Genomic DNA, 57,671 nt, shown 5'->3' with positions numbered 1-57,671 from the left:
GCAGGTAAAGGCTTTTTTTTGTTTTTTATTTCTTGCGAATATAAATTACCACAACCTATAGTTAGGAAAAATGATATTAAAACGATATTAAATAAGTTTGTATGCAAAGGTTTAAATGCTATTTTTGTAAAATTATGGCGTGTTTTTTGACATGTCAAACTTACATATAATTTTTTGGCAAAAATAATCAATTCTAAAAATTATAACAGCTGCATTTTATTAAAATTAACTTTTAGATTTATGAATAGAATTAACAAATTTAAGGTAATATTTACTTTATTTCTAATATTCCTGTCTTTTTATGCTCATAGTCAGTCCAATGTGTTTAAGGTAACTCTTGATGCAGGACATGGTGATCATGATTTTGGAGCGGTTTACAGTGGCAGGATTGAAAAAAATATTGCTTTAGCTATTGTTTTAAAAGTGGGAAAGATTTTAGAGCTTAATCCAAATGTTAATGTAATTTATACTCGTAAAACAGATGTTTTTGTAGATTTGGTTGAAAGAGCCAATATAGCAAACAGAGCAAATTCAAATATTTTTGTTTCCATTCACTGTAACGCCAATAAAAATACTGCAGCAGATGGAACCGAAACCTATGTGATGGGTTTAAGTAAAGTTGCTTCGAATCTTGAAGCTGCGAAAAAAGAGAACTCTGTAATTACCTTAGAGAAAGATTATAAACGTAAATATGAAGGTTATGATCCGAATTCTCCGGAATCAATGATTGGAATGACATTGATGCAGGAAGAATATTTGGATAATAGTATTTCTTTAGCTACTAAAATTGAAGATAATTTTGAGAAATTAGGGAAAAAACTTCGTCAGGGAGGTGTAAAACAAGCACCTTTTATGGTACTTCATAAGGCATACATGCCAAGGGTTTTGGTAGAAACAGGTTTCGTATCAAATCCGGCAGAAGGGAATATCCTAAATTCAGAAGAAGGACAGGATGATATAGCTAAAGCAATTGCAGAAGCAATCCTGAGTTATAAAAGAGAATATTTTGGTTCAGGAGGTGAGGCAGATGATAGTCGGCCCATAAAAGATACAACCCCTACAAAACCTAAAACAACCACTCCGGTTGCGGTAATAAAAAATGCACCAAAAGGGACATTTTTTAAAGTGCAGCTTATTGCGAGTATTAAAAAAACACCATTGGAACCAAAAAACTTTAAAGGACTGAAAAATGTATCAATGGTATTTGAAAATAATATTTATAAATATTTCTACGAAGAAACTACCAGTTATGAAACAGCGCAAAAATATTTGCAAGAAGCTAAAAGTAAAGGGTATGGCGCAGCATTTTTAGTTGCAACTAAAGACGGAGAAAAAATCAGCATCCAGGACGCAATTAAATAATAAGCCCAAGTTCGAATATTTATATTAATTTTGTACAAACACTTAGAATTTTGAAACTAACAAGAGAAATTAAAACGGCTATATTAGTCATCGTATCGATTTTATTATTTATTTGGGGATATAGCTTTTTAAAAGGCAAAGATCTTTTTACAAATTATAAAGTATTGTATGCTGAATATGATAATGTTGAAGATTTATCAGCATCAGCGCCAGTAACACTTAATGGACTTAATATTGGTAAAGTAAGTAAAATTACTATTAACGAAGTAACAGGGAAATTATTAGTGGAATTTCAATTAAAAACTGATTTTCCAATTTCTAAAACCAGTACTGCATCATTGTATTCTCCAAGTTTAATTGGCGGAAAACAAATCAAGATTGTACCAAATATGGCCGATAAAGAATTAGCGGAAGACGGACAGACTTTGGCATCTAATGTTGAACTTGGACTAACAGAATCTTTAGGAGGGAAAATTGAGCCAATTCAGCAAAAACTGGATAAAATGCTTGTGAACATTGATGTTCTGGTTACAGGATTGAATAATACTTTGGATAAAAACACTCAGGAAAATCTAAAGAAAACCATTGCTGAGTTAAGCCAGACTATGACTCAGTTTCATAAAGCTTCAGGTAGTCTAAATACTATTTTAGATACTAACAAAGGACAGATTAACGGAATGGTTTCCAATTTTAATAAAGTGTCAAACAACTTTAATAAAATTTCTGATTCTTTAAACAAAGCAGATTTAGGGAAAACAGTTCGTAACTTAAACCGGGTTTTAGCTAAAGTTGATGGTTTAATGACTAATTTGAATTCAGGAAAAGGTACGGCTGGAAAATTATTAAACGATGAAGCTTTGTATAATAACTTAGCAAAAACTTCAAAAGAGCTTGAATTGTTATTGCAGGATGTGCGTCTTTATCCAACCCGTTACGTAAATGTTTCCCTTTTCGGAAAGAAAAATAAACCATACGTAGCACCAACAGAAGAAACAAACTCAACAGATAAAAAATAATTATAAATGAGTTATTTAGATAATATTTTATTCGCAATACTTCTTATAGTAGGTTTCGGTTTTTTTGCAGCGAGCGTAAAAAAAATCATCCGAAACATTAATCTGGGAGTAGATGTAGATCGAAAAGATAATCCTAAAGCTCGTTGGAAAAACATGGCTTTGATTGCTCTAGGGCAGTCAAAAATGGTGAGACGCCCTGTTGCTGGAATACTACATATTTTTGTATATGTTGGTTTCATAATTATTAATATTGAATTGCTTGAAATTATTATTGATGGACTTTTCGGGACGCATAGAGTTTTTGCGCCTTATTTGGGTGTTGTTTATGATGTTCTGATTGCTTCATTTGAGATATTGGCTATACTTGTAATTTTTGCAGTTACCGTTTTTTGGATTAGAAGAAACTTTATTAGATTAAAACGTTTTATACATTCTGATTTAACTGGTTTTCCAAAAAGTGATGCCAATTATATTTTGTATTTCGAAACTGTTTTAATGATTCTGTTTTTATTGATGAATGCCACCGATTTGCATTTGCAAAATGTTCCGGGAGGTTATTCCCATTTTCATAAAGCAGGAAGTTATCCAATAAGTCAATTCATTGCACCAATTTTTAATGGTACGTCTAATGAACTAGTTGGACTTTTGTTTGAAGTTTTCTGGTGGTTGCATATTGCAGGTATTTTAGTTTTTATGAACTATTTGTATTTTTCAAAACACCTTCATATACTTTTAGCGTTCCCAAATACTTATTTTGCAAACTTAAAACCTGAAGGACAGTTTGATAATTTAGAATCAGTAACAAAAGAGGTTAAGTTAATGATGGATCCAAATGCAGATCCGTTTGCTGCTGCACCAGTTGATGAAAATGCTGCTCCGGCTAAATTTGGGGCTAGTGACGTTCAGGATTTAAACTGGGTCCAGTTGTTAAATGCGTATACTTGTACAGAGTGTGGTCGTTGTACTTCTTCCTGTCCTGCAAATCAAACAGGAAAAAAATTATCTCCACGTAAGATTATGATGGACACAAGAGATCGTTTAACTGAGGTAGGAAAAAATATTGATGCCAATAAAGGTGTTTTTGTCCCGGATAATAAATCACTTTTAAATGATTATATTACTCCGGAGGAACTTTGGGCTTGTACATCTTGTAATGCTTGTGTAGAAGAATGTCCTGTAAATATTAGTCCATTGTCTATTATTATGGATATGCGTCGTTATCTGGTTATGGAACAAAGTGCTGCTCCAATGTCATTAAATGCCATGATGACCAATATTGAAAATAATGGTGCGCCTTGGCAGTATAGCCAACAAGACCGATTAAACTGGAAAAACGAGAATTAGTTTTTAATTCACGATAATAAATTGAGAATTCAGATTTCAGAATAAAATTTGAAACTTTAAACTTTAAACAAAAGAGAGAGAAATGTCAGAAAGTTTAGTAGTGCCAACAATGGCAGAAATGCTTGCCGAAGGAAAACAACCAGAAGTTTTGTTTTGGGTAGGTTGTGCAGGAAGTTTTGATGATAGGGCAAAAAAGATTACTAAAGCATTTGTTCGAATTTTAAATCGTACGAATGTTTCTTTTGCGGTTCTGGGTACAGAAGAAAGCTGTACTGGAGATCCCGCAAAAAGAGCCGGTAACGAATTTTTATTTCAGATGCAGGCGATGATGAATATTGAAGTTCTGAATGCTTATGAAGCAAAGAAAATTGTTACAGCTTGTCCACACTGTTTTAATACACTAAAGAATGAATATCCTGAATTGGGAGGAAATTACGAGGTTATTCATCATACAGAGTTTTTGAAATCATTAATTAATGATGGACGATTAACTGTTGAAGGAGGACAGTTTAAAGGAAAGAAAATTACTTTTCACGATCCATGTTATTTGGGAAGAGCGAATAAAGTTTATGAAGCACCTAGAGATCTAATTGAAAAACTGGATGTTGAATTAGTTGAAATGAAACGTTCTAAGGCAAACGGTTTATGTTGTGGAGCCGGTGGAGCCCAAATGTTTAAAGATGCTGAACCAGGAAACAAAGAAGTTAACGTTCTTCGTACTGAAGATGCTTTAGAAACTAAGCCGGATATTATTGCCGCAGGTTGTCCGTTCTGTAATACTATGTTGACAGACGGAATTAAACATGCACACAAAGAAGGTGAGGTAAAAGTGATGGATGTTGCGGAGTTAATAGCAAATGCGCAAGATTTGTAAAAAAGATGCTAAGGTTCTATGATGCTAAGTTTTTTAACTTGAAACCTGAAACAAAACAAACAAAATAAACAAAAAATAAAATGTATATACCTTTTGAAAATTTACCAGGTGAATCCAGAGTCTGGATTTATCAATCGAACAGAAAGTTTTCTGAGGAAGAGTTTTCTGAAATTGAAACTGACTTAAAAGCTTTTGTTGAACAATGGGCTGCACACGGCACAAGTCTTGAAGCTTCATATTTATTAAAGTATAACCGATTTATTATATTAGCTGTAAATCAGGATGTCCAGGCAGCAACAGGTTGTTCTATTGATAGCTCCGTTGAATTTATCCAGAGTTTAGAGAAAAAGTATGACGTTGATTTATTGGATAAAATGAATGTTACTTTTAAACTAGGAGAACATATTGCACATAAACCATTAATTGATTTCAAGAAAATGGTAAAAGATAAAGCGGTAACCGGAAATACAATTGTATTTAATAATCTGGTTACGAATATTGAAGAATTTAATGATGCTTGGGAAGTTCCTGCTGCTGATAGTTGGCATAGTAGATTTTTCTAAGAGAAAATTATAGAATAAAAAAGGCATGAAATTTAGTTTCATGCCTTTTTTTATTTTAGGTAGGATTTTAATTGTTAATTGAGTATTATTGTTTTTCAAAACCTAATAGATAGTTTAAATTTTATGAAAGAAGAAATTAAAATAATAGCTGGTATTTCGGCTAAATCAAGTTTGAAATGGTTATTCGTAATGATAAGCGGAAATGTATTTACAGTAATCTGTTTTTTAATGATTCTTTTTCAAAATGCCGATTTTGCCGGAGGCGGACACGGAAATGCGTATGCTTTTATAACAGGTTTGTTCTTTAATAATATTTGTGGGTTTATTTTATTTGCCGGAGCACCTATTTTTGCCTTTTTATATTTTCTGATTGCCAATAAAGCTGCAATCCAACAGATGATTTATTTAACATGGAAAAATAAGACTTTCGCAGACTATATTGATGCTAAAGTAATTCTTTTGACAGATAAATTAGTAGGAGCAAATCACTGGACAAGTGCAATGTCTAACGAATCAATGTTGAGATTAAAGTTGTTGGAGGCAAATAAAAATGATAAGGAAACTTCGAGGATTAAAAAGAAGATTATTAATTATCTGTTCCAAAAAATTAAATTGGACGATGTAGATTTTAATAAAGAAGATTTAAAATTGTCGGGGATAGTTTCTCTGAAAATAAATCAGTTTATTTCTGAAGCAGTCGAGCCTTCATTGTTGTTTTTTTGGCTGTTGTTATTGTTGCAAATCGTTTTGTTTGTTGTAGCTCAGTTTTTTAATTAAGATTTTTTGATGACAAATTATGATTCGGCTTTCCGTTGGATGAAAGTTAAAAACGGAAGATTACATTTTGCTAGTATAGAATTAGATATTCAGAAGAATGATTTTGAGAATAAAATCGTAGACGACTATTTAGTGAACGGTTTTAAAAATGATTCAGAAGGAATAAAACCTTGGAAGAAAGGATTAATAAGAGGTTTAGAATTTACGCTTTCAAAAAGTTCTAATTTTTGGACAATTGTTATAAAAGAGCTTCAAGCACCTGTGTTAGATTCTAATCCTGCTATTATTGGTTATACTGCGATATTGGCTTTTATTGAGAAAACAAAAATCATAATAGATGAAGATGATTTGCGTAAAATTGAACTTTTTGTTTATGAGAGCTGGAAAGGGAGCAATGCTGATAAAGTTCCAAATTTTAATAAATTGATTTTTGAATAATATGAAGCTGAAAGTTTTTAAAAAGTTGTAGAGTTTTGTTTTAATTATGAAAATGAAAAGTCCTAATCTAGCCCCGATGGAAGCGGCATCCTTTTTCTGGCTTCTTTAGACAGAAAAAGATATAGCGGACAGCGGGACGACTGGTCCTTTTGACCGAAACAGCACTGCTCCTAAAAATATTTATTAACTGGAATTAATCTAATTTTGTCAAAAATCTAACAATTTAAAAGCTTATTTAAATGTGATTTTTGAGTATTTTCGTAGAATTAAATTTAATCCATGAAAATAGCAATTGTTTGTTATCCTACTTTTGGAGGTAGTGGTGTAGTAGCCACGGAGTTAGGTCTCGAATTAGCCAGAAGAGGACACGAAATACACTTTATTACATATAGTCAGCCGGTAAGACTGGCACTTTTAAATCCGAATGTTCATTATCACGAAGTAAATGTTCCGGAATATCCATTGTTTCATTATCAGCCTTATGAATTAGCGTTATCGAGCAAGTTGGTCGATATGGTGAAATTGTATAAAATTGAATTGTTACATGTGCATTATGCGATTCCGCATGCCTATGCAGGTTATATGGCGAAACAGATGCTTAAAAATGAAGGAATTAATCTGCCAATGATTACTACACTTCACGGTACAGATATTACTTTGGTTGGTAATCATCCTTTCTATAAACCTGCGGTAACTTTTAGTATCAATAAATCAGATTATGTAACTTCGGTTTCGCAGAGTTTGAAAGATGATACCCTGAAGTTGTTTAAGATCAAGAATAAGATTAAAGTGATTCCGAATTTTATTGAGCTGGATAAAGTCAAAAAAGATCCAAGCGCACCTTGCCATCGTTATGTAATGGCAAATGAAAACGAAAGAATCATTACGCATATCAGTAATTTTAGAAAAGTAAAACGTATTCCGGATATCATTAAGATTTTTTATAATGTTCAGAAAGAAATTCCAGCTAAATTAATGATGGTTGGTGATGGGCCTGAAAAAGAAAAAGCGGAGATTTTATGTCAGGAATTAGGAATTTTAGATAAAGTGATTTTCTTTGGTAACAGCCATGAAATTGATAAAATCCTTTGTATGACGGACTTGTTTTTACTACCTTCTGAAACTGAAAGTTTTGGTTTGGCGGCGCTTGAGGCGATGGCTTGCGGTGTTCCGGTAATTTCAAGTAATTCGGGTGGATTACCTGAGGTAAATTTTGATGGTTTCTCAGGATATTTGAGCAATGTAGGAAATGTAGAAGAAATGGCTGAAAATGCTTTGAAAATATTGAAAGATGATAAAGTATTGAATCAGTTTAAAGCAAACGCTCTGGAAGTGGCCAGAAAGTTTGATATTAAAAATATTCTGCCTAAGTATGAAGCTTTGTATCAAAAAGCGGTTGATGATTATAAGTACGAAAAGCACTAATTTTAAAGGAAGATAAATGAAAAAAGTAATTTCGATTTTAGTAGTTTTTGTTTTAGTTTCATGTGGAGTGAAGAAAGTTGAAAGTTCAAACGCCTTGTATGAAGTTTTAACAAAACAGTCTGATGGAGGAGGTAATATTAAATTTTTCGAAATTTTGACTGAGCCGAACGAAATTAAAATGCTTGAAAATGATCCTCTTTTGGCTGACAAAATGAAAAATCCGAATGTTCATGATTATAATTATGTAATCTTAAATATGGGAGAAAAAAGCACCAGCGGTTATTCGATTGATGTCGAAAAAGTGGAAGAAACGGATAAGAATATCATTATTACCGTTAAAGAAAATAGTCCAGCAAAAGACGCTATGACGATGCAGGTTATTTCATATCCTTATACGGTTGTAAAAATTCATTCTAAGAAAGAGATTATTATTAAGTAATTAGTCCTTAATTATTAGTCTTGGATAAAGGGAGTTTAAGTTAAATGTCAGGCTGAGCGAAGTCGAAGCCCTTTTTATATATTATGGTCTTCGAGCTTTGCTGGAAGGCATTAGTTAAAAACAAAAAAAACCTGTCGCTTTAAACGACAGGTTTCTTTTTACAATTATTTTTTATTTTTATTTAGAATCTGAATTTAACTCCTAAACCAACGTCAAATCCAAAATTGTCATCGTCATAATATCCTGAACCAATTTCTGGTCTTGCATCTAAAGATAATGTAATTGGTACTTCACTAAATCTGTATTCGATACCAACGTCCCCGGCTGCAAATACATAAGTTCCGCTGTCTTTAAATCTGTTGTCATTGTAATGGTAGTTGTAATCCCATGCGGCTAAACCTCCACCAACACCAGCATACCAGTTAAAGCCTCCTTCAATGTTCCAAACCCATTGGTAAAGAGCAACTCCTTTAATAGCGTCTACATCTCTGCTGTTTCTCCAGCCTAAATCAAATTCAAGTCTGTTTTTTTGATTCAATCCTAATTGGTAGGACACTTCACCACCAAATCCGTTGTTGTCTCCTAAACGCAATCCTAATGCGTGTTTTGAAATTTCTTGTGATTGAGCCGTAAATGCTAAACCAAAAAGCATAATGGCAGATAATATTATCTTTTTCATAAAAATGGTTAAATTATTTTTTTCAAATGTATTATTACAGTTACACAGAGAACGTATAATATTTTTGAAAATTGTTATATAATTTACATTTTTGATTTATGAATACTACAATCTGCTTGTTTTGAAGGTTCTAAAAGTAAAATTATTTCAATATTATCGAAGATATTAATTGTGAAGTCAGAATGTCTTCCATTTCGAAAAGATTTTCTTCTTCTGTAAAGTTTGTAGCTTTATAAGAGAATAATTTCCAGCGTTTTTTGTGGTATTCGAGAGCGGTTAAATTTTCAACCCAATCCCCAGAATTGAGATATAAAGTTGATCCGTGTTTATTTTCTTTAGTTATAATTTTAGGTTCATGGATATGGCCACAGATAACATAATCGTAGTTTTTTTCGATTGCGAGGTCTGTTGCTGTAGTTTCAAAATCAGAAATAAATTTAACTGCTTTTTTAACGCTGGCTTTAATCTTTTTAGAAAAAGAATAAGGTTCGCGTCCTAGTTTTGCCAGGCACCAATTTGCAAATCGATTTATTAAAATTAAATAATCATAACCCAATCCTCCTAATTTTGCAATCCATTTAGAGTGTTGTACAGAAGCATCAAAGACGTCTCCGTGAAAAATCCACGCTTTTTTATCGTCTAATTCTAGAACTAATTTATCAACCAAAGCAAAATTTCCCATATTCATATCGCTGAATTTTCGAAGTATTTCATCATGGTTTCCAGTAATATAATACACCTTTGTTCCTTTAGAAGCCATTCCGATAATACGTTGAATGACTCTTAAATGCGCTTTTGGAAAATAAGATTTTCTAAACTGCCAGGCGTCAATTATATCACCGTTTAAGACTAAAGTTTTGGGTTTAATGCTTGAAAGATAGTTGTTTAGTTCTTTTGCATGACTTCCGTAAGTTCCTAAGTGAACATCAGAAAGAACGACCAATTCGACATTTCTTTTTTTCAATTTTTCTTGATTTGAAGTTTTACAAATTAAAGAAAATCCGAAGAGTTTTATTTTATCAAAAGGTTATGAAAATGCGGATAATTTTACCAAATTGTGATTTTTAATCGAATTAATGTTTAGTTAATAATACCAGTTTTAAATTTTTTAATTTAATTCATAAAACTTACATTTGCTCAAAACAAAATACAATGGCAGGAAATAGCTACGGCACCCTATATAAAGTGACAACATTTGGAGAATCTCATGGTGAAGCTTTAGGCGGCATTATTGACGGATGCCCTCCAGGAATACAACTTGATTTTGAAGCAATTGAACTAGATATGGCAAGAAGAAAACCAGGCCAGTCGGCGATTGTAACACAGAGAAAAGAACCAGACGCAGTTCAGTTTTTATCTGGAATCTTTGAAGGAAAAACTACGGGAACTCCAATTGGTTTTATTATTCCAAATACCAATCAAAAATCAGATGATTATTCACATATAAAAGATAATTACAGACCAAGTCACGCTGATTATGTTTACGATCAGAAATATGGTTTTCGTGATTATCGCGGAGGCGGAAGAAGTTCTGCAAGAGAAACTGCGAGCAGGGTAGTAGCCGGCGCAATTGCAAAACAAATGCTTCCGGAGATTAAATTCAATGCTTATGTTTCTTCTGTTGGTCCAATTCATTTAGAAACGCCTTATGAGGAATTGGATTTTTCTAAAATTGAAAGCAATCCTGTTCGCTGTCCAGATGAAAAATCGGCAGCAGTTATGGAAGAATATATTCGTGATATTCGTAAACAAGGTGATACCGTTGGTGGTGTTGTGACTTGTGTAATTCAAAACGTTCCGGTTGGTTTAGGAGAACCGGTTTTTGATAAGCTTCATGCTGAATTAGGAAAAGCAATGCTTTCTATCAATGCAGTAAAAGGTTTTGAATACGGAAGTGGTTTCCCTGGTGCTGAAATGAAAGGAAGTGAACACAATGATTTGTACAATTCTGACGGATCTACAAAAACAAATCTTTCCGGAGGAATTCAGGGAGGAATTAGCAACGGAATGGATATCTATTTTAGAGTAGCTTTTAAACCTGTTGCGACTATTATGCAGACACAGGACTCATTAGATAATAAAGGAAATATTACACCTATGACAGGAAAAGGACGTCATGATCCGTGTGTAGTACCTCGCGCAGTGCCTATTGTAGAAGCAATGGCAGCAATTGTTTTGGCTGATTTTTATTTGATCAACAAAACATATTAATAAAAGGTAAGACAGTGAGGGTCTTATATTTTAATAATCAAAAAATAAATTAATGCAAGAAGTTACAGAAACTAAAAAAAAATCATTTCTTTCAGGTTTAACGGGACAGATTATAATTGCGATGGTTCTTGGAGCTATTCTGGGAATTATATTGCACAACACCATTTCACCAGAAGCAGCACAGGCATTTAGCAGTAAAATAAAAATGCTTGCTACCATCTTTATCCGTTTGGTGCAAATGATTATTTCTCCATTAGTCTTTACTACTCTGGTAGTTGGAATTGCAAAATTGGGAGATATTAAAACGGTTGGAAGAATTGGAGGAAAAGCTATAGGATGGTTTTTTACGGCTTCGTTTATTTCTCTTTTAATTGGATTGTTTTATGTAAATATTTTACAACCCGGAGTTGGATTAAAACTGGAGCATGTTGATATGGCGGCAGCTTCTGAAGTTACAGGAAAAACACAAAACCTGTCTTTTGATAATTTCGTCGAACATATTGTGCCGAAAAGTATTGTCGAAGCAATGGCTACAAATGAGATATTACAGATTGTAGTTTTCTCTATTTTCTTTGGTTTGGCAGCAGCATCTTTAGGATCTACAGTAAAGCCAATTATTGGTGCTTTTGATAAGCTTTCGCATATTGTATTAAAAATGGTAAATTATGTAATGAACTTTGCTCCAATTGGAGTTTTTGGAGCAATTGCAGCTGTATTTGCTATTCGGGATGCGGAAGAATTGATCATTACTTATTTTAAATTTTTCGGATCGTTTTTAATCGGTATCAGTACTTTGTGGGCTATTCTGATTGCTGTAGGTTATATTTTCTTAAAGGGAAGGATGACAGAACTGTTAAGACGTATTACGGGGCCTTTGGCGATTGCTTTTGGTACAACAAGTAGTGAAGCTGTATTTCCTAAATTAACAGAAGAATTGGAAGGTTTTGGAGTAAAAGATAAAATAGTTTCTTTTATGTTGCCTCTTGGTTATTCTTTTAACCTTGACGGAAGCATGATGTATATGACTTTTGCCAGTATTTTTATTGCCCAGTTTTATAATGTACATTTGGATTTAGGAACGCAGATGGCGATGCTTTTGGTGTTGATGCTAACCAGTAAAGGTATTGCAGGTGTTCCGAGAGCGAGTTTGGTTGTTGTTGCGGCTACCTGTGGAATGTTTGATATTCCAATTGAAGGAATTGCTCTGATTTTGCCAATTGATCACTTTTGTGATATGTTCAGAAGTGCAACCAATGTACTTGGAAATGCATTAGCTACCTCTGTTGTAGGGCAATGGGAAGATGGTAAAGAATAATACTAAGAATAAGGTTTTTTGGATTTAAGAATCTAAAAAATAATTGAAAAGCTGTATTTTTATATGAAATACAGCTTTTTTTTATTTTAAAGTGTATATTTGATAAAATTAGCCGATTAATGCCCCCAATACGGATTTTTTTACTTTTACTTTTTGCACTGAATTGCTGTGCCAATTCGGCAATATCTCAATCTAATTGTAACAAAGATCCTAAACTCGACAAGCTCGTAAAAAAAGCACTTCTGAACTTCAGGGAGTCTAATTTCGAGCAATCACTCAAAATTTCAAGAACTGCGCTAAATGCTGCAACTTTAAATAAAGATTATTGTCTGATGTCTCGTTCATACAATATAATCGCAGCCAATTATAACGAATTAACAGACTTTGATAAGGCTGTTTTTTTCTATAAAAAAAGTCTATACTATGCCGGTAAAACCAATAATGATTCTTTAAAAAGTAATGTCTATAACAATTTAGGCAATATGTATTGTTTTGAAAAGAAACAGTTTGAAGAAGGAATTCGTTATTACAAAAAAGCAGTTGCTTATGCTTTGAAAATTAATGACCTAAAAGAAGTATATTTCACTAACGTCAATATTACGTGGGCCTATTTTGATATCGAAAATTATGAGCAGGGCTATCTTTTTCTCAAATATATAAATAGCGCTAAAAATAAATATAGTGACGGATCTACGGAGGTTATTGTTGATATGCTCAATGGTGTTTATTTAAGTCATAAAAACGAAAATACTGCTGCCAATATTTATTTTTTAAATGCAATTGAGGCCGGTAAAAAAGCTCAGGAAAAAACGGATCTATCCAGCGTTTATTTAGAATATTCAAAGTTTTTGAATAAGATTAATAAACATAAAGAAGCCTATAAAGCGTTACAGGATTATAATGCTATCTCGGAAGAAATTTATAGTGTAAAAAAACTTAAAAAAGCTTCAATTGCCGGAATCGGACTTGAGCTGGATGAATATAAAAGGCAAATCAATAAAATAGAAAACGAAAAAGTTGAGCAATCTCAAAGTCTTAAAAAATCAAAGATTATTGTAATTCTGTTTGTACTTATTTCTCTAATTCTTTTATTTTTAATTATTACTTTAATCAAAAATATTCGATTTAAGAAAAGACATAATTTAGAGCTTGTAAAAGCAAAGGAAATTGCAGAGGAAGCTTCTTTATTAAAAACACAATTTATTTCGACTATAAGTCATGAATTACGTACTCCTCTTTATGGTGTTGTCGGAATAACGAATATGCTGCTCGAAGAACATAAAGAGCTTTCCAGAAGTCAACATTTGAGTTCGTTAAAATTTTCGGCCAGATACCTTTTGTCTCTGGTTAACGATATACTTCAAATTAATAAAATCGAAGAAAATAAAATCGTTCTTGAGAATCTGACTTTTAATATTTCAGACGAAATTACTGTGATAAAAAATTCACTTTCTTTTCTTTCCCAGAAAAACAACAATAGAATTTCAATCGAAATTGACCCTGATATTCCGGAATATTTAATTGGGGATAAACTTCGTTTATCTCAAATTTTAATGAATTTAGTCAGTAATGCACTTAAATTTACTAAAGACGGACAGGTTGAAATAATTGTCAAATTAAGTAAAGTTGATGGAAAGATGAACTACCTGGATTTTCTGATTCGTGATAATGGGATTGGAATTGCAGTGATAGACCAAAGTAAAATTTTCGACAAATTTGTTCAGGTTGGCAGAAAAGAAGAAGATTATCAGGGCACCGGACTTGGATTAAGTATTGTAAAAAGGTTGTTGGGATTGTTTGGAAGTACCATTATGCTGGATAGTGATCTTGGAAAAGGAACTTCGTTTTCGTTTGAAATTGCATTTGAACATGATCTTGCTAAAACAAAAAGTATTATTGATGAGATTGAGGTTGATCTAACTTCTTACGAAGTTTATAAAATTTTAGTTGTAGAGGATAATCTGATCAATCAGCTTGTTACGAAGAAGATTATTGAAAAGAATAATTATGCCTGTAAAGTAGTTGATGATGGTTTTGCTGCTCTTAAAATTTTAGAAGATGAAGTTTTTGACTTAATTTTAATGGATATCAATATGCCTTTGATGAATGGCTTTGAAACTACAAAAAGAATTCGTCTTGCAGGAATAGAAACGCCAATTGTAGCTTTAACTGCTTTTGATAAAGATGAGATAACAGATGAAGCGCTTTCGTCTGGTATGAATGATATAATTATTAAGCCTTTTGAGCCTGTTAAATTGTTTAAAATAATCAATTATCTTATAAAAGAAAAAAACGCTGTTTAGTACCAGCGTTTTTTGTTTTTCTTAGAAGTATTTGATTTTCTGGATTTATGAGCGCCACCGCTTCTGTTTGAGCTTTTTGGCTTTTCTCCGGCTTCCGGGCTTCCTGAATGCCATTGATACGGATGATCTGATATTGTTTTTACATCGACTTTTATTAGTTTCTGTATATCCTTCCAATAAGGCAATTCGTCTTTGCCGCAGAAAGAAATCGCAATTCCGCCATTTCCTGCACGACCTGTACGACCAATACGGTGAACGTAAGTTTCAGGAATATTAGGTAAATCAAAATTGATTACATACGGCAATTGCTCAATGTCAATTCCTCTGGCGGCAATATCTGTTGCAACCAAAACACCAACTTCTTTATTTTTAAAAGCGTCTAAAACTCTTTGTCTTGCATTTTGAGATTTGTCTCCGTGAATTGCTTCAGCAGGAATATCTTTTTTACGAAGGGCTTTTACCACATTGTCTGCACCATGTTTTGTTCTCGAAAAAACAAGTACATTGGATAAGTTTTCTTCTTTTATTAAACTGTACAATAAGTTTCTTTTTTCTGTTTTATCTACAAAATAAATGCGTTGTTCTACATTTTCTGCTGTTGATGAAACGGGTGAAACTTCTACTTTTTCAGGATCTTTCAAAAACATTTCTGCCAGCTCACGAATAGCGATTGGCATTGTAGCAGAGAAAAGTAAAGTTTGTCTGTTTTTAGGTGTAAGTTTTACGATTTTTTTGACATCGTTTATAAAACCCATATCCAGCATCTGATCGGCTTCATCTAATACTAAAGTGTGCAGATGATCTAAGTCCAGAAAACCTTGTTTGTGAAGATCTAATAAACGCCCGGGAGTAGCAACCAAAATATCGATTCCGCTTTTTAAAGCATCAACCTGTGGATTTTGTGAAACGCCTCCAAAAATAGTCAGTTGTGTTAAATTGGTATACTTAGCATAAGTGTCAAAACTTTGTCCAATTTGAACCGCTAATTCTCGTGTAGGTGTAACTACAAGGGCACGAATCTGTTTTGCTTTTTTTGATGAACCAACAATTCTATGTAATTGATGTATTATTGGGATGGCAAATGCTGCCGTTTTTCCTGTTCCTGTCTGCGCACAGCCAATTAAATCACGTCCATCTAAAACTATAGGAATTGATTTTTCCTGAATAGGAGTCGGATTTAAATAGCCTTCTTCAAATACGGCTTTTTGTATACTTTTTGAAAGTGATAAATCTTCGAATAACATATCTTAGGTATTAAGTATTTTAGTTTTAGGTACTAAAATGCCGTGCAAAGATAGTTTTATTCAGCCAATCGTTTGTTTGAATTGGCTTTTATTTGGCAAAACCACTTTGTTTTTGAATTTTATCTGTATTCTTAATTAGTCTTTTTCGATATTTGCTTTGATGAAATCGGTAACCAAATAGCCAATAAGTTTTCCAATTAAATTGTTATTCGGAGAATCGTCTAAATCTGGTGCGCCTTCACAGATATGAAGATAAGCTGCATTTTTATGTTCGGCAAAAAAGGAAACAAATTGCCTTAGTTCTTCTACAGAAAAACCACTTATTGTCATAGCGCTGCTGGCAATATTAGGAATGGCGTCTAAATCAATTTCAATTCCAAAAGCATCATTTTTGACAAAATCAAGGGCAGAAATCATTTCTCTGTTAAAGTCTTTTTCTTTTCTGATATTCACACTGTCGTAAGTATTGTAACGAACCCGGTCTTCTAATTTTTTGATGATATCTAAAACGCTCTTTGAAGTGTAATTTTCATGAAGTCCAAAAATGAAGTATTTTTTTAAAAAACCTTCTTCGTAAGCGTATGAAAATCCGTTACCGCTGTGGCGTCCTTCTAAAATCCTAAAATCAGAATGAGCATCAAAATTAATAGCGTTTACCGGTTTTCCTTTTGCTAAAGCGGCGCCTTTTATATTTCCGTAAGCATTATTATGACCACCTCCAATAATAATGGGTATTTTTCCTGCTTTGATTATAGTGAAAATAATATGAGATACTTCCTTGTCTATTTTTTCTACTAGCTGACTTAGTTTAGAACGATCGTCAATATCATTAAAATCAAGATTTTCAACTTCACGCATTTCATGAGCAACATTAATTTGTCCTAAAATGATGATGTTGCTTCCTTTGCAGAATCGATTATGTTGGATATTAGCAATACTTTTTATGGCACATTGCCATGCAGAAGCTGCTCCGGGTCTTCCGTAATTGGCACGAACACCAATGTCTTCAGGAATTCCGAGAAGTACATATTTAGCTTCACTTTCTTTAAGAAAATTAACCTTGTCAGCTCCTGGGGGGATGACGATCATTTTTTCTCCAAACTTTAATTCACCGCTTCGATGATTTGTGACTTTTGCTAAATCATTTATAGTGAAAGGGATTAATTTCTCCATTAAAAAAATTTATTTTCCAAAAATAATATAATTGTAGAAACTTACGTTATTACCTTATATTAATTCTTAAATTTGTTATTAAAGAAAATTTTTTAAATATGGAAAACCCAAAGAACAACAATTCAAGTCTAAAAGCTGTAATCGCAGTTTTAGCAGTCCTACTGATTGGTAGCTTAGTGTATATTTTTAAATTGTCTTCTGATACAGAAGTAGTTAAAACGGAACTTACCACAACTTTAACAGAGAAAGAATCTGTAATGAAAGATTTACAGGAATTAAAAGCTACTTATGATGCTGCAATTGCTGAAAATACTTCTATGTCTGATGAATTAATTCAGGAGAGAGACAAAGTAGTTGCTTTAATGGATGATTTAAATAAGTCTAAAGGTGATGTTTCTAAATACAGATCTCAGGTTCAGGCAATGCAAAGTAAAATGAAAACTTTGGTGGCTGAAAATGATGAGTTGAAAAAACAAAACGGAGTTTTAACTACTCAAAGAGACAGTACAATTGTAGTTTTAGGAGAATCTAAAAAATACAATGAAGTATTAGTTGGTCAAAACGAAGAATTGGCTAAAACAGTAGAAAGAGGTTCTAAATTATCAATTACGAACACAAAAACGGCAGCTTATAAGTTAAGAAGTTCAGGTAAACAAATCGAAACAGATAAAGCAAGTCGTGCTGATATCCTGAAAATTAGTTTTACTATTGCTGAAAATCAAATTGCAAAATCTGGAGATAAAACGTATTATGTACAAGTTATTGACGCTAAAAACAATGTGTTAGGCGAAAAGAAAACAGAAAGTTTTGGTGATAATTCATTGACTTATAGTTTTAAAACTACTGTAAAATATGAGAATAAAACTGTAAACGTAAGTGAGGATCTTCCAGGAAAAGATTTTGCAAAAGGAACTTATTTTATCAATGTGTTTGATAATGATGAATTAGTTTCTAAAAGCAGTTTTAGTTTAAGATAATCGAGCCGAAGGTAAATACCACCTAGATATTAAAGGTCTGTGATTTTCACAGACCTTTTTTTATGAATTAATGTTTTCGAATTATTCCAGAATTTTCCCTTCAACAAAAACAGATTCGATTAAATTGCTTCCAAAAGCATACGGAATCTGATAATAGGAAGAAATAGGTTTAGTTAGGATTAAATTGGCTTTTTTGCCTTTTGTAATACTTCCATGAGTTTTTGAAAGGCCCATCGCGTAAGCCCCGTTTATTGTTGCAGCATTGATAGCTTCTTCCGGAGTCATTTTCATTTTGATACAAGCTGTTGCAACCACAAAATTCATGTTTCCAGATGGAGTAGAACCAGGGTTGAAATCTGTTGCTAATGCTAAAGGAAGTCCTGCTTTGATCATTTCGCGGGCAGGTGTATACGGAATGCTTAAAAAATAAGAACAGGAAGGCAAGGCTACCGGCATTGTTTCAGTTCCTTTTAAAGCTTTAATATCCTCCGGGGTCATTATTTCTAAATGATCGACAGAAAGTGCGTTAAATTTAACTCCAGATTGAATGCCACCGATAGAATTGAATTGGTTCACATGAATTTTTGGCTTTAAACCAAATGCAATTCCTGCTTCCATTATTTTTTCGGTTTCTTCTACTGAGAAATAACCGCTTTCGCAGAAAATATCAACGTAATCAGCAAGGTTATTTTTAGAAATTTCCGGGAGCATTTTATTGATGATTTCATCCAGATATCCTGCTTTGTTTTCTTTATAATGGGTTGGAAAAGCATGGGCTCCAAGAAAAGTTGCTTTTATGGTAATTGGATAGTTTTCTGCTAATTTTTTAATTACACGAAGCATTTTTAATTCTCCATCAACTGTCAAGCCGTAACCTGATTTTATTTCGACTGCTCCTGTTCCGAGATGCATGACTTCTTCTAAACGAACTTTTGATTGCTCGTAGATTTCTTCTTCAGAACTTTCGTTTAGTTTTTTAGCAGAATTTAGAATTCCGCCACCGCGATTGGCAATTTCTTCGTAAGACAAACCGTTAATGCGATCTACAAATTCCTGCTCACGATTTCCAGCATACACAATATGTGTATGGCTGTCACACCAAGATGGGAGGATTACCTTTCCTGCCGCGTCAATTATTTTATCAGTTTTGATTTCAGGAAGGTTTTCCATTGAGCCGAAATCTTCAATCAAATTGTTCTTTATGATTAAAAAGGCGTTTTTAATAGTTGGAAGTTCAGCCATTTCTGCTCCACAAACTTTGTTAACTGAAGTTTTACGTACCTGAAGCAGTTCTTGTATGTTTTTGATTAAAGTGATCATTTGTAAGTATTGTTATAAAACACAAATTTCACAAATTATCACGAACTAATTCGTGTAATCTGTGAAATTCGTGTTTTTGATTTTTTGTTTTTGATTTATTCTGTAACTGTTATTTCAAACATTTTGCTCCAGTTTTTACCTGTTACAAAAATAGTTTTAGTTTTAGGGTTGTAAGCAATTCCGTTTAAAACGTCATCTTTGGTAATGTCATCCATAGATTTACGAAGGTCTGATAGGTTTAAAATTCCTTCAACAGCTCCATTTGAAGGATTTACAACAGCGATTGCATCTTTAAACCAAACGTTTGTGTAGATTTTTCCATCAATCCATTCCAATTCATTGATTGCTTTAATTTTTGTGTCTCCTGAATAAACATTAATATAGTCTATCATTTTTTGAGTTGCAGGATCTACTTTCCAGATTTTTTCAGTTCCATCAGTTTGGTAAATGTATTTACCGTCATTTGTCATTCCCCAGCCTTCGATATCTTTTTCGTAATCAAAAGTTTTTTCCAGTTTTAATGTTTTGGCATCATAGATAAAACCTTTTTTGTTTTTATACGTTAATTGAAATAATTTACCGTTTATAAAAGTTATTCCTTCTCCAAAGTATTGCTGGTCAAGATCGATTTGTTTAAAAACTTTACCTGTTTTATAATCGTATTTTTTAATGAAGGAAGCTCCTTCTTGTCCAGTGCTTTCATATAAAGTGTCATTATAAAATTCAAAACCTTCAGTAAAAGCTTTTTTATCGTGTGGATAAGTATTAACCAATTTATACTTTAATGCTTTTGGCTGTACATCAGAGACTACTTCGATTCTTTTAGTAGCATCAGAAGAATTTCCATCAAAGTATACAGTAGCTTTTAGGTATTGATAACCTAATTTTTGATCTATTAATTCAAATCTAAATTCTTGACCACCTTTTGTGCTTCCAACTCTTTGGTCGTTTATGAAGTAGGCAACGCTGTCGATTTCTTTCGATTTTGGGTTTGAAATTCCGATTGTAAGTGGATCTTTTTGCGTAAAATGTGCCGGAAATGCAGAATCATCGATAGTAAATAAAGAATTTTCACTTTTATTTTTATCTCCGCATCCAATTAATGTGATTCCTAATAAAATGACAGTTAGGAAGTTATATTTTTTCATAGTTTAAAATTTGAATAATGCAATATACGATGATATTTTTATAGCAGCAAAGCTCTTGCAAAAATATAAAAAGGTTGTATATTTGCACCGGCAAGTCCTACACGACCAGCTCCTGCAGACTCCCCCAGGATGGGAACATAGCAAGGGTACGCGGTTGAGCGGTGCGATGTAGGTCGCTTGCCATTTTTTTTTAGAATTAATTTAATTTGTAATCTTCCTTTTCAGGAGGATTTTTTTATTTTTACCCTAGCTGAAGTTAGATGTTATTGATTAGAAGTTAAAAGTTGAGTACTTTCTATGTAACTCAAAATATAACCAATTCCCAAAACTTATAACTCATAACCCATAACCTATAATTAAAAAAATGAGTAAAGTCGTTTTAATTACCGGAGGATCATCCGGAATTGGAAAATCTATTGGAGAATATTTACATCAAAAAGGTTTCGTTGTTTACGGAACGAGCAGAAATCCTGAGAAAGTTTTAAATTCTGTTTTTCCATTGGTTGCTTTGGATGTTCGAAATTCAGAGTCTATTCAAACAGCAGTTTCTAAAATTATTGAAACTTCTGGCAGATTGGATATTGTAATCAATAATGCGGGAGTTGGGATTACCGGACCTTTAGAAGAAATTCCGACTGAAGAAATTAGAAATAATTTTGAAACTAATTTTTTTGGACCAATTGAAGTTATGAAAGCTGCGCTGCCACAAATGCGCAAACAAAATTCTGGACTTATCATTAATATTACTTCTATTGCCGGATATATGGGACTTCCTTACAGAAGCGTTTATTCTGCATCAAAAGGAGCTTTGGAGTTGATTACTGAAGCTATAAGAATGGAAGTGAAGTCTTTTGGTATTGAAATTACAAATGTTGCTCCCGGCGATTTTGCGACTAATATTGCTGCCGGACGTTATCATGCACCGGTTATTAAAGATTCGGCTTACGAGAAAGTTTATGGAGATGTTTTGGCAACAATGAATGATCATGTCGATGCAGGAAGTAATCCAGATGAAATGGCTGAAGCTGTCTACAAAATTATTCAAACAAAGAAGCCCAATGTGCATTACAAAGTGGGTGCTTTTATGCAGAAGTTTTCGATTGTTTTGAAACGTGCGCTTCCAGATAAAGTTTACGAGAAAATGTTAATGAACCATTATAAATTGTAGAATTATGGAAAAATTTATGGAGTATTTACCAACTGTTTTTGGTGTTTTAGTTTTGCTTATTATTTGGTTTGTGATTCGTAGAATTTTGGGAGATGTCAGTAATAAAATCAATAATTCTGAAAGTTATAAAGAAGATACTTTGAGAGTTTTGGAAGAGATTAGAGATGAATTGAAAGAATTGAATAGAAATAATTCTAAGTAATTATGAAAATAGTGTATTCAACTGCTATTTTTTTGAGAACGCTCTTTTTTTATTTAGAGAAAATACTTGCAAAATATATTAAGTTGTTTAAAAATGTAAAAAATACACTTATTTTTAACAATTAATTTCAAAATGGTTTTGATTTTAAAAACGTTATTGATATTGATTTTGTAATTTTGCAGCTAGATTTTATTTAAATATTTTATTTGAAGAAAAAATCGCAAAACATAATACGAACAAACCATTTTTAATTAAACAAATAATTATGAAATTTTTTATAGACACAGCTAATTTAGCTCAAATTAAAGAAGCACAAGCTTTAGGTGTTTTGGATGGTGTAACAACAAACCCGTCATTGATGGCGAAAGAAGGTATCACTGGTAAAAACAACATTTTAAAGCATTATGTTGATATTTGCAATCTTGTAGAAGGAGATGTAAGTGCAGAAGTGAATGCGCTGGATTTTGAAGGAATGGTAAAAGAGGGTGAAGAGTTAGCTGAACTACATGACCAAATCGTTGTAAAACTTCCAATGACTAAGGAAGGGGTTATGGCGGCAAAATATTTTTCTGATAAAGGAATTAAAACTAACGTGACTCTTGTTTTTTCTGTAGGACAGGCTCTTTTAGCTGCTAAAGCGGGTGCTACTTATGTTTCTCCTTTTGTAGGTCGTTTAGATGATATTTCTACAGACGGATTAAACTTAATTCAGGAAATTAGGGAGGTTTATGATAACTACGGCTACGAAACTCAAATTTTAGCAGCTTCTGTACGTCATACAATGCATATCGTAAACTGCGCTAAAATTGGTGCAGATGTTATGACTGGACCACTTTCTGCAATTTACGGATTGTTGAAACACCCATTGACAGATATCGGTTTAGCTCAATTCGTAGCTGACTTTGAAAAAGGAAACAAGTAATCCTTAGATACTTATAAAATTTAAATCGTCTTTTCCTAACTGGAAAAGGCGATTTTTTTTACTTTTATATGAATCTTAAATAGCTGATTATGAAAGTAGTATTAGTTGTGTTGTGTTTTTTTGTTGTAAGTTTTTCTGTAAATGCTCAGGCAAAAGTAATTACTTCAGTCAATGGTGCCGGCGATGTGGCAACTTATGAATTGGATTGCTCTGTGAAGTTTCAAAGTCTGGCAAAAGGGCTTCGGTATAATATTACAAGGCATGAATTTAAAGGGCCAGAAATGAAAAACAGTTACAGGCTTCTTTTGGTTATGGATGGTTTTTATTCTAAAACGTTGAATAAGGAAATGACGATTTCGGCAGTTCTGAATGACGGAACTGTTTTGGAAGCCAGAAAGATTATTGAAGATGATGGTTTTTTTGATGGCGCCTGCACTTTGAAAATAAAAGATCCTCAAGCGCTTTTAAAGGCTAATATTGATAAGGTTATTGTTAAGGCTGATAAAGATGTTGTTTATACGATTTCGGCGCAAAATAAAGCTGTTTTTAAAAAGAATCTGGAGAATGTTATGAATGCGAAGTAAAAAGGTTCTGAGATGCTATCCCGACTAAGGTTGTTTGTTTTTGAATAAAAAAAATCCAAATTCCGTTTTTTAAAATTGGAATTTGGATTTTTTTATATTGTATTTTTATTTTTTTTTAGTGTCCGCCACCACCGCCTTCAACGTGGTTGATACCTTGTTTTTTTAAGATTTTAGGACAGTAGAATCCGTAGAATCCTAAGTATGCAAAACCAAGAAGCGGTACGATATAAGAGAAATGTGTCCATGTAATTCCGAAGATTCCTCCTTGATGAGAAATATCAAAATCGCAGATACTTCCCTGAACTAATGGGATAACTCCACCTCCAAGAATCATCATGATTAAGAAAGAAGATGCTTTTCCTGTGTTTTTTCCTAATCCTGCGATCGCTAAATCGAAGATAGAAGGCCACATAATAGATAAGAATAAACCTCCTGAGATAAAGAAGAATTTAGCAATTTCAGGATTTGGCCAAACTAAACCTAATACCATCATTAATAATCCTGAAATACCAAAAAGCATTAAAGTTTTTCCGGCATTTTTACCACCAACAAAACTTACAGCAATAAATAGTAAAATCCAGATTGGGTAGATATAGAATGAAGAAACGTCATGTGCTGCAAAAATGTTAGCTCCAATAATTACTCCAAATGCTACAGCAGGAACGATAAATTTAAGTGCCGTGTTTACTAAGTTTGAAGTATTAAATACGTTTACACCACCATTCCAACGACCAATCATTAAACTTCCCCAATATAGTGCTATAAATGGAGCAATGGCATCTTCAAGTACATTTCCAAACTCGCTAGTGTGTAATAGAGCTGGTAAATTACTGATGATCGTTACTTCTGTTCCTACGTAAATAAAAATTCCTAACATTCCAAGGTACAATTGTGGGTAATCCAGAATATTAAATTTGCTATGAGGTTCTTTAATAATAGCTTCTTCCTCTTTTTCAGGATCTTCAATTTTAGAGAAGTTCATAAAAATTGCCACAGCAATAAAAGCAAGACCAAGAATAATAAAAGGTAATTTAATATCTTCTAATGAAAGAGCTGTTTTTTTATTGTCACCCATTCCAAACAAAGCAATTCCTAATAGGATAGCTCCAATTGTTGTTCCGAAAGAGTTAATACCCCCAGCAAGTGTTAAACGGTGTGCCCCAGTGTTTGGGCTTCCCATCTTAATTGCTAACGGATTTGCTACGATTTGCTGGATAGAAAATCCTAAACCAACCGTAAATAAAGCGGTTAAGAAGAAAGGAAAACTTTCCATTGTTGCAGCTGGAATGAATAAAAATGATCCAACAGCAGAAAGAAGTAATCCAGCTGAAAGTGTTCTTTTGTAGCCGAACTTTTGGAGTACGTCAAGCTTTAAAGAAACTAAAAAGAATATAATTGATCCAACGAAGTACGCAGCGTAAAAGGCCCAAGCTACTAATTGTGATTGTACTTGCGATAATGTAAATACTTTTTTGAATACTGGAATCAGGATGTCATTGGCAGAACCAACAAAACCCCAAAAGAAGAACACGATTATCAACGAGATAAACTGCCCCCATTTGGTTTGCACATTTTCTGAACTCATAAGAATAAGGTTAATTTTTTATTTTATTGTTTTTTGAAGACCGTAAATATATTTGTTAGGATTATCAAAAAAAAATAAAAAGGTATAAATAATGTTAAATTTATACCAACGACACTCTTTTTTCAACAAAGTGTTAATTTTAACCTCTTTAGAAAATGTAATTGATAAAAAAAATTATTCTAAAATTTTATTTTTGACCTCTTTGCTGTAGTTTCGGCCTATTGGAATGTTGTAAGATTGTATCTGAACACGGTTTCCCTCAATAGATTTTACCTTATTTAATGCAATGACATAAGATTTATGTATTCTAAGAAAGCGTTCTGCCGGTAATTCTTCGGATAAAGATGTAAGAGATTTATGGGTAATATAGGTTTTATCAGGTGTTACAACTTTAATATATTCTTTCATTCCTTCGACAAACAGAATTTCTTCAATATTAATTTTCATCATCTTTTTGTCAACTTTAATAAAAATATGAGAATCGCCTTTTGCAGTTTCTACTTTAATATTGTTTTTGAGATTGTATTCGGTTGTAATTTTATGGATGCATTTTATAAATCTCGGAAGCGGAATAGGTTTTACTAAATAATCCAATACATCCAAATCATAGCTTTCGGCTGCAAATTCCCTAAATGCAGTTGTAATGATTACTTTGGTTTTGCTTTCGATTAAACTGATGAGTTCAAAACCGGTCATCATGGGCATGTTGATATCTAAAAAGACGGCATCGACAGGAGTACTGTTGATAAAATCCAGCGCCTCTAAAGAGTTGTTGAATGTTGCAATAACTTCAAAATCTGTAAAATTGGTAAAATAATTTTGCAGGACTTTGATTGCTAATGGCTCATCATCAATTAACACGCATTTAATCTTCATTATGAGTAGGTATTTGTAATCTGGTTATATAGAAGTTTAGTTTGGTTTTTTGTTTAAGACTGAAATTGTTTCTGTAAATGAGTTTTAGTCTTTTTTTTGTATTGACTAAACCAATTCCACGTTTCTGTTTGTGATTTTGTGAAATTACAAAATTATTTAAGATTTCAAAATCGAGAATTTTATTGTCTATAACTTTACAATTGATTTTGATTTTTAAGTTTTTGTTATTTAGGCCACCATGTTTAAAAGCATTTTCGACTAACGAAATAAAGATTAATGGTGGTACAACCACGTCTTCAATATCCGATTCCAGATTTATGGTTACTTCTACATTTTCGAAACGAAGTTTTTCAATTTCAATATAATTTTGAATATAATCGATTTCTTTTATTAACGGTACAAATTTGGTTCCTTTTACGTCATAAAGGACATATTCCATTAAATTAGAAAGTTTAATGATTACGTCTGGAACTTTTTTGGAAGATTCTAATGATAAGGCGTACAGATTATTTAAAGTATTAAAGAAAAAGTGGGGCTGAATTTGATTTTCCAGATATTTTAATTTGATTTTAAACTGATTTTCTCTCAATGATCTATTTCTTTCTCTTTCTCGCAACCAAGTTAAAGTAAGGTATACAGAAGATGCCATTGCCAGAACATATAGCTCTCCAATACAAACCGCTACAATATGGTTGATTTCAAATGGATGATATTCTCTGTTAGCTTCGGGCCAGATATTTTCAGATATAATATAATAGGTTAATGCTGTTTTAAGAAGATAAATAGCAAACAAACTGGCAAGTAGTAAAAAGGTGTATGTAATATATTTTTGTTTTAAAACATATTTCGGAACTAAAACGAATAAATTAAGGTACACTAAAGGAATAACCAAAGAAAACTCAATTATGTTTGATTTGAATGCGTATGGATAATCATTAAAGTAAGCTCCCCATCTTAAAAAGTTCAACATAAAATATACCCCCCAAAACCAAATATGATTTTGCAGTTTAATGTCAAATTTAACTTTTCGGATTTCTTTCAATTCGTTAGAGTAGTTAGATATTTTAGGTTTTTCTTAACAATGGTTAATTATTGTGCAACTTTAAACAATTAAAGGCAAAGTCACAATTTTTTTAAATAAAATTTCGCAAATAATCTTAAAAGGTGTTTTATTTTTTAAATAGAACGTTTTCGTAAAACGCATTATTGAATGATTTATGTCGTTCGTTTAAATTTTGTTGTCGTTGGTTTAATTTATTTTTTTTAACAATGTCTTAAGAATAATTTTACTTCATAACTAACAAAATAAAATAAACATGAAAAAAATTTTCTCAATCTTTATGATTGTTTTTACGGCGCAATTTATGTTTGCCCAGGTAAAAACAGTCAAAGGTTTGGTAACAGACCAAAAAGGTTTGCCATTACCAGGTGTGACGGTTCTTATTAAAGGATCAAACAAGGCAAGTCAGACTGATTATGATGGATTGTATACAATTCAGGCATCTAAAAATGATGTTTTAGTATTTTCATACATCGGATTTAAATCTCAGTCAGTTACTGTAACAGATGCTACACAGCTTAATGTTTCACTTGCTGAGGATGCTCAAAACCTTAATGAAGTTGTTGTAACGGCATTAGGTATCAAGAGACAGAAGAAAGAACTAGGTTATGCTGTTCAGGATGTAAAAGGAGACCAGTTAAACAAAGTAATCACTACAAATGTTGCGACAGCACTTTCTGGTAAGGTTGCCGGTGTTGACGTATCTATCCCTGCAACAGGTGTTGGTGGAAGTACCCGTGTTATTATTAGAGGTATTTCCAGTATTGGCGAAAGCAATCAGCCACTTTACATTGTTGATGGTGTGCCAATTGATAACTCTGGACTGAATAACGATCAGGCTGCAACAAGTAAATGGTTCGACGGTAGAGATAGTGGAGACGGAATCTCAAGTATCAACCCAAACAATATTGAAAGTTTAACGGTACTTAAAGGTGCGGCTGCTGCGGCTTTATATGGTTCCAGAGCGTTAAACGGGGTAATCTTAATTACAACGAAAAAAGGAAGCAAAGGAGCATTAAAAGTAGAGCTTAACAGTGGTGTAAGCTTTGATCGTGTAAATGCTAAATATAGTGATTATCAAACAGAGTATGGTTCAGGTTCTAATGGGCTTTTACCAGATCCGGCAAGACCTACTGAAGTTTATAGTTATACTACAAGTGCATGGGGACCTAAATTTTCCAACACAGTAGGGCAGCAAGTTGTAATATTTGATGGTTCTATGAAACCTTATGCAAAAGTTGATAACAATATTCAGGACTTTTTTAGAACAGGAGTTACAATGACAAATGGTGTTTCTGTATCTTCAGGAAGTGAAAATGCGTTTGTACGTTTTGGATACAATAATTTAAAAAATGATGACGTAATTCCTAATACAGGTTTAGAAAGAAATGATGCAAGCTTAAATGCAACATTAAAATCTGAAAAATTCACTTTGGATGCTAATGTGAACTATATGGTAGAAAACACTAATAATAGACCAGGGTTAGGAGATTCTCCGAATAACGTTGGGTACGCTTTAAGTGGTTTGGCGCCAAATATTGATCAGGCATGGTTGAAAAATTCTCAAAATCCGGCAACTGGAGGAATGTATCAATGGAATAACAATGTGTACTCATTGAATCCTTACTGGATTGTAGACCAAAATCATAATGCCACTAAGAAAAACCGTTTTATGGGTAATGTTACAGGAACATACCAGTTGAAAAAATGGGTTGGATTAACTTTTAGAACAGGTTTAGATACTTATACTTTTGACTCTAAAGATTTTATGGAAGGTGGAAACACTTGGCCAGGAAGAGATAATGGTTATTTAGGAATTGAAGGAATTAAAGTTTCTGAAATGAATACAGATATCATTGCAACTTTCAGCGATATTAAACTAGCAAATGATTTTACTTTCTCTGGAATTCTTGGTACAGGTAGAAGAGATTTTAGAAGAGAGCAAAACTCCAGATTCGCAACTAACATTATAGAGCCTGGAACAGAGTATATTAGTAACTTCTCTAATCAGACAGAAAATGCACCGTTGGAAACAAAAACAAGAACGAATTCAGTTTACGGTTCTGCAAAATTTGACTACAAAGGATATTTATATGCTGAATTTACAGGTAGAAATGACTGGTTTAGTGTAATTAACAAAGATGCTTTTTATCCGGCAGCTTCTATGGGATTCATATTCTCTGACGCACTAGGACTTCAAAGCGATACTTTCTCATACGGTAAATTAAGAGGTTCCTGGGCACAGGTTTCAAATGCTCCGGGCGCTTACAAAAATGCATTAAATTATACAACTTACTCTTCTTATAACGGAGGAAGTGTCGTAAACATTAAAAATACTTCTGCACCAAATCCAAATTTAACATACCAATCTAAAACAGGAGTTGAGTTTGGTCTTGAAACTGCTTTCTTCAAAAACAGATTAAGAGCTGATATTACAGTTTATCGTGAAGATACTTCAGATCAAACGATTGATTTGCCTTCATCTGCAACATCAGGATATGAATTTATCTCTGTAAATGCTGGTAAATTACGTAACGAAGGTATTGAGGTATTCTTATCTGGTACACCAATCAAAACGAAAGATTTTGAATGGGGAATTGATTTGAACTTCTCTAGAAATAAAAACTCAATCGTGTCTTTACATCCAGACATTGACACTTATACAATTTCTGAGGCTCGTTGGGCTGGAGCAGCAATCGTAGCTCAGGTTGGAGGACAATACGGAACTATTATGGGGAAAGATTTCTTGAGAACACCATCTGGAGAAAAAATTGTAGGAGCAAACGGTATGCCTCTATTTACAGACAATAAAGTTGCTTTAGGAAAAGGTCTTCCTGATTGGGCAGCAGGTTTAACAAACCGTTTTTCTTATAAAGGAATTACACTTCAATTCTTAATTGATATGAAATTTGGAATGGATGTATATTCTATGACAAATGCACTTGCAGCTCAAAAAGGTCTTTTGGATATTACAACTGAAGGAAGAGATGCTTACAACGAAGCAAGAGCTCAGGCAGTTGCAAATGATCCAAACTTTAGCCAGTCAACTTGGGTTCCTACTGCTGGTTACGTAGTACAAGGAGTTGTTAATACAGGTACAGCAGATAATCCAAATTATGTGGCAAATACAAAACCTGTAAATCCTCAGGATTATTGGAGCACTGTTTTCAACAACACACCGGCACCGTTTGTTTATGATGCTTCTTACGTAAAACTTAGAGAGGTAAGTTTAGGATACACAATTCCTGGAAGTGTTTTCGCAGGATCAAAAATTAGCTCAATCTATGTTTCGGCATTTGCCAGAAATTTATTGACTTTTAATAAAGATTTACCAAACGTTGATCCTGAATCTATGTATACTTCAGGTAATGGACAAGGTTTTGAGTATGGTTCTTTACCATTTAGAAGATCGTATGGTTTTAATCTTAAAGTTACATTCTAAAAAATAGAAATTATGAAATTTAAAAATATAATATTAGCTGCACTTGTAACTTTTGCTACGGTAAGCTGTACAGACAATTTTGACGAACTGGAAAAAGATCCGGTTGCGTTATCTGCAAACCCTGCAGGACAGCTTTCATTTACTCAATTGTGTATGTCTGGTGACGGATACTACCAATGGAGAGCCAATCTTATCTATTCCGGAGGATTCGTGCAACACTACGCAGGAGCATGGAATGTAACAGAATTTGGAAGTAAGTTTAAGAAAAACGATGACTACGCGACAGCAATATGGAGAAATGGGTATGCTAATGAATTAAAAAGCATCGTAGACGTTATTGAAAAAACAAGCGGAAAAGCCGACATGGTAAATATGAATGCTGTAGCAAAAATCATGAGAGTAATGATTGCACAGCGTATTACAGATTTATATGGCGATTGTCCTTATTCAGAAGCTGGTCAGGGTTTTTCTAAAGGAATTGTTACACCAAAATATGATAAACAAGAGGATATTTACAATCAGTTCTTTGCCGAATTAGAAGAGGCTTTTGTACAATTAAATGCTGGTGGCGGTGATATTAAAGGAGATTTATTCTACAATGGAGATGTTTCTAAATGGAAGAAGTTAGCCAATACAATTCGTTTGCGTTTAGCAATGAGAATTTCAGAAGTAAAACCGGCTGAAGCAGAAAAACAAGCTAAAGCGGCATTTCAAAATGGCGTTTTCGAAAGTAATCTGGATAACTGTATCATGAAACATTTAGATTATCCTTTCAATGATACTCCCGGAGCACTTGATTTTAGAGGAAACGGTCTTTCTTATGCACTTATTGGAAATGAAAACGGAGACCATTTTAGTACTGTAATGATTAATTTCTTAAAAAATAATGGAGACCCTAGATTAACAATGCTTGCAACTCCAAAAACTGGTGGTGAAGCAGGTGGAACTCCTGTTCCGGGAGAAGATTTGTACATAGGAAATACTCCAGGGCTTTTTCAATGGGAAATGAAGGGTGGTTCAAACGCTATATCTGGAATTCAGCCTTATTTAAAATTAAGGACTACACCATTTTTACATGTAAGCTATTCAGAATCACAATTGTTATTAGCTGAAGCTGCATTTAGAGGATGGGTTACAGGTTCAGCAGCTGATTATTATAAAAAAGGTGTTGAAGCGGGTATCAGACAATTAGAAATTTATGGTGCTGCACCAGCAACTCCGGCAGCAATCAATACTTATTTGACTGCTAAGCCTTTAGTTGCAGGATCTGAAAAAGAGCAAATTGCAACACAGCTTTGGGTTACTTATTTATTCAACAGTATCGAAGCATATTCAAACTGGAGAAGAACAGGATTTCCTAAGTTGCTTCCAATTACAAATCCGGATTCTGAAACAAATGGTGTTACACCAACACGTTTATACTATCCAAATGATGAAATGCAAAAGAATGGAGCTAACTATACAGAAGCTTTATCCAGAATGGGAGGAACAAACGACTGGCTGAACAAAGTTTGGTGGGATGTAAACTAAAAACAAACCAGAGTTATGCCTAATAAGGTATTATTTAAGTCTAATTAAGATCAAGATTATGAGTAAAAATAAAGCCTTGTTAGGCATCCTCTTTTTTATAAGTTCGCTTATTTCTGTTTATAGCTGTACTTCTCAAAAAGATTCAGAAAATGATGATGTTAAACAAAAAAATGCCAGAGTTGTAGGATATTTATCTTCGGATAATTTTGATAAAATGACATCAATTCAGTTTTGTAAATTGACACATCTAAATGTGGCATTTGCAAATCCTGATAAAAACGGAAATATTGTTTTTTCAGGAGATATTGATGCACTTATTAAATATGCGAAATCTGTTAACCCGAAAATCATAATTAGTATTTCTTTAGCCGGAGGAGTAATTTCGGCAGAACAGGCATCAAATTGGTCCTGGTTAATTGATAAACCTGAAAACAGGCCGGCCTTAATTCAAAACATTATAAATTTTGTAGAGTTTCATAAGCTGGATGGTGTTGATGTAGATTTAGAATGGGATGCCGTAACAGTTGGCTATAGTGGCTTTGTTCTGGAATTGAAAAAGAGTATGACGGAACATAAAAAGCTTTTAACAGCTGCACTACCAAATAATTCCCGTTTCGAAAATATAAGCGCTGAGGCTTTAAATGCCTTCGATTTTATTAATGTTATGGCTTATGACAGCACCGGGCCTTGGGCACCAAATAAACCTGGACAGCATAGTTCTTTTGTTTTTGCTAAAGAAGGGATTGAGTTTTGGCATAAACTGCAAAATGTTCCAAGTGAAAAATTAACTCTTGGGGTTCCTTTTTATGGTTACAATTTTACTTTCCCAGAAGTTACAAGTTCAAAATTTAGTGATATTGTCGCAGCAGGAAAGCAGTTTATAGAACTAGATGAAATGGGTAAAATATACTATAATGGTAGACCAACTATTGCACAAAAAGTAGAATATGCTGCTCAAAATACAGGAGGAATTATGATTTGGGAATTGTCACAAGATTCTTTTGATGAATATTCTTTGTTGGAAGTGATTCATAAAAAATATACTTCTCTAAAAGTCAAAACTACAGGTCTTTGTGGCAATTAAAAAATAGTCAGCTAATTTGAAGATTTTAACATGGCTGGCTGAAACAAACATCAAAAAAATAAAAATCATAAGGTTTTAAGTTTGGTTAGTAGTAAATAGTATAGGCGGTTAAACCTGTCTATACTATTTCTTAAAATCAGAATGGTAATTACTTACAAAAAAAGAAAAGAAATGAAAGGTGCTTTAGATATAAAACCTGATATCAGTTACAAAAGTGCTGGAAAATTTGAAGAAACCCGATTTGAAAAAATCCATAATGAAATCTTCAAAAATTCTATAGAAGCTTCTGTAATTGTAGCACAGGAAATTGCGCAGCTAATTCGATCAAAACAAGAGAAAAATAAATCTTGTGTTTTAGGTCTGGCTACAGGTTCGTCTCCTATAAAAGTTTACGAAGAACTGGTGCGAATGCACAGGGAAGAAGGACTAAGTTTTAGCAATGTAATCACTTTTAATCTGGATGAATATTATCCAATGACCAAAGAGAACAATCAGAGCTATCATTATTTCATGCATCAGCATCTTTTTAATCATATTGATATCAGGCCGGAAAATATTAATATTCCTGATGGTACAGTTGCGATTGAGGAAATTAATCAATATTGTATTGATTATGAAATGAATATTAAAAACGCAGGTGGTCTTGATTTTCAATTATTAGGAATTGGACGCACAGGACATGTTGGTTTTAACGAACCAGGTTCACACATCAATTCAGGAACCCGGATTATTACATTAGATCATATCACAAGAGTTGATGCTTCGTCAGCTTTTAATGGGATTGATAATGTCCCGAAACGTGCCATTACCATGGGAGTTTCAACAATCATGAGATCAAAGCGAATTGTTTTGATGGCATGGGGACAAAATAAAGCCGATATCATTAAAAGAACCATTCAGGGCGATATTAGTTCAGAGGTTCCGGCAACATTTTTACAAAATCATCCTAATGCAACTTTTGTTTTAGATCAGTCTGCGGCTTCAGAATTAACCCGCTTTAAAACGCCTTGGCTAGTTGGTGAATGTCTTTGGACACCTGAATTAAAAAGCAAAGCAATTGTTTGGTTGTGCCAAAAAACGAAACAGTCTATTTTAAAACTGACCGATCGTGATTACAATAACAACGGAATGTCTGATCTTCTGGCGCAGGAAGGTTCTGCTTATGATATGAATATTAATATGTTCAATATTTTACAGCATACCATTACCGGTTGGCCGGGAGGAAAACCGAACACAGATGATTCGCATCGTCCTGAAAGAGCAAATCCGGCAAAAAAAAGAGTCATTCTTTTTAGTCCGCATCCGGATGATGATGTAATTTCTATGGGAGGAACTTTCTCAAAATTAATCAAACAAGGTCATGATGTACATGTAGTGTATCAAACCTCCGGAAATATTGCGGTTTCAGACGAAGAAGCTTTAAAATTTGCAGAAGTAGCCAGTGATTTTACAGGACATGATGGTGCGGATATTAATTTTAAAGAAGTAATTAAATTTCTAAACAATAAATCAGAAAACCAAATTGATTCTTTGGAAGTTCGAAAATTAAAAGGACTTATTAGAAGAAGAGAGTCCTATGGAGCAACAAGATATATTGGTTTAAAAGATCAGAACACACACTTTTTAGATCTTCCTTTCTATGAGACAGGACAAGTGAAAAAGAATCCGTTAGGGCCTGAAGATATTGCCATTGTAAAAGATATTATTGCCAAAATAAAACCACATCAGGTATTTGCTGCCGGAGATCTTGCAGATCCGCACGGAACACATGAGGTTTGCTTAAATGCGATATTTGCCGCACTAAAAGAACTTAAACCGGAACCGTATATGAATGACTGTTGGTTGTGGCTTTACAGAGGTGCCTGGCACGAGTGGGATATTCATGAAATTGACATGGCTGTTCCATTAAGTCCATCAGAAGTTTTATTGAAACGTCATGCTATTTTATACCATCAGTCTCAAAAAGACAGGGTTATGTTTCAGGGTAATGATTCTAGAGAATTCTGGGTAAGAGCAGAAGATCGCAATAAAAATACAGCCATTTTATACGATGAATTAGGTTTGGCTGAATATGAAGCTATAGAAGCTTTTAAACGTTTTGATTACTAACTATTTTTTACGATTCGTTTGATAATGAATTGAGTAACAAAATTCAGATTGATCTCATTGCGAAAGTGAGGTAAAGCAGAAATTGGTCTGAGTTTTGTTTTTTTAATAAATTTAGGATACTTAAAAACTATCCAAACCAAAAAAAAGAAAAATGAAATATCTATTTGTACTATTGTTTGCGGGCTTATCTACAAGTGCTCAGATTAAAAAAGAGCAGCTCAATCTTATGCCCTGGCCTCAGAGTGTTGTTGTTAATGACGGTAATTTTGCCTTAACTAAAAGTTTTAAAGTAAATATTACCGGTAATCCGAATCCAAGAATTTTTGGAGGTGTAACGCGTTTCTTGCGCCGCTTAGATGGTAGAACTGGTATGTTTTTTCAACAAGGATTTATTGAAAAGTTAAATGAACTTCCAAATGCAGAATTGCAAATCAATTGTACTAAAAGTGGTAAAATTGGTTTGTATGAGGACGAAAGTTATCATTTAGATATTACTTCGAATAAAATTATGCTTAACGCATCAAGTGATTTAGGTGCTTTGCATGGTTTGGAAACCTTATTACAAATGCTTCAGAACAATGCAACTTCTTTTTATTTTCCGGCTTCAAAGATTTCTGATTTTCCAAGATTTACCTGGAGAGGCTTAATGATTGATGCTTCAAGACATTTTCAGCCAGTTGATGTAATTAAAAGAAATATCGATGCACTGGCAGCAATGAAAATGAATGTTTTTCACTGGCATTTGGTTGATGATCAGGGCTGGAGGATTGAAATGAAAAAATACACAAAGTTTATCGAATTAGCTTCGGATGGACTTTATTATACACAGGAAGAAATTAAAAATATCGTAAAATATGCCGATGAGCGTGGTATTTTAATTGTTCCGGAAATAGATGTTCCGGGTCACGGATCGGCAATACTTACAGCTTATCCTGAAATAGGAAGCAAAGTGATCACGCTGACTGGTGGAACTTCAGAAAAAAATATTCAGGGAACCGCAATTGCGACCTATGGAATTGAAAGAAATGCGGGTATTTTTTCGCCAACATTAGATCCTTCAAATCCTAAAACATACCAAATTTTAAGTGGCGTTTTTGATGAGGTTTGTCCTTTATTTCCAGGAGCTTATTTCCACATTGGAGGAGATGAAAACGAAGGGAAAGACTGGGATGCAAATCCGAAAATTCAGGAATTTAAAAAGAAACACAACTTAAAAACCAATCACGAATTACAGACTTATTTTACCATGCAGTTAGCTCCAATGTTAAAAAAACATGGAAAACAGTTAATGGGTTGGGAAGAAATCTTAACGAAAGATTTGTCTAAAGAAGCCATTGTACATTCGTGGAGAGGTCCAAATGAAGGTATGACTGCGGGACAATCTTTAGTGGATGCTGTTAAAAAAGGATATAAAACAGTTTTGTCAAACGGATATTACATTGATTTGATGTATCCAATTGCAAGCCATTACTTAAATGACCCAATGCCAAAAGTTGCTTTAACTGCAGAAGAAAAAGCAAGGATTTTGGGTGGTGAAGCCACAATGTGGACTGAATTAGTAACATCAGAAACAATAGATTCAAGACTTTGGCCAAGAACAGCTGCAATTGCAGAAAGACTTTGGTCTGCAGAAGATATTACAGATGTTGAAAATATGCGTAAACGTTTAGAATCAATTTCTTTTAGATTAGAAGAATTAGGAATTACACACATTCGTAACAAAGATGTGATTCTTAGAAATATCGCAAACAATCAAAATATTAAAGCACTGGAAGAATTTTCGTTAGTAAGCGAACCGTTAAAAGGTTACACTCGTAACAAAGGCGGAACAGAATATCAAATGTATTCTCCGTTTACTTTATTCGCAGATGCCTGCGGTCCGGATGCAAAAGATGCTTTAGCATTTGATGCTGCCGTAAGCCAGTATTTATCAAATAAATCTCCTGAGAATAAAGCCAAAGTAGCAGGATTTTTTAATAAATGGATTGGCGTGCATAAAGAATTAACGGAATTAAGTACAAATGCTCCTTTGGTACAGCCAATATTGCCATTGTCAAAAAAACTAAATGATGCTTCACAGGAATTATTATTGGTTTTGGATAATAAATCGGCTTTGAAAGCAGGTGATTTGAAAAAGTTAGTGGAAGATTGTAATACAAAAGATCATGCAGATGTTGAACTGGCTGTTTATACAAGCTTGAAAAAATTATTGTAAAATTAGTTTGAATTAGTGTTTAGTATTTATTGCTTTTATTAATTTAAAATGATTTATCTCTGCCGGAAATACTCTGGCAGAGATATTTACAAAAGATATTTTTCTAGTCGATTAGGACTGGATATAGATATATTTTCAAGAGTTAATAACAAAGTTCATGAAAATTAAGCGAGGTAAAATTTTTGGTGGGTTAAAATTGAGTTTGGTTATTTATTTTTTAATCTAAATTTTATTTCAAAACAATGTACCGAGTTTGGGTAATTTGTTATTTGGTTTTTACCTAAATGAGGACATTTATAAACCTGGCAATTCGTTGTCAGGTTTTTTTGTTTAAAAAAGTATTTAAAGTATTAGGAGATAAATCTTTTAACGCTATTTTTATGACAACTAATTAAACTTAAAATAATGAAAGGATTCACCATTTTTAAAATTGTATTTTCGATTGTTGGCGCAGGTCTTTTGGCTGGAGCTGTTTATTCGTATGCTGATAAAAAAGCATTTTTAGAAAAAGCAGAAAGTGCGCAGGGAACTGTTATCGAAATGATCGCCAGAAGATCAGATAATTCGACAACATATTGTCCGGTAGTGCGTTTTAAAGCAAAAACAGGACAGGAAATTACTTTTACCTCTTCTGTGAGTAGTAACCCGCCAAGTTATAGTGTAGACGAAACAGTTGAGATTTTATATGATCCTGCAGATCCAAAAGAGGCTAATATTAATGGGTTTGCTTCTTTATGGTTAGTGCCATTAATACTGGGAATTCTTGGAACCATTTTCTTTTTGATTGGTGCATTGTCCTATTTGTTTGGTTATCTGAAAAATAAGAGAAAACAAAATTTACGTGAAACAGGAAAACCGGTTTCAGCAAAATTTACCCAAGTACAATTAAATACAAGTTACACTTCAAACGGAAGAAATCCTTTTCAGATTTACAGTCAATGGCAGGATCCTAAAACCAATGAATTATATGTTTTTAAGAGCGATAATATCTGGTTTGATCCAACGGAATTTGTAAAGACAGACACAATGAGAGTTTTTATAGATCCGGAAAATCCTAAGAAATATGTTATGGATCTTTCTTTTTTACCAACTCTTAAGAATTAGAAGATGAATTAAATCAGATAGAAGTTCGTTATTGTTTCAACTTAAAAAACAATAGCGGACTTTTGAGTTAAAATTGAATCAACAAAAATTAGCCTGCTAAATTTTGACTACTTTTGAAATCCAATATATTTTTTAGAATTCATGCCAAGATTTTTCAGTCTTATTATATTCCTTTTCATCTTTAATTTAAGTACAGCTCAAAATAAATTCGAAAATCCCGAAGTTGATCCTGTTCAAATTCAAAAAAGTTATGAAATATGGTCGGTTTACAATAAAAAAATAATGCTTTCAAGAGATTTTACGGCTTTGGATGCTTCTTCCAAAGAAATTTCAAAAGAATTATTTCTAGATCAATTGGTAAACGGAGATTTTATTCCAATTCGATTAAAATCAGATGCTTCGGTATATTATTATAAACTCTTCAAAATTCAGCCAAAAACAGATACCAGCATAAAAGCGACCATTAATCAAATTGGTTTTGATGCTTATAAAAACTACAAAATGGAAGGAACCGTTTTTCCTTCATTTTCATTTAAAGATTTAGATGGAAACTTGGTTTCAAACGAATCCATGAAAGGAAAAATCATTGTGATAAAATGCTGGTACATTCATTGTGCGGCTTGTATCAAAGAATTTCCGCAAGTTAATAAACTAGTAGCGGAATACAAAGATCGAAAAGATATTGAGTTTCTAAGTCTTGCCGAAGATACACCAGAACAATTGAAAACATTTTTAGCGAGAAAACCACTTTCTTACGCTGTTATTCCTAACATGAAAGAGTATATGAATGACACGCTTGATTTGAATGCTTTTCCAACTCATTTTATTTTGGACAAAGAAGGAAAAATCAAAAAAGTAGTTTCTAATTACGAAAGCCTTGAAGTGGCTTTGGAGAAAGAAAGTAAATTGTAATTTTTTTAACCATATAAGCTCATGTAAGAAATTATAAGTTTAGTTTAAATGAACTTATATTACTTATATTGTGGAAATTATTCTTTTTTCAATTTCATTATTTCCTTATCAAAATCAGATAAATATTCTCTGTCCTGAATAATTCGAAATTTATCAAATTCCATTTCGGCTTTGATTTTTGCTTCTAAATGCGAAACTTTCCCTTTGTCAGTCAAAATAGGATAACTAGAAAGTTGTAGAAAGTTATTCAGAAAAACGGTCCAATCTTCCATTTGCATAATAATTTGTCTCTTAGCATAATTTTCGGCCAAATCTAAATAAGCAGAAACAATTCTGTTAAGTTCTTGAAGATGTGCGTTGTTTAAATAATTTTTGGCAACACTTACATCACTTTTCTGAATCTTTCCATCGGGAGCATCTTTCCATGTCGAAAGCCCCATATATATTTTTGTGGCATCTGCTTCTGTATAAATAATTTCGGCCTCAGTTTTGCCTGTTATTGCCCAATGAAGTTTATTTTGTACGGTTGCAAAAAAAGCTTTGGTTGCTGTACTATCTTTTTCATAATTGGCTGAAAGAGCATAGATATCGGTAATTTTTTGATAAAAGCGTCTTTCAGAAGAACGAATTTCACGAATGCGCTCCAGTAATTCCTCAAAATAATCTTTACCAAAAGCTTTCCCGTTTTTAAGCATTTCATCATTTAAAACAAATCCTTTTATAATGAATTCTTTTAAGGTTTTTGTTGCCCAAATCCTGAATTGTGTCGCTTGTTTAGAATTGACTCTGTAACCTACTGCTATAATGGCATCAAGATTATAAAAATCAATATCTCTGCTAACCGCTCTTTTTCCTTCAGTTTGAACTGCTCGAATTTTTCGAGTAGTTGGAATCGAATCTAATTCTAAGCTTTTGTAGATTTCTTTTAAGTGATATGTTATTGTATGGGATTCTACTCCAAATAACTGAGCCATTGCTTTTTGAGAAAGCCAGAAATTTTCCTCTAAAAAAGTAACCTCAATATTAATGTTGGCCTCAGAAGTTTGATATAATAAAATGGGTGCCTGCATAAATTCAAGAAATAAAAAGTGAAGATAAACTAAATTGTAATTTATACCATATAAGTTATATAAGAAATTATAAGTTTTGATTTAAATGAGTTTATATCACTTACATGGTTTTATTTTCTGCGCAAAGTTTTTTCTTTGCGTCTTTGAGACTCCGTGAGAAATCTTGTTTCGTATAAAAAACTTAGTCCCTTTGCCTCTTTGCAACTCTGAACCTTTTTCACTACTTTTGCACCAAATTAATTAAAAAGACATTCATGTTAACAGTCAATAATTTATCAGTTCAGTTTGGCAAACGAATTTTGTTTGACGAAGTAAATACCACATTCACTCACGGAAATATTTACGGCGTTATTGGAGCCAATGGTGCTGGAAAATCTACATTTCTAAAAATTATTTCGGGCGATATGGACCCAACTTCCGGGCATATCCATTTGGAGCCGGGAAAACGTATGTCGGTTTTAAACCAGAACCACAACATGTTCGACGAGCATACTGTGTTGGAAACCGTTTTAATGGGAAATAAGGTACTGTATGCTGTTAAAAAAGAAATGGATGAGCTTTATTTAGATTATAATGATGCCAATGCAGACCGAATAGGGGAGCTTCAGGTTCAGTTTGAAGAAATGAACGGATGGAATGCTGATTCTGACGCTGCGTCAATGTTATCTAACTTAGGAATCACAGAAGCAGATCATTATACTTTAATGGCTGATATGGAAGGGAAAATGAAAGTACGTGTGCTTTTGGCGCAGGCACTTTTCGGAAATCCTGATGTATTGATTATGGATGAGCCTACCAACGATTTGGATTTTGAGACAATCGCCTGGTTAGAGAACTTCCTGGCAAACTACGAAAATACTGTAATCGTTGTATCTCACGACCGTCACTTTTTAGATGCGGTTTGTACACATATTTCTGATATTGATTTCGGAAAAATTAATCACTATTCAGGAAACTATACGTTTTGGTACGAGTCTAGCCAATTAGCGGCAAAACAGCGTGCACAGCAAAACAAAAAAGCAGAAGAGAAGAAACAAGAGTTGGAAGAATTTATTCGTCGTTTTAGTGCAAACGTGGCGAAATCAAAACAAGCAACTTCTCGTAAAAAAATGATTTCGAAATTGAATATTTCTGAAATCAAACCTTCAAGCCGTCGTTATCCAGCGATTATTTTCGATCAGGATCGTGAAGCGGGAGATCAGATTTTAAATGTAGAACATTTGTCTGCATCTGTAGACGGAGAAGTTTTGTTTAAAGATGTTCATTTGAATATGGCGAAAGGCGACAAAATCGTTCTTTTCTCTAAAGATTCACGTGCTACAACGGCTTTCTACGAAATCTTAAACAACGAACAAAAAGCAGATGCTGGAACTTTTGATTGGGGAATTACAACAAACCAAGCCTATTTACCAGCTGAAAACCACAAATATTTCGAAAACGATTTAAGTTTAGTAGACTGGTTACGTCAGTATGCTAAAACGGAAGAAGAACGTGATGAGGTATTCATTAGAGGTTTCTTAGGAAAAATGATTTTCTCTGGAGAAGAAGCTTTAAAAACATCTAGAGTTTTATCTGGAGGAGAAAAAGTACGTTGTATGTTGTCTAGAATGATGATGGAGCGTGCAAACGTTTTAATGTTAGACGAACCAACAAATCACTTAGATTTGGAGTCTATTACAGCTTTCAACAACTCATTGAAAAACTTTAAAGGTTCTGTAATTTTCACTACACATGACCACGAGTTTGCGCAAACTGTTGGTAACAGAATCGTAGAATTGACACCAAACGGAGTAATTGACCGTTACATGACATTTGACGAATATCTTGATGATGAAAAGATTCAGGAACAAAGAAAAAAGATGTACAATCTTTAATCTATAAATTACAATAAAAAAATCCCAAATCCCAAATTAAAATTGGAGTTTGGGATTTTTTATTGGAGTCTAATTTTAAACACATAGAAACATAGTTTTAGTGTCGAATTTAGTGAGAATAAAGAACTACAAAAGAGAAATATATTTCTTTCACATAGCTATGTTTTTTGTAAAAAAGTGAAACGCCTCTAAGCAGTTTCAATCCCGATAGCTATCGGGAATGTTTCTATGTGTTTAAAAAAAATCCCCGCTATGTAAATAACGAGGATTTTTTTATGTCTTATTTGCTTCCGAACATTTTAGCGAAAATCCAGATAATAATCGCAACCACAAAAATTACGATAAAAATCCCGAATCCCATTCCGGCTTTAAAAATGTCTCCAACTAGTTCACAGCTTGTAAATGAAAACAGTATTACGAATACCATTAACAATCTTAGTATTTTATTTTGCATGATTCAGATATTTTAAATTGATACTTAAAATTACTTCACGAATCAGCGAAATGTGTTATAGAATTTTTGGGAAATGTTTTAGGATTTTGACTCGGCTTCGAAATTAATTATTTTTTCAAATACGTTAACAGTATCCAAATGTATAAAAGGAAAACATTTTGAAGATATAATACTTAAACTTTTTTGTAATTCACCTTCATTTTTGAACTTTTCAAGTGGTTTAAAAACCATTTTGAGCTTTGTCTCTAAATCATGTCCCTGAGATTCTAAATACCAAATAGGAATTTCATATTCTATTCCATTAAAAAACTTGACCTTTCTTTTAGCATTCTTTAAATCATTAGACATTGGAAATTTTAAATAGTATTTTTCAAAAAACCAATTGATTGATTTTTCGATTAGCTTTGTGTCATTTCCAATTTGATATTGATTGTATGTTTCATCTAGACTAATTTCTGAAAGAATACTATAGGCTTTTAGTTCCATTAATTGTATAATTAAATAAATAGGATCGTAAACATAGTTTTCTATACTATATCTCTGATTTTCCCCATGAACTTTTACATATTCATAATCTGAGTCCTTATTATTTTTGTCCCAATCAATTATTCCAAAAAAGGATTTGTTTTCTGAATTCCTTATGGCTGTAATAGTTTCTTTTACTTGTGAACTACTTCCCTTTCCATATCCGTTTGAAATAAAATAAAGTTGAAATGGATAATTTTTGTATTGTGATAATTTATCAAATATTGTTTGGTAGTAGAATCTGTCTGTTGGACTTTCAACAAAAACTTGTTTATGATTTTTATAATCAATACTTAATGTTGGAATAAAACTCGTTAATAACTTCAATGCATCATCTTTGGAAATCTTTTTTAAAAAAGTATTTTCACCATTGGAAATTTGATAAATATTGTCCTCATTTAATAAAGCTATAGTGGAAGGACTGTGTGTTGTTAAAATTATTTTTATGCCAAATTTTGTAACAAATGTATTTTGTAGGACATTAATAAGGAGGTAGGACATTTCTGGGTGTAAATGTGCATCTGGCTCATCAAGTATAATTAAATCAGGAAAGTCTAAATTTGTTAGATAATATTCAGATGTAAAAAGTTTTAAAATCAAACCAAAAATTACTTTTTCACCTGATGATAAGTCAATAAAAGGAATTTTTTCGCCAGTCGATTTTTTTATAATTGCGATATCTATTGTGATATCAGTGCTAAATTCTTCTTTTTCAATTTCTTTAAAATAAAAATCAAGATTATTTGCTTCTAAAATATCGTTGACAGTATTCCATGGTGGGGGAAAGTTATTAATGAAATCATCGTCTGAAATCGAGTCATTTTCTTTTTTATCCTCCTTTTTATAAAACCAATTTTTTCTATTTATATCTCTTCTCTTTGCATAATTGTAGAAAATATATTCAATTTGTGAACTGAATAAATTATTCACATCAATTAGACTATCATCAATCGGTGAATTATAAAAGTCCAGTTCAACAATTTCTTCAATAGGTTTTCCTAATTTGTCACTTAAATGATTTAGTATTTTAAAAAGCGAAAGTATGTGGTAATTATAAATATCTTGAAGGAAATTTTTTTCCCTTTGAGGATCTATATTAGGAAGAGAATCAATATTAATTTTTTGTTTCTCAGAAATATTGATTTTAAGAAGTTTGATGTATTCATCTTCATTTGACAATAAATCTCTTCTGGTTATAGAAAAAATATTTTTATCTAGTTTTTTATCAATTATATATTTTAAAATCTTTAAGTTGTTTTTGCTTAATCTTTTAAATTGTAAAAGTGACTGTTGTAACGTTGATTTCCAATTGTCGTAAGATATGCTTTGTAGATTATCTTTAATAATTCCTTCAAATTGAATAATTGTTGGTTCTGGAATAATAAATATTTGTACATTTTTTTCTTCTTCTCTTTTTTGAAATTTATTTGAAATTAAATTTAATAATTGTGATTTTCCACTTCCATTTTTACCAATAATTACAGTGAGATCTGATAAATCGTCACTTATGAAAGGATTTAAAGATTTATATTTGTCTTTTAATGTTATTCTCATTTACAATCGATTAAAATATTTTTTAATTGGTTTTAGGAATTTATCTCTTTACGCTAAAATATAACTTTTGAATAGATTTTCTTAATACTAAACAATGAATATTCATTAAAGAATATTTCCAAGCTCAACACCCCAACAAATAAAATCATATTCCGTATATTTGCGCAACCAAACATTACAATCACTTATGAGTCAAAAAGTATTACTTAATTCGAAAGAAGTTACTATCATACTCCATCGTTTGGCTTGTCAGTTAATCGAAAAACATCTTGATTTCTCTAATACAATTTTGGTGGGAATTCAGCCAAGAGGTGTTTATTTAGCGGAACGTTTAAAACAATTATTAGAGAACGAATACAAGGTTCCTGAAATCACTTTAGGTTATCTGGACATCACTTTTTTTAGAGATGATTTTCGCCGTACTGATAAACCGCTTGAAGCCAATAAAACGCAAATTAATTTTATAGTCGAAGACAAAAAAGTCATTTTTATCGATGACGTTTTGTTTACCGGAAGAAGCATTCGCTCTGCTTTGACGGCAATTCAATCATTTGGAAGACCTTCAGAAATTGAATTGTTGGTTTTAATTGACAGACGTTTCAGTCGTCATTTACCTATTCAGCCAGATTATCGCGGTCGTCAGGTAGATGCTATTAATGGAGAGAAGGTAATTGTAAGCTGGAAAGAAAATGATGATGAAGATGTTGTTCATTTGGTTACCAATTAAAGGAATCGTTAAAAATTGAAAATGCAATCATGACAGAGGACGAAGAGTTTATTTATGAATCAATTTTTAACCAGGTAAGAATGGGATTTCTTTCTATTGATGATATTAAAGATAACATCATGGAAGAAATTGAAGACAATGAATTTGAAGAGGAAATTTCAGAAGAATGGGCTTTTGAAAAAATTGACAATGAATACCAAAAGTTACTTACAGAAAGTAAACATTGGAAAAGCCCGACTGATACTGAAAGACTAATAAACGCGTTTGATGAATTATGCGATCAGAATATCGTGGCGCTTCACAACGCAGGTTACACTACAAGTGATGGCGAATATGAAGTAGTTGAAGTCGAAAGAGAGCTTCGTGAAAATGGAGTTACATCTGATGGCTACTGTTTTTACCACGAACAAGATTTAGCCGCAGCCATTGATCCTGAAAATCCAAGTTTGTATATCGCTTTCCAAAAAGTAGATAATTCTGATTCGGCAGTCACAATTGAAGTTGGAAAGAAAGTTGCCGAAGTTCTGAGAAATAATGGTTTTGAGGTAAAATGGGAAGAAACTGCCTCTCGAAAAATTGAAATTCCAAATTTCAGATGGCAGCAGATTTATAATGAAGATTCGAGAGACCTTCAGGATTATGGAGAAGTTGTAGAGAGAATGATTGAATAGAGTAGCTGCTCTTTAAAGAAGCATGGAATGAAACCCGTTTTTCATTCGGAATTTGACCAATAATATTAAAGAAACAACAATGAAAGAATTAAGCGTAAATCATTTATTAGGAATAAAATACATTAACGAAAATGATATTAACCTGATTTTTGAAACGGCAGATCATTTTAAAGAAGTCATTAACCGACCGATTAAAAAAGTTCCTTCATTACGAGATATCACCATTGCCAATATTTTCTTTGAAAACAGTACCAGAACCAAACTTTCGTTTGAATTAGCACAGAAACGTTTATCTGCTGATGTTATCAGTTTTTCTGCAGCTCAATCATCCGTTAAAAAAGGAGAAACCCTTATTGATACTGTAAATAATATCCTTTCGATGAAAGTGGATATGGTTGTAATGCGCCACTCCAATCCCGGAGCGGCTTATTTTTTATCTAAAAATGTCAAAGCTAGTATCGTAAATGCGGGAGACGGAGCACACGAACATCCAACTCAGGCTTTGTTAGACAGTTATTCAATTAGAGAAAAACTGGGTGATGTAGCCGGAAAAAAAGTAGTTATTGTAGGCGATATTTTGCATTCGAGAGTGGCTTTGTCCAACATATATGCTTTGCAGATGCAAGGCGCTGAAGTAAAAGTCTGCGGGCCAAAAACATTGATTCCGAGATATATTGAATCGCTTGGAGTTACAGTTGAACCGAATTTACGAAAAGCTTTAGAATGGTGCGACGTTGCCAATATGCTTCGTGTGCAAAACGAACGTATGGACGTGAATTTCTTCCCATCGACACGAGAATATGCACAACAATACGGAGTCGACAAACCGCTTTTGGATTCGCTAGGAAAAGAAATCGTAATCATGCACCCGGGACCAATCAACAGAGGAGTAGAGATTACTTCTGAAGTGGCAGATTCTGATCATTCTGTAATCTTGAATCAGGTGGAGAATGGTGTTGCGATTAGAATGGCAGTTATTTATCTTTTGGCTTCTAAGATTCAATAGGTATAAAGTATTTGAGAAATACATTAAAAATATTATTTCTGCTAATTGGTTTTGTATGTAAAGCTCAGGATGTTGATGAAATAAAAATAGATACGATCTATAATAATTTATACAGCCGAACACCTAAAAATTTTAAAGTAGACGAAATTTCAAAACCAAATAATAGATTTTTTACATTGGATTTGAATAGCATTGGAGGATTGAGAAGTCTTTATCAGTTTCAGGAGGAACTTAAATTTAATGCGGCAGAAATTGACTGGCTCAACAAACAAATTGATCAAATTGCTTTGGCTTTTTATTTAGAAGAAAAGCCAATCTTAATTCGAAAAGTTGGCGGTTACGAAGGATGCCCAAATGGTAATATTTATACAGAAATAATAAAGGAAAAAAAGGTAACGATTTTGAATTTTTGTTTTACTTGTTCTGGTGCAGGAAAACTAGATGAATTTATTCGAATTTTTAATAATAGAACAAATTTATTATTGAAATAAACAGATTAACTAATATTCTAGTTTTTATTAAAATAGAGGTTAGTTTTTTGCAACTGTCACACTGAGCGAAGTCGAAGTGCTTAAAAAAATGAAACTTGCTTTTCAAACGTGGCTTCGACTTCGCTCAGCCTGACAAACTTGGAACCTGAAACTTTAAACCTGAAACCAAAAAATAAAAAATCTTCGTACCTTAGCTCTCAGAAAATCAATTTTTATATAAGCCCCATAAATTAAAAAATGAAAGTAGATCAAAAAGGACATACCGTTACAATTAAAGATACACAAGGAGATGTAAATGCTTTCTTGGAAAAAGTAACGCAACAATTTAAAACCTTTGAAAAACAAAATATTATAATCGATTTGTCAGCTGATACTGCGATTACAGAAAAAGATTTAAAAGCTTTTTTACCGCTTTCTAAGCTTCATAAAAAAGCAAAAAAGTCATTTGTAATTGTGGCTACAGATCTTGATTTTAATGCTATTTCTGATAAATTAGCTGTAGTTCCTTCTCTTTTGGAAGCTCACGATATTATCGAAATGGAAGAAATTGAGAGAGACTTAGGATTTTAGATTTTAGACTTTAGATTTTAGATTACAACTGAATCTAAAATGTTTTCAGCAATTCTAAAATATTTTCATCAATCTAAAATCTAAAATCAACAATCCAAAATGAAGTTAACTATACTTGGCTGTTATGCAGCAACTCCCAGAACACTTACTAATCCGACTTCACAAGTCTTAGAAATTAGAAACAGATTATTTTTAATTGACTGTGGTGAAGGAACTCAGGTGCAGCTTCGAAAGAACAAAATTAAATTCTCGAAGATCAATCATATTTTTATTTCACATCTTCACGGAGATCATCTTTACGGATTGATTGGAACGATTTCAACTTTTTCTCTTTTAGGAAGAACAACAGATTTACATATTTATGGTCCAAAAGGAATTAAGGAACTTATTCTTCTTCAATTAAAATTGACAGAATCATGGACAACTTATAGTCTGTTTTTCCATGAATTAGATTCAAAAGAAAGTGAAGTGATTTTTGAAGATAACAAAGTCATTGTAAAAACAATTCCGTTGAAACACCGGGTTTATACGAATGGATTTTTATTTCAGGAAAAACCTGCTGAACGAAAACTAAATGTGGAAGCTGTTCAGCATTATGATATTCATGTTGCCTATTATCAAAAAATAAAAAACGGCGGCAATGTCACTTTGGATGACGGAACTGTAATTGAAAATGAAAAGCTGACTTTTGATCCGGAACCGGCAAAAAGTTATGCCTTTTGTTCAGATACGGTTTACAATGAAGAGGTAATACCTATTATCGAAAATGTTGATGTTTTGTATCACGAATCTACCTTTTTAGATTCTGAAGCCAGATTGGCTGAAAAAACATTGCATTCGACTTCAAAAGAAGCGGCAACTATTGCATTAAAAGCCAACGTAAAACAATTGATATTAGGACATTATTCTACCCGTTACGACGGAATTGAACGTTTTAAAGAAGAAGCCGAAACTGTTTTTCCAAATGTCCTTTTAGGAGATGATGGAATTTCATTTGAGTTTTAATTTTAAAGATACTATCCCAATAGCTATCGGGACTGAGATACTGAGATGCTAAGTTTTAGAACGTGAACAACGAATGTTATTCTGAGCGAAGTCGAAGGGGCTTTTTATTGAGACATGTTGCGTAAACAAGGGGTTTCAACTTCGCTCAGCCTGACAAACCTGAAACCTGAAACAAAAATTCTAAAATCAACAATCTAAAATAACAAATCATGAGTGATTTAAGTAATTATAGAAAATCTTACGAGAAAAGTGAATTACTGGAAACGAATATTCCGGAAGATCCTATTAATCTTTTTAACCGCTGGTTTCATGAAGTAGAAGATTTTGGCGGAAGCGGAGAAGTCAATGCGATGACCGTTTCAACGATTGGTTTGGATGGTTTTCCAAAATCTCGTGTAGTATTATTGAAGAAATTCTCAGAAGAGGGTTTTATATTTTATACTAATTATAATTCTGAAAAAGGAAAAGCGATAGAGGCGAACCCGAATGTTTGTTTGTCTTTTTTCTGGCAGGAAATGGAGCGTCAGGTCATTGTAAAAGGAATTGCTCAGAAAACATCTGAGATTATTTCAGATAATTATTTTGATTCTCGTCCTGAGGGAAGCAAACTTGGAGCAGTTGTTTCTCATCAAAGTGAAGTGATTCCATCCAGAGATTTTTTAGAAGAAAATTTGAAAAAACTAGAAGCTGAATTTGAAGGAAAACCTATTCCAAGACCGGAAAATTGGGGAGGATATATTGTCACTCCGTTACAAGTAGAATTCTGGCAGGGACGTGCGAACAGACTGCATGACAGAATGCGTTATACCAGTCAGTCTGATTTTTCATGGAGAATTGAGCGACTTTCTTCTTAGTTTGTAAGAAAATTATATTTACATTAAAAATTACTGTGTATTTCATCGATTTTTTTTGTAGTTTAACGGTAAATTGAATATGTTTGATATAGAAAATTAGACGAGAAATTATTCAAAAATAAATTTAAAGGATTTGCCCCAACATCTACTTTAAACTGCTAAAATGCTGTTGATTATGGAAAAGATTAAGCGCACCATGTTGTTCATTGCGATTTTAGTCGCAATGAACGCATGTTCTGCAGATAGCGCCGAAGGAAGCGTGGATAATACTCCAGTAACAGTCCTTGTTACAAATTACACTTATAATGATAACGAAGTGCAAACTATGAAGCTTATAAACGAATACCGTTTGAGTGTTGGTTTACATGCTTTGGAAAGAATCAATCATATCTCTTTCAAATGTGAAGAACATAATCTTTATATGATTGAGAATAATGTGGTAGATCACAACGATTTTGTTGCAAGATCTCAAAATATTACAAATGTTTTAGGAGCTAAAAAAGTTGGTGAGAACGTTGCCTACAACTATAAAACTCCTGAAGCGGCTTTGAGAGCCTGGCTGGAGAGTCCAGGCCACAAAGAGAATATCGAGGGCGATTTTACGCATTTCGGAATATCTGTAAAGACAGATGCTGCTACCGGCAAAAAATATTATACTAATATTTTTGCTAAGCTTTAAACGAATATTGAACAGGTTGGTTTTTTAGAGGTCGTTGTAATTCATAGAATTGCAACGACTTTTTAATTAAAAAGCTGCCTTTACAGACAGCTTTTTTGAGGTTAGATAGTGATATTTTAAGTTTACAAAGCAGTGATTATGAATTCACTTCTTCTGTTGGCCTGATGCTCTTCTTCGGTACATTTAACTCCATCTGAACATTTATTGACTAATTGAGTCTCTCCGTACCCTTTTCCGCTTAATCGGTTTGGAGCAATTCCGTTTTTAATCAGCCATTTAATTGTTGATTTTGCTCTGCGGTCAGATAAAGCTTCATTGTATTGATGAGAAGCTCTGCTGTCTGTATGCGAACGAATATCAAGTTTCATAGTTGGGTTCTCATTTAAAACTACTAATATTTTTTCTAAGTCTAAAGCTGCTTCAGTTCTAATATTTGATTTATCCAAATCAAAATAAATCATTTTAATTCCGAAACATTTACCTAAATCATCTCCAACAGTAACTTTGCAGGTCGATTTTTCCAATGCAATTGGTAAGGTCGTTTTACCTGTTGTTTTTGAGATGTTTACGCTTAATTCTTTTGTGGTATATTCTGGTTTTTCTGCTCTTACAAGATAAGCTTTGCCGCAATCTACAGGAAATAAATATTTTCCGTAATTATCAGAAATTGTTGAGTTTTTGACATTCATTTGATTGTCAAATAACGTAACTTTTGCTCCAGGCAGAATTGTTCCTGTTTCAAGATCGGTTATAACGCCTTCCAATTCCTGAATGCATTGCAGTTTTCTTGTTTCCAAAAATTTGTAAATATCATCAGAGCCTTGTCCGCCATCTTTATTGGAACTAAAAAATCCTTTTCGGGTTGCTGTATCTATGATATAGGCAAAATCATCTTTAGGCGAATTTATATCTCCGCCAACATTCTGAATGTTATCTATTTTTCCATCATTTTCAATATTGGCAACAAATACATCTAAACCTCCTAATCCGGGATGACCATCAGATGAAAAGTAGATTTCATTTTCATTGGTTACAAAGGGATAGGTTTCTTTTCCTTCTGTATTAACTGTATTTCCCAGATTTTCAGGAGTTCCATATCCACCATTCGGATTAATACTGACTTTGTATAAATCAGATTGTCCAATTGATCCCGGCATATCAGAAGAAAAGTATAAAGTTTTCTCATCGGGACTTAATGCCGGATGTCCAACGCTGTAGTTGTCACTATTAAAAGGAAGTTCTGTAATGTTGTTCCATTTGTTTTTCTCGTCTAAAGTAGCTTTATAAATTTTGATCAAAGTGATTTTATGATCGTCTTTTCCTTTTTTTCCGTCAATGTAATTGTTTCTGGTAAAGTAAACTGCTTTTCCATCTTTAGTAAAAACAGGAGCGGCTTCATGAAATTTTGTGTTAATAGAAGATTTGAATTTATTTACTTTTCCTGCACTTCCGGTTTCCGGATTTATATCGGCATTGTAAATATTCGTAAAATATTCACCGGTCCATTTGTGTTTTCGTTGCGTAAAATTTCCAGTATCTCGTGCTGATGCAAAATAAATCTTGTTGTTGTAAACATATGATCCGTAGTCAGAATATTTACTATTTATACCTGCATCTTCAATTTTATACCTACCTGAATTTGCTTTAATCTGATCCAGATAATTAACGTCTTCTTTATAGAATTTTGCTCTTGAATCGTTTTTGGATCTTGTATTAAATTCATCGAACATTTTATTTGCCTTGCTAATATCTCCTGTTGATTTAAGAGATTGAGCATATCTGTAATAGTACTCCGGTTCAACAGTTGGATTCATGGCAAATAATTCTTTATACCATTTTGCTGCTCCTTTAAAATCAGAATTAAAGTAATAGGCGTTACCTAGTTTTTTAAACATATCTTCAGATTTGTAACCTTTATTCGCTACTTTTTCATAGGTTTTAATGGCATCAACATAGGCATAACTATCATATTTCTTATCACCGGAATTTATTTTTGCCTGCTGTGCATAAGTACTAAATGAAAAAGAACTTATAATTGTAAGGAAAAGTAGAGTATAGTTTTTCATGATACATTTGTTTTAGAAGAAACGAGGAGTTGTCATTTTACCATTGTTTTTGAATAATTCATAGCGAAGAAAAATTTCATGTGAGCCTGAATTATAGTTTTTTAAATTGGTCGTTTCATTGTCATATCCATAACCAATATAGAGTCCGTCTGTAACCTGAAAACCTGCCATTGCACTCACTGCTGCATCCCATCTGTAAGCAACACCAAGAGTTAGTTTTTCAAAAAACATAAAGTTGGCAGATACATCAACCTGAAGTGGTGCTCCTTCAACCATTTTTGTTAAAACTGCCGGTTTAAATTTGATTTCCTGAGAGAAATTGAAAACATAACCCGCCATTAAATAATAATTTATTTTGTCTTTGTAAATAGCTACATCATTATCATCATAGCGATTAGTCTGAATGAAATTGGGAACCGATAAACCAATGTATGCCTTGTCTGAATGCCAGTAAAGTCCGGCACCGATATTTGGAGAGAAAACATTATTTAAGTTTTGAAACTGTGGATCTCCGGCAGTTTCAGGGTTTAATTTATCTATATCAAGATTAAAGATGTCAGCTGTACCTTTTATTCCAAAAGAAAGTTTCCATGTTTCAGATGTAGGAACAGTGTATGAAAGATCTACAGAAAATTGATTTTCATTGGTAGGTCCAATTTTATCATTAACCAATGAAACTCCAAGTCCAATGTTACTATTATTTATAGGTGTGTTAATGGAAATTGTATTGGTTTTTGGAGCTCCATCCAATCCAACCCATTGATCACGATGTAAGGCGAAAATACTTAAGGTACCACGAGAACCAGCATAAGCCGGATTTATGTTGATTGTGTTGTACATATACTGGGTAAACTGCGCATCTTGTTGTGCATACCCGCCATATGTAACTAACAGAATGACGAAGAAAAATAATTTTGTTCTCATAACAGATATATTATTTTAATTATAACTATTGATTGTTTAAGGTATTGATAACCAATTAGTTGTTTGTTTAAAATTAAGCAAAAAATTTATTGTATTGTTTTAATACGCTGTAAAAGAGTTTTTTACAGCGTATTTGCTTAAGTTGTTATCTTGACAGATATAAATATCCGTCAAGTTTGTTTTCCTGGATATTATTGTTTCCATCTAAAGACTTATAGTTAATGATATAAAAATAAGTACCAGTAGGTAATCCGTCAGACTGTTTGATAGTTGTTCTTCCTCTTGAAGTTCCATCAAAAGCATTTGTTGTATTGTTGTAATTTACGGTTTCAAAAACTAAGATCCCCCAGCGATTATATATCTCAACAGTATTACCAGGATAACAGGTTGTATCGTCAATGTTATCAATTTTGAATGTTTCGTTGAACGTATCACCATTTGGCGAAAATGCATTGCGTGGTAAAACTTTTCCGCAGGCTAATACTTTACAATCATCGTTTACTTCCATCGTAAGGAGAATACTTCTTGGACATTTTTCATCGGCTATCAAATATTCAAAAGCATAATTTCCAAGTGCCAGACCAAAAGGATTTAGTACACCTCCCTGAAGCGCATTTGTATTGTTTTTGTCTACCCAGTTTCCTGTTATCGGACTGCCTTCAGGCAGTAATGTTGTCAGGTTGATCAATGTTGAATCATCTGTACAAGCTGTACTTCTGATTTCGGTAACACCATTTGGAACTACAGTAATAGTTATTGTTGCAGTATCACAATTTTCAGAACTTAATTTATCGCAGATTCTATAACTATAAGTATAAGTTCCTGCGGGAGTTAAACTTGAAACTGTTACATTCCCGGAAGCATCAATAATAATATTTGGATTTGTTTTATCGTTGTTTTGAGTAATAAGTGTAAAGTCAACTAATTGTAATGTAGCCGGAACAGCTCCTTTTACATCATTACTTAATACATTCCCCACAACACCAAAAGTGTTGCATCCTATATTGTTGTAATTATCATCATTAGCCACAACCGGAGTTGGCGGAGCCGGAGCATCCTTAATAATAACAGTTACAATAGCTGTGTCACAGTTTCCAACATCTGCTTTTTCGCAAATTTGATAAGTTAAAGTATAAGTTCCTACCGGAGCGTTAGCAGCAACAGTTACTGAACCGTCAGCATTTAGAGTTAATACTCCTTTTGGATCTGGTGTCACAGTTGTTAATGTAACGTCTGAAGAATTTACAGCAGTATTATTCAGGGTATCATTAGTAAAAACATTAATAATATTTGTAGCTGTTCCAGGAACTGAAATTGCAGCAGGACTATCATCATTTGCTACAATTGTAAACGTTGGTCTTGCCGTACAATAAGGATCAGCAGGAGGATAGTTAACTGTAATGGTTTCCGTTGGATTTAGAGAGATTATCAAATTAGCTGTTGGACGTAATTTTTCGAATCCGTCAGCTCCTTGAACCCATTTGTTGTTTTCAAAAATCCATCCTGGCCAGTCAATTCCTTTTCCATTTCCGTCTACAACTGCTCCGGGCCATAAAATTCTGCCTCTTAAAGGTAAATCTGAAGAGGTTGTAATAATATTGTTGCTGCTGTCTGCCCAGGAGATTTTTACACCATTTACCGGAGTAAAGTTTAGTGGAGTTATAACATAATCGATATACGGAACGTCATCAACACAAATTGAAGTTGCTGTAACTGTCATTTTTGGTGCTTCGATTGTAATAGTAACTGTTGCTGTATCGCAGTTATCAGTTTGAGCTGCTTCACAGATTTGGTATACTAAAGTTAATGTTCCAACAGGAGCATTTGGCAGTACATCTACAGAACCGTCAGGATTTAAATGTAAATAATCATTTGGCGTTACAGTGGTCAGGATAACATCAGAAGGACTTATTTTAGTTCCGTCAAGCGTATCATTTGAAAATATATTTAAAACATTTGTTGTAGTATGATTTACTCCGGCAATTGGTCCGGCATTATCATCATTGGCTACAATAACTTTTTTAACTTTACAGTTAACACTAAAGGTCTGAACCAATTCCGTTTTATTTCCGGCACAATCTGTTAAAGTATATGTTCTTGTTAAGATGTAAACGTTTCCGTCGCATCCGCTATTGGTATCTGTTACTGTAATATTTACTGTCGGACTGCAATTATCGGCAGCATCTTTAATATCCGAAGGACTTCCAACCGGAATCAAATCAATACTGGCTAAATTAATAACATTGGCAGGAGCAATCCCTGTTGGAGGAGTTGTATCTTTTACCTTAATGATTTGAGTATGTGAAGTGGTGTTTCCGCTACAATCACTGGTTTTCCAGGTACGCGTCAATGTATAATTAGAAGTGCAGCCGTTTACGATATCCGATTTTGTTTCTGTAAATACAATTGGTAAATTTCCATTACAATCATCTGAAGCTATCATTTCAGCAGGTTCAGGAACGGCATCGCAAGATACTTCAATGTCAGAAGGAAGATTTCCGCTAAACTTTGGAGCTGTAGTATCCTGAATGGTTATTATCTGAGTAAATGTATCAGAAATATTTCCACAGTCATCAGTTACAGTCCATGTATTCGTATAAGTTCCGGCATTGCTACAATTGGCAGAAGCCACGAACTGACCGCTTACTTTTACAATATTCGTTACATCATTATCACAAGAATCAGAAGCAATTGGAAGTAAAGCCTGAGCATTTGCTAAAGCTGTTGCATTGCTGCATTCTATTGTTCTGTCTAAAGATCCTGCTAAAGTTGTCCAGGTTGGTGCAGTATTATCTTGTACAATAATGGTTTGACTAACAGGAAGAGATATATTTCCGCAAGTATCGACTGCAGTCCAGGTTCTTGTTTTTGTATAAGATCCGGTACAGTTTCCCTGAGTAACACTGTCTGTATATGTTAAAGATGAGATTGCTCCATTATTGTCGGTAGCTGTTGCTTGTGCAAAGACAGGTTCAGCAGGACAATTGATGGTTGATATTTCCGGTAAAGGACTTACAATTGGTTTAATCGCATCTCCATCAAGAATTGTAAATGATTCAGAAATTGTACATCCGTTTGTATCTGTAATTAAAACAGAGTAATTACCCGAAGCAAGATTACTTGCTGTCGCTGTTGTTTGAACTGGAGTTGTGTTCCAGTTATAAGTATATCCGGCTGTTCCTCCAGAAACAGTTACCGTTGCAGAACCATTATTTCCACCGCCACAGGTAGCATCTGTTTGATTTTTTACTGCACTTAAGGTATTCTGTGGTTGTGAAATTGTTACAGTACAGGTAGTAGTGTAATTTAATTTATCAGTTACAGTCACTGAATGTACACCTGCAATCAAAGTAATAGCCTGAGCTGTAGTTTCACCATTATCCCATAAATAGGTGTAATCACCATTACCTCCTAAAGCTGTTACTGTGGCTTTGCCTGTGTTTTCTCCAAAACATTTTACAGGACTATCTTGAGAAATACTGCAAGAAAGTACATTTGGTTCAGTTATGTTTACTGTACAGGTTGTTGTGCATCCTTTAGAATCAGTTACCGTTACAGAATGTAATCCTGCACTTAATGCTGAAGCTGTTTGTGTGTTTTCATTATTGTCCCATAAGTAAGTATAATCTCCATTGCCTCCAATTGGGGTTACCGTTGCTTCTCCATTACTTAAACCATTTGAAGAAACGGCTTTATTTTGAATAACAGAACAGCTTAATACAGCGTTTGGTTGTGTTATTGTTACAGAATTAGATACAGAGGAACAAGAATCTGTCACTGTCAAAGTATAAGTTCCGGCA

General features: G+C 33.2%; 49 protein-coding genes and 1 other RNA gene (1 of these 50 running past the window's edge). 34 read left to right on the top strand and 16 right to left on the bottom strand.

Translation table 11 applies throughout. The annotated features are described in order from the left end of the window. Positions 1-158 carry the start of a putative LPS assembly protein LptD gene (locus ACFS3A_RS18540; protein ID WP_379827059.1) on the bottom strand. Its footprint begins 2,539 nt before the window's first position, so the window shows 158 of its 2,697 coding nt (coding positions 1-158); it begins with the start codon at positions 156-158; its stop codon lies off the left edge, out of view. Between the two features lie 82 nt (positions 159-240). Between ACFS3A_RS18540 and ACFS3A_RS18535 the strand changes: the two genes are divergently transcribed. The 9 genes from ACFS3A_RS18535 (at position 241) to ACFS3A_RS18495 (ending at position 8,238) form a co-directional block, all read left to right on the top strand. After that, positions 241-1,362: an N-acetylmuramoyl-L-alanine amidase family protein gene (locus tag ACFS3A_RS18535; protein ID WP_379827058.1), complete on the top strand. Its 1,122-nt coding sequence runs from the start codon at positions 241-243 to the stop codon at positions 1,360-1,362. Between the two features lie 50 nt (positions 1,363-1,412). Next, positions 1,413-2,378, top strand: a complete 966-nt coding sequence (locus tag ACFS3A_RS18530) for an MlaD family protein (protein WP_379827057.1) — start codon at positions 1,413-1,415, stop codon at positions 2,376-2,378. Between the two features lie 6 nt (positions 2,379-2,384). After that, positions 2,385-3,722: a 4Fe-4S dicluster domain-containing protein gene (locus ACFS3A_RS18525; RefSeq protein WP_379827056.1), complete on the top strand. Its 1,338-nt coding sequence runs from the start codon at positions 2,385-2,387 to the stop codon at positions 3,720-3,722. Between the two features lie 82 nt (positions 3,723-3,804). Beyond that, the gene (locus tag ACFS3A_RS18520) at positions 3,805-4,596 is read left to right on the top strand and encodes a (Fe-S)-binding protein (protein ID WP_379827055.1); all 792 of its coding nucleotides are present in this window, start codon (positions 3,805-3,807) and stop codon (positions 4,594-4,596) included. Between the two features lie 80 nt (positions 4,597-4,676). Then, the gene (locus ACFS3A_RS18515) at positions 4,677-5,159 is read left to right on the top strand and encodes an ABC transporter ATPase (RefSeq protein WP_379827054.1); all 483 of its coding nucleotides are present in this window, start codon (positions 4,677-4,679) and stop codon (positions 5,157-5,159) included. Between the two features lie 123 nt (positions 5,160-5,282). Continuing rightward, positions 5,283-5,936, top strand: coding sequence for a hypothetical protein (locus tag ACFS3A_RS18510; protein ID WP_379827053.1), 654 nt, complete (start codon positions 5,283-5,285; stop codon positions 5,934-5,936). A gap of 9 nt (positions 5,937-5,945) precedes the next feature. Continuing rightward, positions 5,946-6,374: a hypothetical protein gene (locus ACFS3A_RS18505; protein ID WP_379827052.1), complete on the top strand. Its 429-nt coding sequence runs from the start codon at positions 5,946-5,948 to the stop codon at positions 6,372-6,374. 279 nt (positions 6,375-6,653) lie between these two features. Continuing rightward, entirely contained in the window at positions 6,654-7,799 is a 1,146-nt protein-coding gene (bshA, locus tag ACFS3A_RS18500) for an N-acetyl-alpha-D-glucosaminyl L-malate synthase BshA (RefSeq protein ID WP_289661536.1), read from the top strand. 16 nt (positions 7,800-7,815) lie between these two features. Next, positions 7,816-8,238 carry a protease complex subunit PrcB family protein gene (locus tag ACFS3A_RS18495; RefSeq protein WP_379827051.1) on the top strand — a complete coding sequence of 141 codons (423 nt, stop codon included), beginning with the start codon at positions 7,816-7,818 and terminating at the stop codon, positions 8,236-8,238. Positions 8,239-8,419: 181 nt separating this feature from the next. On the opposite strand, the gene ACFS3A_RS18490 is transcribed toward ACFS3A_RS18495, so the two are convergent. Both ACFS3A_RS18490 and ACFS3A_RS18485 read right to left on the bottom strand, forming a co-directional pair. Further along, positions 8,420-8,917, bottom strand: a complete 498-nt coding sequence (locus ACFS3A_RS18490) for a hypothetical protein (protein ID WP_379827050.1) — start codon at positions 8,915-8,917, stop codon at positions 8,420-8,422. Between the two features lie 142 nt (positions 8,918-9,059). After that, on the bottom strand, positions 9,060-9,881 hold the full coding sequence (locus tag ACFS3A_RS18485; protein ID WP_379827049.1) for a UDP-2,3-diacylglucosamine diphosphatase: 822 nt from the start codon (positions 9,879-9,881) through the stop codon (positions 9,060-9,062). Between the two features lie 188 nt (positions 9,882-10,069). Here ACFS3A_RS18485 and aroC point away from each other — a divergent pair, with 188 nt between their 5' ends. The 3 genes from aroC to ACFS3A_RS18470 all read left to right on the top strand — a co-directional run bounded on the left by aroC (position 10,070) and on the right by ACFS3A_RS18470 (position 14,746). Next, positions 10,070-11,128: a chorismate synthase gene (gene aroC, locus ACFS3A_RS18480; RefSeq protein ID WP_379827048.1), complete on the top strand. Its 1,059-nt coding sequence runs from the start codon at positions 10,070-10,072 to the stop codon at positions 11,126-11,128. Between the two features lie 52 nt (positions 11,129-11,180). Continuing rightward, complete coding sequence (locus tag ACFS3A_RS18475) at positions 11,181-12,443, top strand: dicarboxylate/amino acid:cation symporter (RefSeq protein WP_379827047.1); 1,263 nt, start codon at positions 11,181-11,183, stop codon at positions 12,441-12,443. A gap of 119 nt (positions 12,444-12,562) precedes the next feature. Further along, positions 12,563-14,746 carry a response regulator gene (locus tag ACFS3A_RS18470; protein WP_379827046.1) on the top strand — a complete coding sequence of 728 codons (2,184 nt, stop codon included), beginning with the start codon at positions 12,563-12,565 and terminating at the stop codon, positions 14,744-14,746. Here ACFS3A_RS18470 and ACFS3A_RS18465 read toward each other — a convergent pair. Together ACFS3A_RS18465 and ACFS3A_RS18460 are read right to left on the bottom strand one after the other, a co-directional pair. Continuing rightward, the gene (locus ACFS3A_RS18465; protein WP_379827045.1) at positions 14,743-15,990 is read right to left on the bottom strand and encodes a DEAD/DEAH box helicase; all 1,248 of its coding nucleotides are present in this window, start codon (positions 15,988-15,990) and stop codon (positions 14,743-14,745) included. The genes ACFS3A_RS18470 and ACFS3A_RS18465 overlap by 4 nt on opposite strands. A gap of 135 nt (positions 15,991-16,125) precedes the next feature. Further along, a complete protein-coding gene (locus ACFS3A_RS18460) occupies positions 16,126-17,163 on the bottom strand; it encodes a formimidoylglutamase (protein ID WP_379827044.1) in 1,038 nt (345 codons plus the stop codon). A 98-nt stretch (positions 17,164-17,261) separates the two neighbouring features. Here ACFS3A_RS18460 and ACFS3A_RS18455 point away from each other — a divergent pair, with 98 nt between their 5' ends. Then, positions 17,262-18,140 carry a hypothetical protein gene (locus ACFS3A_RS18455; RefSeq protein WP_379827043.1) on the top strand — a complete coding sequence of 293 codons (879 nt, stop codon included), beginning with the start codon at positions 17,262-17,264 and terminating at the stop codon, positions 18,138-18,140. A gap of 81 nt (positions 18,141-18,221) precedes the next feature. On the opposite strand, the gene hutI is transcribed toward ACFS3A_RS18455, so the two are convergent. After that, on the bottom strand, positions 18,222-19,460 hold the full coding sequence (gene hutI / locus ACFS3A_RS18450) for an imidazolonepropionase (protein ID WP_379827042.1): 1,239 nt from the start codon (positions 19,458-19,460) through the stop codon (positions 18,222-18,224). A 95-nt stretch (positions 19,461-19,555) separates the two neighbouring features. After that, a complete protein-coding gene (locus ACFS3A_RS18445; RefSeq protein WP_379827041.1) occupies positions 19,556-20,608 on the bottom strand; it encodes a glutaminyl-peptide cyclotransferase in 1,053 nt (350 codons plus the stop codon). An 88-nt stretch (positions 20,609-20,696) separates the two neighbouring features. On the opposite strand from ACFS3A_RS18445, the gene ffs reads away from it, so the two are divergent. From ffs to ACFS3A_RS18420, 5 genes are all read left to right on the top strand, one after another. Next, positions 20,697-20,794: signal recognition particle sRNA small type (gene ffs, locus ACFS3A_RS18440), an RNA gene on the top strand. Between the two features lie 178 nt (positions 20,795-20,972). Continuing rightward, positions 20,973-21,776, top strand: a complete 804-nt coding sequence (locus ACFS3A_RS18435) for an SDR family oxidoreductase (protein WP_379827040.1) — start codon at positions 20,973-20,975, stop codon at positions 21,774-21,776. A 4-nt stretch (positions 21,777-21,780) separates the two neighbouring features. Then, a complete protein-coding gene (locus tag ACFS3A_RS18430; protein ID WP_379827039.1) occupies positions 21,781-21,978 on the top strand; it encodes a hypothetical protein in 198 nt (65 codons plus the stop codon). 265 nt (positions 21,979-22,243) lie between these two features. Beyond that, positions 22,244-22,900: a fructose-6-phosphate aldolase gene (gene fsa, locus ACFS3A_RS18425; RefSeq protein WP_379827037.1), complete on the top strand. Its 657-nt coding sequence runs from the start codon at positions 22,244-22,246 to the stop codon at positions 22,898-22,900. A gap of 89 nt (positions 22,901-22,989) precedes the next feature. Further along, positions 22,990-23,484, top strand: coding sequence for a hypothetical protein (locus ACFS3A_RS18420; RefSeq protein WP_379827036.1), 495 nt, complete (start codon positions 22,990-22,992; stop codon positions 23,482-23,484). Between the two features lie 115 nt (positions 23,485-23,599). Here ACFS3A_RS18420 and ACFS3A_RS18415 read toward each other — a convergent pair whose 3' ends face one another. The 3 genes from ACFS3A_RS18415 to ACFS3A_RS18405 form a co-directional block, all read right to left on the bottom strand. After that, positions 23,600-25,069, bottom strand: coding sequence for an MFS transporter (locus ACFS3A_RS18415; RefSeq protein WP_379827035.1), 1,470 nt, complete (start codon positions 25,067-25,069; stop codon positions 23,600-23,602). A 174-nt stretch (positions 25,070-25,243) separates the two neighbouring features. After that, a complete protein-coding gene (locus ACFS3A_RS18410; protein ID WP_379827034.1) occupies positions 25,244-25,945 on the bottom strand; it encodes a LytR/AlgR family response regulator transcription factor in 702 nt (233 codons plus the stop codon). Then, positions 25,935-26,915, bottom strand: a complete 981-nt coding sequence (locus ACFS3A_RS18405) for a sensor histidine kinase (RefSeq protein WP_379827033.1) — start codon at positions 26,913-26,915, stop codon at positions 25,935-25,937. The genes ACFS3A_RS18410 and ACFS3A_RS18405 overlap by 11 nt, the downstream gene beginning before the upstream one ends. Positions 26,916-27,261: 346 nt before the next feature. Here ACFS3A_RS18405 and ACFS3A_RS18400 point away from each other — a divergent pair, with 346 nt between their 5' ends. The 7 genes from ACFS3A_RS18400 (at position 27,262) to ACFS3A_RS18370 (ending at position 39,401) form a co-directional block, all read left to right on the top strand. Next, positions 27,262-30,447, top strand: coding sequence for a SusC/RagA family TonB-linked outer membrane protein (locus tag ACFS3A_RS18400; RefSeq protein ID WP_379827032.1), 3,186 nt, complete (start codon positions 27,262-27,264; stop codon positions 30,445-30,447). Between the two features lie 12 nt (positions 30,448-30,459). Then, the gene (locus tag ACFS3A_RS18395) at positions 30,460-31,977 is read left to right on the top strand and encodes a SusD/RagB family nutrient-binding outer membrane lipoprotein (RefSeq protein WP_379827031.1); all 1,518 of its coding nucleotides are present in this window, start codon (positions 30,460-30,462) and stop codon (positions 31,975-31,977) included. Positions 31,978-32,035: 58 nt separating this feature from the next. Continuing rightward, positions 32,036-33,061, top strand: coding sequence for a glycosyl hydrolase family 18 protein (locus ACFS3A_RS18390; RefSeq protein ID WP_379827030.1), 1,026 nt, complete (start codon positions 32,036-32,038; stop codon positions 33,059-33,061). Between the two features lie 171 nt (positions 33,062-33,232). Beyond that, positions 33,233-35,170 (top strand): glucosamine-6-phosphate deaminase, encoded by a 1,938-nt coding sequence (gene nagB, locus ACFS3A_RS18385; protein WP_379827029.1) that lies wholly within the window; start codon positions 33,233-33,235, stop codon positions 35,168-35,170. Between the two features lie 151 nt (positions 35,171-35,321). Continuing rightward, complete coding sequence (locus ACFS3A_RS18380) at positions 35,322-37,385, top strand: beta-N-acetylhexosaminidase (RefSeq protein WP_379827028.1); 2,064 nt, start codon at positions 35,322-35,324, stop codon at positions 37,383-37,385. A 405-nt stretch (positions 37,386-37,790) separates the two neighbouring features. After that, positions 37,791-38,489 (top strand): DUF3592 domain-containing protein, encoded by a 699-nt coding sequence (locus ACFS3A_RS18375; RefSeq protein ID WP_379827027.1) that lies wholly within the window; start codon positions 37,791-37,793, stop codon positions 38,487-38,489. 141 nt (positions 38,490-38,630) lie between these two features. Next, positions 38,631-39,401: a TlpA family protein disulfide reductase gene (locus tag ACFS3A_RS18370; RefSeq protein ID WP_379827026.1), complete on the top strand. Its 771-nt coding sequence runs from the start codon at positions 38,631-38,633 to the stop codon at positions 39,399-39,401. 77 nt (positions 39,402-39,478) lie between these two features. On the opposite strand, the gene ACFS3A_RS18365 is transcribed toward ACFS3A_RS18370, so the two are convergent. Next, positions 39,479-40,471 carry a virulence RhuM family protein gene (locus tag ACFS3A_RS18365; protein ID WP_379827025.1) on the bottom strand — a complete coding sequence of 331 codons (993 nt, stop codon included), beginning with the start codon at positions 40,469-40,471 and terminating at the stop codon, positions 39,479-39,481. 254 nt (positions 40,472-40,725) lie between these two features. On the opposite strand from ACFS3A_RS18365, the gene ACFS3A_RS18360 reads away from it, so the two are divergent. Further along, positions 40,726-42,345, top strand: coding sequence for an ABC-F family ATP-binding cassette domain-containing protein (locus tag ACFS3A_RS18360; protein WP_379827023.1), 1,620 nt, complete (start codon positions 40,726-40,728; stop codon positions 42,343-42,345). Positions 42,346-42,625: 280 nt separating this feature from the next. Here ACFS3A_RS18360 and ACFS3A_RS18355 read toward each other — a convergent pair whose 3' ends face one another. Together ACFS3A_RS18355 and ACFS3A_RS18350 are read right to left on the bottom strand one after the other, a co-directional pair. Continuing rightward, entirely contained in the window at positions 42,626-42,799 is a 174-nt protein-coding gene (locus ACFS3A_RS18355) for a hypothetical protein (protein WP_179005013.1), read from the bottom strand. 78 nt (positions 42,800-42,877) lie between these two features. Continuing rightward, a complete protein-coding gene (locus tag ACFS3A_RS18350; protein WP_379827022.1) occupies positions 42,878-44,878 on the bottom strand; it encodes an AAA family ATPase in 2,001 nt (666 codons plus the stop codon). Positions 44,879-45,065: 187 nt separating this feature from the next. Between ACFS3A_RS18350 and pyrR the strand changes: the two genes are divergently transcribed. From pyrR to ACFS3A_RS18310, 8 genes are all read left to right on the top strand, one after another. Beyond that, on the top strand, positions 45,066-45,605 hold the full coding sequence (gene pyrR, locus ACFS3A_RS18345) for a bifunctional pyr operon transcriptional regulator/uracil phosphoribosyltransferase PyrR (RefSeq protein WP_379827020.1): 540 nt from the start codon (positions 45,066-45,068) through the stop codon (positions 45,603-45,605). Positions 45,606-45,634: 29 nt separating this feature from the next. Then, on the top strand, positions 45,635-46,276 hold the full coding sequence (locus ACFS3A_RS18340; protein ID WP_379827019.1) for a DUF6891 domain-containing protein: 642 nt from the start codon (positions 45,635-45,637) through the stop codon (positions 46,274-46,276). A gap of 79 nt (positions 46,277-46,355) precedes the next feature. Then, on the top strand, positions 46,356-47,282 hold the full coding sequence (locus ACFS3A_RS18335; RefSeq protein WP_029273654.1) for an aspartate carbamoyltransferase catalytic subunit: 927 nt from the start codon (positions 46,356-46,358) through the stop codon (positions 47,280-47,282). 11 nt (positions 47,283-47,293) lie between these two features. Beyond that, positions 47,294-47,773, top strand: coding sequence for a hypothetical protein (locus ACFS3A_RS18330; protein ID WP_379827018.1), 480 nt, complete (start codon positions 47,294-47,296; stop codon positions 47,771-47,773). Positions 47,774-48,010: 237 nt separating this feature from the next. Continuing rightward, positions 48,011-48,343: a ribonuclease Z gene (locus tag ACFS3A_RS18325; protein ID WP_379827017.1), complete on the top strand. Its 333-nt coding sequence runs from the start codon at positions 48,011-48,013 to the stop codon at positions 48,341-48,343. Between the two features lie 99 nt (positions 48,344-48,442). Then, entirely contained in the window at positions 48,443-49,348 is a 906-nt protein-coding gene (locus ACFS3A_RS18320; RefSeq protein WP_379827016.1) for a ribonuclease Z, read from the top strand. Between the two features lie 209 nt (positions 49,349-49,557). After that, a complete protein-coding gene (gene pdxH, locus ACFS3A_RS18315; protein ID WP_379827015.1) occupies positions 49,558-50,202 on the top strand; it encodes a pyridoxamine 5'-phosphate oxidase in 645 nt (214 codons plus the stop codon). Positions 50,203-50,377: 175 nt separating this feature from the next. Further along, a complete protein-coding gene (locus tag ACFS3A_RS18310; RefSeq protein WP_379827014.1) occupies positions 50,378-50,881 on the top strand; it encodes a CAP domain-containing protein in 504 nt (167 codons plus the stop codon). A gap of 122 nt (positions 50,882-51,003) precedes the next feature. Here ACFS3A_RS18310 and ACFS3A_RS18305 read toward each other — a convergent pair whose 3' ends face one another. The 3 genes from ACFS3A_RS18305 to ACFS3A_RS18295 form a co-directional block, all read right to left on the bottom strand. Continuing rightward, entirely contained in the window at positions 51,004-52,947 is a 1,944-nt protein-coding gene (locus ACFS3A_RS18305; RefSeq protein WP_379827013.1) for an OmpA family protein, read from the bottom strand. Between the two features lie 12 nt (positions 52,948-52,959). Next, complete coding sequence (locus ACFS3A_RS18300; RefSeq protein ID WP_379827012.1) at positions 52,960-53,871, bottom strand: PorP/SprF family type IX secretion system membrane protein; 912 nt, start codon at positions 53,869-53,871, stop codon at positions 52,960-52,962. 145 nt (positions 53,872-54,016) lie between these two features. Continuing rightward, a partial coding sequence (locus ACFS3A_RS18295) for a T9SS type B sorting domain-containing protein (RefSeq protein ID WP_379827011.1) occupies positions 54,017-57,671 on the bottom strand: 3,655 nt, incomplete at its 5' end.

The sequence above is a fragment of the Flavobacterium notoginsengisoli genome (genome assembly GCF_042686225.1).
Lineage (GTDB): Bacteria > Bacteroidota > Bacteroidia > Flavobacteriales > Flavobacteriaceae > Flavobacterium > Flavobacterium notoginsengisoli.
This window is presented reverse-complemented; position numbering and strand designations above follow the sequence as displayed.

Coding starts and splice junctions, on each gene's coding strand:
- ACFS3A_RS18535 (WP_379827058.1), top strand. CDS start 241: ATGAATAGAATTAACAAATTTAAGGTAATATTTACTTTATTTCTAATA.
- ACFS3A_RS18525 (WP_379827056.1), top strand. CDS start 2,385: ATGAGTTATTTAGATAATATTTTATTCGCAATACTTCTTATAGTAGGT.
- ACFS3A_RS18520 (WP_379827055.1), top strand. CDS start 3,805: ATGTCAGAAAGTTTAGTAGTGCCAACAATGGCAGAAATGCTTGCCGAA.
- ACFS3A_RS18515 (WP_379827054.1), top strand. CDS start 4,677: ATGTATATACCTTTTGAAAATTTACCAGGTGAATCCAGAGTCTGGATT.
- ACFS3A_RS18510 (WP_379827053.1), top strand. CDS start 5,283: ATGAAAGAAGAAATTAAAATAATAGCTGGTATTTCGGCTAAATCAAGT.
- ACFS3A_RS18505 (WP_379827052.1), top strand. CDS start 5,946: ATGACAAATTATGATTCGGCTTTCCGTTGGATGAAAGTTAAAAACGGA.
- bshA (WP_289661536.1), top strand. CDS start 6,654: ATGAAAATAGCAATTGTTTGTTATCCTACTTTTGGAGGTAGTGGTGTA.
- ACFS3A_RS18495 (WP_379827051.1), top strand. CDS start 7,816: ATGAAAAAAGTAATTTCGATTTTAGTAGTTTTTGTTTTAGTTTCATGT.
- ACFS3A_RS18490 (WP_379827050.1), bottom strand. CDS start 8,917: ATGAAAAAGATAATATTATCTGCCATTATGCTTTTTGGTTTAGCATTT.
- aroC (WP_379827048.1), top strand. CDS start 10,070: ATGGCAGGAAATAGCTACGGCACCCTATATAAAGTGACAACATTTGGA.
- ACFS3A_RS18475 (WP_379827047.1), top strand. CDS start 11,181: ATGCAAGAAGTTACAGAAACTAAAAAAAAATCATTTCTTTCAGGTTTA.
- ACFS3A_RS18470 (WP_379827046.1), top strand. CDS start 12,563: ATGCCCCCAATACGGATTTTTTTACTTTTACTTTTTGCACTGAATTGC.
- ACFS3A_RS18465 (WP_379827045.1), bottom strand. CDS start 15,990: ATGTTATTCGAAGATTTATCACTTTCAAAAAGTATACAAAAAGCCGTA.
- ACFS3A_RS18460 (WP_379827044.1), bottom strand. CDS start 17,163: ATGGAGAAATTAATCCCTTTCACTATAAATGATTTAGCAAAAGTCACA.
- ACFS3A_RS18455 (WP_379827043.1), top strand. CDS start 17,262: ATGGAAAACCCAAAGAACAACAATTCAAGTCTAAAAGCTGTAATCGCA.
- hutI (WP_379827042.1), bottom strand. CDS start 19,460: ATGATCACTTTAATCAAAAACATACAAGAACTGCTTCAGGTACGTAAA.
- ACFS3A_RS18445 (WP_379827041.1), bottom strand. CDS start 20,608: ATGAAAAAATATAACTTCCTAACTGTCATTTTATTAGGAATCACATTA.
- ACFS3A_RS18435 (WP_379827040.1), top strand. CDS start 20,973: ATGAGTAAAGTCGTTTTAATTACCGGAGGATCATCCGGAATTGGAAAA.
- ACFS3A_RS18430 (WP_379827039.1), top strand. CDS start 21,781: ATGGAAAAATTTATGGAGTATTTACCAACTGTTTTTGGTGTTTTAGTT.
- fsa (WP_379827037.1), top strand. CDS start 22,244: ATGAAATTTTTTATAGACACAGCTAATTTAGCTCAAATTAAAGAAGCA.
- ACFS3A_RS18420 (WP_379827036.1), top strand. CDS start 22,990: ATGAAAGTAGTATTAGTTGTGTTGTGTTTTTTTGTTGTAAGTTTTTCT.
- ACFS3A_RS18415 (WP_379827035.1), bottom strand. CDS start 25,069: ATGAGTTCAGAAAATGTGCAAACCAAATGGGGGCAGTTTATCTCGTTG.
- ACFS3A_RS18410 (WP_379827034.1), bottom strand. CDS start 25,945: ATGAAGATTAAATGCGTGTTAATTGATGATGAGCCATTAGCAATCAAA.
- ACFS3A_RS18405 (WP_379827033.1), bottom strand. CDS start 26,915: ATGTTGAACTTTTTAAGATGGGGAGCTTACTTTAATGATTATCCATAC.
- ACFS3A_RS18400 (WP_379827032.1), top strand. CDS start 27,262: ATGAAAAAAATTTTCTCAATCTTTATGATTGTTTTTACGGCGCAATTT.
- ACFS3A_RS18395 (WP_379827031.1), top strand. CDS start 30,460: ATGAAATTTAAAAATATAATATTAGCTGCACTTGTAACTTTTGCTACG.
- ACFS3A_RS18390 (WP_379827030.1), top strand. CDS start 32,036: ATGAGTAAAAATAAAGCCTTGTTAGGCATCCTCTTTTTTATAAGTTCG.
- nagB (WP_379827029.1), top strand. CDS start 33,233: ATGAAAGGTGCTTTAGATATAAAACCTGATATCAGTTACAAAAGTGCT.
- ACFS3A_RS18380 (WP_379827028.1), top strand. CDS start 35,322: ATGAAATATCTATTTGTACTATTGTTTGCGGGCTTATCTACAAGTGCT.
- ACFS3A_RS18375 (WP_379827027.1), top strand. CDS start 37,791: ATGAAAGGATTCACCATTTTTAAAATTGTATTTTCGATTGTTGGCGCA.
- ACFS3A_RS18370 (WP_379827026.1), top strand. CDS start 38,631: ATGCCAAGATTTTTCAGTCTTATTATATTCCTTTTCATCTTTAATTTA.
- ACFS3A_RS18365 (WP_379827025.1), bottom strand. CDS start 40,471: ATGCAGGCACCCATTTTATTATATCAAACTTCTGAGGCCAACATTAAT.
- ACFS3A_RS18360 (WP_379827023.1), top strand. CDS start 40,726: ATGTTAACAGTCAATAATTTATCAGTTCAGTTTGGCAAACGAATTTTG.
- ACFS3A_RS18355 (WP_179005013.1), bottom strand. CDS start 42,799: ATGCAAAATAAAATACTAAGATTGTTAATGGTATTCGTAATACTGTTT.
- ACFS3A_RS18350 (WP_379827022.1), bottom strand. CDS start 44,878: ATGAGAATAACATTAAAAGACAAATATAAATCTTTAAATCCTTTCATA.
- pyrR (WP_379827020.1), top strand. CDS start 45,066: ATGAGTCAAAAAGTATTACTTAATTCGAAAGAAGTTACTATCATACTC.
- ACFS3A_RS18340 (WP_379827019.1), top strand. CDS start 45,635: ATGACAGAGGACGAAGAGTTTATTTATGAATCAATTTTTAACCAGGTA.
- ACFS3A_RS18335 (WP_029273654.1), top strand. CDS start 46,356: ATGAAAGAATTAAGCGTAAATCATTTATTAGGAATAAAATACATTAAC.
- ACFS3A_RS18325 (WP_379827017.1), top strand. CDS start 48,011: ATGAAAGTAGATCAAAAAGGACATACCGTTACAATTAAAGATACACAA.
- ACFS3A_RS18320 (WP_379827016.1), top strand. CDS start 48,443: ATGAAGTTAACTATACTTGGCTGTTATGCAGCAACTCCCAGAACACTT.
- pdxH (WP_379827015.1), top strand. CDS start 49,558: ATGAGTGATTTAAGTAATTATAGAAAATCTTACGAGAAAAGTGAATTA.
- ACFS3A_RS18310 (WP_379827014.1), top strand. CDS start 50,378: ATGGAAAAGATTAAGCGCACCATGTTGTTCATTGCGATTTTAGTCGCA.
- ACFS3A_RS18305 (WP_379827013.1), bottom strand. CDS start 52,947: ATGAAAAACTATACTCTACTTTTCCTTACAATTATAAGTTCTTTTTCA.
- ACFS3A_RS18300 (WP_379827012.1), bottom strand. CDS start 53,871: ATGAGAACAAAATTATTTTTCTTCGTCATTCTGTTAGTTACATATGGC.